The sequence below is a fragment of the Nocardia sp. GP40 genome (assembly GCF_050434125.1).
GTDB lineage: Bacteria > Actinomycetota > Actinomycetes > Mycobacteriales > Mycobacteriaceae > Nocardia > Nocardia albiluteola.
The window spans coordinates 114,209-170,408 of record NZ_JBNPVW010000005.1; the positions used below are offsets into that span (position 1 = coordinate 114,209).

Consider the following 56,200-nt stretch of genomic DNA (forward strand, 5'->3'; position numbering starts at 1 on the left):
CGCTGGAGAGCCGAATCACGTTGGGCGAGTAGGTCGCGACGGGATCGGGCGACGGGCGGTCGAACCACAGCTCGCCGTAGGGATCGTCCTCGAGCACCCAGAAGCCGTACCGGTCGGCGAGCTCGGCCAGCTCCCGGCGGCGCGCCGGACTCATCGTCACCCCGCGCGGGTTGTGAAAGTTGCTGACCGTATGCACGACCGTCGGGCGTTCGCCGCGATCGAGCAGCTCGCGCAGCACCTCGACGCGCATCCCCTCGGCATCCAACGGCACCGCCACGATTCGCGCGCCGGCCGCCCGGAACACCTGCAGCGCACCCACATACGCCGGATCCTCGACCACGACCAGCGCACCGGGATCCAGCAGCACCTCCCCCAGCAGCGACAGCGCCTGCTGCGAGCCATGGGTGACGAAGACCTCCTCGATCGGCACCGTACGGCCCAGCCGCGCCGACTCGCGCCCGGCCAGCACCTCGCGCAGCGGACCCCAGCCCGCCGACTGCGTGTACTGCAACCGGGACCTGTCTGCGAGCGCCGACTCCGCGGCCTGCGCAATCCGGTCGCGCGGCATCAGCTGCTCATCGGGCAGGCCACCGGCCAGGCCGATGACGTCCGGGCGCTCGGTCAGCTTCAGCAGGTCGCGAATCGCCGAGCTCTGCAGACCGTCGAGACGGTGCGACAACGAGGGAACGATCGGCGACATGGACACCTCCGAGAGCAGGCACGAAAAATCCACCATCGCACAATGGAACCAAATCGTGAAATCTCTGTCTCAAATATTGAGACGTTAGAGGGAGTTGATCTGCATGATCACACTCTTTCCGTTCACGTTTCCAGTCGTGATGAGCTGCTTGTACACAGTCAGCTTGCCGTTGGGATCATGCTCGGTGACATCGACGTTGAATTGGTCAGGAGCCAACGTCGTGACCTTCGCGCAGTAATTCACACCCGAGGTCGGGACATTGGCGTTGATGGTCTGCTGCAGGTCCGCGGTCGATTGGATGTTCGCGCTCGGCCCGACAAAACTGTGCATCCTCTCGGCGCTGCGGTCGATGAGGTACGAATGCCAGTAACCGAAGATCGCCCCCCTACCGCTGTTTGTATCGCCCGGCCCGTTTCCGACCGCCAATTCGGCCGTGGAGCTGGCCACACAACCGAACGCGGACGGAGTCGTCGCCGGGAGTGAAGTGGTTGCGGGTTGTGGATTGTTCTTGCCGTGCATGACAAACACCACAATCGCCGCGATCGCCGCGATGACCAGCACGACCGCGATCACGCCACCGATTAGCACACCGCGTCCGCGACCGCCCCGATCGGACGACGGTGCCGCCGTGCGCGCCGGGCCGAACTGTTCGGCCAGATCGTCGTCGTCCCAGAGCGAACCGCCGGGCGACCCCTTCGCGGCCTGGGCGGGCTCCCGGGGCGCCTGCAGCTTCTTGGCCAGATCGTCGTCGTCCCACAGGGAGCGAGGAGTCTCGCGCGGGGCGGTGGACTGTCCGGCGACCGGTCGCGGCCCGGTCAGCGGGCGCTGCGAGACCTGCTGATGCCCCTGGGAGGCCTGTCCGTGCGGCTGCGGGCCAGGCGCCTGCGGTGTGGCGCCCTGCTGCCACCACGTCCCCTGATCCGAGCCCTGCTGCCCCTGATCGGTGTATCGCACCGTCTCGGGCGCGGGGGCGCGCCGAGGGTCGGGCGCCGGGGCGCGCACCGTCTCGCGCGAACCCGTCGAATCCGGGGCGCGGTACTGCGCGGGCGGGGCCGGAGTCGCCGGTGCATCCGCGGGCTGCCACCCGACGCTGGGGCGATCCTGACCGTCGGCGGGCTGCCAGCCCACGCTCGGGCGGTCCGGGGCATCGGCGGGCTGCCAGCCCACGCTCGGACGATCCGGCGCATCCGCCGGCTGCCAGCCGACCGGCCCGCTCTCCCCGGTCGGCGGACCGAATGCGTCCACCGGCGGACCGAATTCGGACACCGGCGGACCGAAGTCCGATCCGCCGTGCGAGGGCGCAGCCTCTCCGGATTCGTCGTGGTTCGCATCGTCCATGGAGGCCATCACCCAATCCTTCCCCATGACACACGCGTGGGGCGGTCTCCAACGACCGCCCCACGCGTCGAATCAGCCTGTGCCGACGGCATCGGGTCCGCCAGCGCCGAATTCGTATCGGTTCCGAATCGACTCAGCCCTGGACCGAACCACTCACCTGGGCGGTGGCGCCGGCGACATTCACCGTCTGCGGGGCGTAGTTCCCCTGAGGCAGCCTACCAACGTGGGCGGCCGCATCGAGCGCGGCGACACCACCCGGCTGCATCCGGATCCAGCCCTCGACCGCCGCCTTGGCGGCATTGGCCTGAGTGGTGTCGACGTAGGTCGTGTTCTTGATGTCGTTGAAGCCGGTCTTGGCCTTCAGGTCATCGATGCCCGTGGTGTGGGTGTAGGTGGTGACCTTGATCCGGTTGGGCTCGATGTACTCGACCGACACACCGGCATCGCCCGTGCCCGTGGGGGTGCGGTAGCCGACGGTGCCGACGTAGCCCTGGGCGTTGTTGAAGTGGTGCGTGTTCGCCACGTAGCCCGGCGCCAGCGGGCCGCCGTCGATGTTCGCGCCGACCTCGGTGTGCGGGCCGGTCATGTGGATGATCGGCGCGGCCGGCGCGGACCGCAGGCTCGGCGAACTCCAGCTCGGCTGCGTCGGCTGCACCGGCTGGGTGGGGCCGGTGCCCATCTGGGCCTGCGAGTTGTTGCTCTGGCCGGGCTGGGAGGTGTCCGGGCCGGCCTGCGGCGGGACGGGCTGGTTCGGGGTCGGGCCCGGCTGCGGCATGATGACCGGCTGGGCGGGTCCCTCACCCGGCACCGGCAGCGGCGCCACGCGCGGAACGGTGACACCCGGCTGCACCGGACCGGCGAGGTTCTGATCCGGTTGCGGCGCACCGGTGTTCGGGGTGGTGACACCGGGCTGAGGCTGTGTGACACCGGGCTGCGTCGTGCTGCCCGGCTTGGCCGGAGCGGGGCTCTGGGTCGTGGGACCGGTGTTGTCGTTGGCCGGCGCGGGCGCTTGTGCGGGCGGCGGCGCGACCGGGGTGGTGGGCACATCCACCGGCACCGGGGCGGCACCCGCGGGCGCGGCCAGAAGTGTTGCGACGGCGGCGGCGGTGGCCAACGGCAGCGATGTGGTGACCACCGCTCGCTGGACACGATTCGGCTGACGATGTTTCACTGCTCGTTCCCTTTCCCGAGCCCGACCGCCACGCATCGTGTGATGGCGGCCGCTCTCCAGTTGTCCCTCATCGATGCCGGATCGAACTCACGACCGACCCTGACGGACCGCCAGCGAATTCCGGTCCGGGAAAGGCAAATCCCCCCGCACACGAAACCGACCAACCACCCGCCACTCGCATCTCTGCCGGAAGTGAACCACACGAACAGGATTCAGGCAACACGTATCGAACACTCACCGCCGCATCGATACTCAGCGTTCCGGACGGTCGTGTTCGAGAGTGCGGGCGATCCCGGGTCAGTGCAACTCGAGCGGCAATTTCACGGCGGCGTTCCGAGGGCCCGCGTGGTGACGCTCCGCCCCCCGGTGCACACCGCTACCCGAGGTCGTCGTGCCGCATCAGCTGACGCGCGGCCTCGGTGACCGAACCGGACAGCGACGGGTACACCGAGAAGGTCTGGGCGAGATCGTTGACGGTCAGATTGTTCTGCACCGCCAACGCGATGGGCAGGATCAGCTCCGAGGCGATGGGTGCGACCACGACGCCGCCGATCACCACGCCGGTGGCCGGGCGGCAGAAGATCTTCACGAAGCCGCGACGCAGCCCCGACATCTTCGCGCGCGGATTGGTGTTCAGCGGCAGCATCACCGTGCGCGCGGGCACCTCGCCGGCGTCGATCGCGGTCTGGCTCACCCCGACCGTGGCGATCTCCGGACGGGTGAACACCGCCGAGGCCACCGTCTTGAGCCGGATGGGCTGCACGCCCTCGCCGAGTGCGTGGTACATCGCGATGCGGCCCTGCATCGCCGCCACCGAGGCCAGCGGCAGCAGGCCGGTGCAGTCGCCCGCGGCGTACACCCCCGCCACCGCGGTGCGCGAGACGCGGTCCACGCGCAGGTAGCCGCCCTTGTCCAGTTCGATGCCGACCCGCTCCAGGCCCAGGTTCTGGGTGTTGGGCGTGGCGCCGACCGTGATCAGGGCGTGCGAGGCGGTGACCGTGCGTCCGTCGGACAGCTTGACCACGATGCCATCGGCGGTGCGCTCCACCTTGTCCGCGCGCGCCTTCTTGACCAGTTCCACACCGCGTTCGGCGAGGGCATCCTCGAGCACCAGCGCGGCGTCGGCGTCCTCGCTCGGCATGATGCGATCGCGGCTGGAGAGCACCTTGACCTTCACGCCCAGCTCGGTATAGGCGGAGACGAATTCCGCGCCGGTGACGCCAGAACCGACGACCACCAGGGATTCCGGGAGCTTCTCGAGGTCGTAGAGCTGACGCCAGTTCAGAATGCGCTCACCGTCGGGCTCGGAGCCGGGCAACACGCGCGGGCTCGCGCCGGTCGCGATCAGCACCACCTCGGCCTCGAGCACCCGCTCGCCGCCGTCGTGCAGCTTGGCCCGCACCAGATGTGTGGCCAGGCCGGGGATCTGGTCGATCAGCTCACCGGTGCCGTTGAGGATTTCCACACCCGCGGCCTGCAGCTTGGACCGGATATCGGAGGACTGCGCATGCGCCAGCGCCTTCACCCGGGAGTTGACCTCGGACAGCCGCACCTGCGCCTGGGCCTGATGCAGGGTGATGCCCAGATCCCGAGCCCGGCGCAGGTCGGTGCGCACACCCGTGGAGGCGATGAAGGTCTTGGACGGCACACAGTCCCACAGCACGCACGCACCGCCGACACCGTCGCTGTCGATCACGGTGACCGACGCGCCGTGCTGGGCGGCCACCAGCGCGGCCTCGTACCCGGCCGGGCCGCCGCCGATGATTGCGATGCGGGTCATGGATACCTCCGCTGTCATGCAGTCGAACCGGGATCTCCGGTACTGGCAAAGCCTAACGGTGCCGGATTGCCGTGATGAATCGCGTCGGACCCGATTGTCCAGGGCGCGCGCGGGCGGTGAAGCGGCATTCCGCCGAGTGTTGCGCATCTAATGGGCGGGATGGGGGTGAGTCCGCGCGGTCATTCGATACTCTTGCCTGGTGCCGATATACGCCGCCTACGGATCCAATATGGATCCGGAGCAGATGCTCAAGCGCTGTCCGCACTCCCCCGTGTATGGAACCGGTTGGTTGGAGGGCTGGCGCCTGACCTTCGCCGGAGACGACATCGGCTGGGAGGGACCGCTGGCGACGGTGGTCGAGGATCCCGGAGCCCGGGTGTTCGTCGTGCTGTACGACGTGCCCGACGAGGACGAGGTGAGCCTGGACCGCTGGGAGGGCTCGGATTTCGGCATCCACAAGAAGATCCGGCTGCGCGTGACCCCGGGTTCGGGTACCGGTACCCAGCCGGTGCTGGCCTGGCTGTACGTGCTGGACGCCTACGAGGGCGGGCTGCCCTCGGCCCGGTACATCGGCGTCATCGCCGACGCCGCCGAAAAGGCCGGAGCCCCAGCCGAATACGTGCACGCCCTGCGTACCCGCAACTCCCGCAACGTCGGACCGGGCGCGGTATAGAACGGCGGCCGCACCTCCAGGGATGTGGCCGCCGGACACTCGGACTAGCGCGCGTTCAGGACCAGGTTCGTCATGACGCGCACGCCCGTCGCGAGGGCGCGCTCGTCGATGTCGAAGGTCGGCTGGTGCAGGTCGAGCTGATCGCCCCGGCCCGGCCACACGCCCAGGCGCGCCATCGCGCCCGGCACCTCTTCCAGGTACCAGGAGAAGTCCTCGCCGCCGCCGGACTGCGGGGTGTCGGCCAGCGCGTCGGGGCCCAGGAGCCGGATCGCATCCTCGAACATGCGGGTGGCGTGCTCGTCGTTGACCACCGGGGGCACGCCGCGCTTGTAGTTGAGCTGATACCGCACGCCGGTCGGCGCGAGCAGACCCTCGACGATCTCGCGCACCAGCGGCTCCAGCATCGACCAGGTGGCATGGTCGCCGGTGCGGATCGTGCCGGTGAGCATCCCGGTCTGCGGAATCGCGTTGGGCGCCTTGCCCGCCGACACCGCACCCCACACCATGACGGTGCCGGTGCGCGGATCGATCCGGCGGGTCAGCAGGCCGGGCAGCCCGGTGATGACGGTGCCGATGGCGTACACCAGATCGCTGGTCAGATGCGGGCGCGAGGTGTGCCCGCCCGGCGAATCCAGCACCAGCTCCACGGTATCGGCGGCCGAGGTGATGGCGCCCACCCGCACGCCGACCCGGCCGACCTCGAGCCGCGGGTCGCAGTGCAGCGCGAACATCCGCGACACGTCCTCCATCGCGCCCGCGGCGACCATGTCGATGGCGCCGCCGGGCATGACCTCCTCGGCGTGCTGGAACACCAGCCGCACGCCGACCGGCAGATCAGGCACCTGCGCCAGCGCGGAGGCCGTGCCGAGCAGCACGGCGGTGTGCGCGTCGTGCCCGCAGGCGTGTGCCACGCCCGGGACGTTCGAGGCGAACTCGAGGCCGGTGAACTCCTGCAGCGGCAGCGCGTCCATGTCCGCGCGCAGCCCGATGCGCGGGCCCTCGGGGCCGATGTCACAGATCAGGCCGGTGCCGGTGGGGAGCTTGCGCGGTTGCAGCCCGGCCTTGACCAGCCAGGTCTCGACGAATTCCGTCGTCGCGAACTCGATGCGGGACAGCTCGGGGTTGGCGTGCAGGTGGCGCCGCCAGCTGATGAGGTCGTCCGAATTCTCGCGAAGCCACGCCTCCACAGCCTTACGCCCGGTATCCGCCGCCTCCGGCGACGGCTCACCCGCGGCGTCCTCCGTGGAAGACGCCGGGACCCGGCCCTGTGCACTCACCGAAATTCCTCCTGTCGCTGAACGCTGCGTTCCAACAACCGTTCCCTCTGCAATTGATCGCCCGCGATCTGTATTGCGGTACGAGCCAATGCCGTCGCGCCGTCGATCACCGCCAGATCCGCCGACGCGGTAATGCATGCCGCGGCAAATTCCGGCTGATGAGTGACCGCTCCCGCGGCATCTATGCCGATAACCGGGTGGATGCCCGGAATGGCATTGGTGACGTTACCCATATCAGTGCTGCCCAGCGGCCGAACCGCCTCCAGCTCCGGGGACAGCGGCACTCGCCCGATGCCCTGGATTTGCTCCCGGTAGGCAGACAGTACCGCCGAATCCGGCGTGAGCTCGGTATACGTGGGCGCGAGCGTCCGGATGTCGTGGGTGGTGCCGGTCGCCAGTGCTCCAGCCTCGAAACAAGCCGATGCGCGTTGCATCAGATCGCCGAGGGATGCGGAGTCGGCTGCCCGTAGGTAATACAGCAGTTCCGCGTGGTCGGGCACGATATTGGGGGCTACGCCGCCGGAGTTGACTATACCGTGCAGCTGCTGTCCGGGAGCGAGATGCTGACGCAGCAATCCCAGGGCAACCTGCGCGACGGTGACCGCATCGCCCGCGTTACGGCCCTGCTCGGGGGCGGCGCTGGCGTGCGCCGCGCGGCCGCGGTAGGTGATGGACAGATCGGCCAGCGCCAGCGAGCGGGCGCCGACGATGTCGAACGGGCCGGGATGGACCATCATCGCCATCCCAACCCCGTCGAATACGCCGCGCTCGAGCATGAGCACCTTGCCTCCGCCGCTCTCCTCGGCTGGTGTGCCGAACACCTTCACCGTGATCCCGCACGCATCGGCCACCTCGGCCAGGCCCAGTCCGGCGCCCACCGCCGCGGCGGCGATGATGTTGTGCCCGCAGGCGTGGCCTATCTCTGGCAACGCGTCGTATTCGGCACAGATTCCCACCACGAGCTCACCGCTGCCGTAGGTCGCCACGAACGCGGTGTCCAGACCGGCGATGCCCGCCTCGATCGCGAAGCCGCGCGCCCGCAGCGGCGCCAGGGCCTTGGCGGCGCTGCGGGTCTCGGCGAAGGCGAGTTCGGGCTCGGCGTGAATCGAGTGCGACAGATCGATCAGTTCCGCGGCGGCCGCGGTGATTCCCGCGTCGGCGGTGGCGGTCAGCGCCGGGTCCGCCGCCCGGACGGACTCCCCGGTCGGCGGACCCGCGAGATCCGGCTGTCGGTCGTCGCCGTTGCTGGACATGGCACCCAGTCTGGCACCAACCACCGGAAACGGTGAGAAGGGCGGCGGGCGATCAGGGGGCGAACGCGAGATTCTCCGGCGTGGTCTCCACCGCCAGGCCCGCCAGCGCCCGGCCGTGCAAGGCGCGCTTGATGACCGGCAGGTTCGGCTTGCGGTTGGCCGCCAGCGCGGCGGCCCGCTCCACCGCGGTGCCCAGCAACGCGTCCGCGTCCGCCTTCGCGTCGACGATGCCGGCGGCGATCGCGTCGTTCGCGGCGTAGCGGCGGCCGGTGGTCATCGCCTCGACCGCCACCTGATTCGTCAGGCGCTCGGTGACCAGCGCGTTCATCGCGACCGTGAAGGGCATGCCCAGATGCACCTCCGGCAGGCACCAGTAGCCGCGGTCCGCGCGCATGACCCGGAAGTCGTGCGAGGTGGCCAGCATGGCACCCGCGCCGAAGGCGTGGCCGTTCACCGCGGCGACGGTCGCCATGGGGAAGGTCAGCAGGCGGCTGTACATGCTGTGCACCCGGTCCAGGTACCAGCAGTTCCTGTCGAAGTTGCCGAACAGCCAGTCGGTGTCCAGGCCGTTGCTGTAGAACTTGCCCGTCGAGACGGTTACCAGCGCGGCCGGGCCCTCGCTGGCCTCGACCTCGTCCAGCAGGGCGTGGAAGGTGTCGATCCAGTCGGGGTGGAAGCGGTTCTCGGTGTCGGTCTGACCCTCGTTGCCGAGGTAGAGGACGAATACGTCCCCGTCACGTTCCAAATGCGGCATAGCCCGAGGATAAGTTACCGACGGGTCGGTACCGGGACGCGCATCAGATCCCGCGCGATCACCAGCTCTCCGTCGAAGTATTTCGCGGCCTCGAGCCGGTGCCCCTCCAGGTCGGCGTAGCGCTGGGAGAAGTGCGTCAGCACCAGGGTGCGCACGCCCGCGGCCTGCGCCGCCCGGGCGGCCTCGGCCGCGGTGAGGTGGCCATAGTCCCGGGCCAGCCCGGCATCGCGGTCCAGGAAGGTCGCCTCGATCACCAGCATGTCCGCGTCCTGCGCCAATTCCTCTACGCCGCCGCACATCCGGGTATCCATCACGAAGGCGAAGCGCTGGCCGCGGCGCACGGTGGAGACGTCGTCGAGGGTGATGGTCCGGCCTCCAGCGACCAGCGCGCCCTCGCGTTGCAGGCGGCCGATATCCGGGCCGGCGATGCCGAATTCGGCGAGCCGGCGTGGCAGCATCCGGCGGCCGTCCGGTTCGACGATCCGGTAGCCGAAGGTATCGATGCGGTGATCGAGCCGCACCGCCTCGAGCTCGAACGGCATGCCGGGCAGCGGAATCGGGCCCGGGGCCGCGACCGGCCCCTCCCGCAGGCCCGGAAACCACGGCACCACGTCGCGCAGGCGAAGGTAGAACTCGCGGCCCGACTCCGGGAAGCACACGTCGACCGGGTGCGCGACCTGATCCAGATTCAGCCTGGCGAGCACCCCGGGCAGGCCGAGACAGTGATCGCCGTGGAAGTGGGTCAGGCAGATCCGGGTGACGGAATTGGCGGCGACGCCCGCGAAAGACATCTGCCGCTGGGTGCCCTCACCGGGATCGAACAGCACCCCCTCCGAATCCCAGCGCAGCAGATAGCCGTTGTGGTTGCGCTCGCGGGTGGGCACCTGGCTCGCCGTTCCCAGCACGACGAGCTCCCGCGCCGCATTCACCTGTCGCTCCCGCGCGCGACCGATCGACGCCGGGCGGCCGGGCGCGCGCCGGGGTGGAGCGCCCGCACGATACGGACCGAGCCGGACATCCCGGCCCGGACGGCGCGCTCCGTGCACCGTAGCGCGGGTGTCGATCTCATTGTTCTCCCCCGCATTCCGGTAGTGCTTTCGCTCGCGGTCCATCCGGGCCAGCGCGACGGTACCAGGCCGGGGCGACGCGAACCGGCCTGCGCACCGCACGGGCGCTCGGCCGCGCGGTGTCGAGGCGGGCACGGGCGCGCGGCGGGGCTATGTCGCAGGCCGGGCACGGGCGCTCGGCCGGGCCGTGCCACAGGCCGGGCACGCGGTCGAGTGGCGTCGCAGGCCGGACACGCGGCCGGGCGGGCCGTGCCGCAAGCCGGGCACGGGCGCTCGGCCGGGCCCGGCCGCAAGCCGGGCACGGGCGCTCGGCCGGGCCCGGCCGCAAGCCGGGCAGAGTCGCAGGCCGGGCAGAGTCGCAGGCCGGACACGGGTGCTCGGCCTGGCCCATGTCGCAGGCCGGGCGTGGGTGCTCGGCCGGAGCGTGTCGCAGGCCCGGCACGGACGCTCGGCCGGGCCGTGTCGTAAGCCGTGCACGGGGTCGGCCGGGCGCGCGGGACGGGCGCGGGCGCACTATCGTTGGCCGCATGCTTGCCGAACAGGCCGCCGCGGCGATCGCCGAACGTACGGGAGTTGCACGCCACCGGATCGCGGTGGTGCTCGGCTCGGGCTGGCAGGAGGCGGCCGCCGAGATCGGCAATCCGGTGGCGACGGTGCCGATGGCCGAGCTGCCGGGCTTCGACACGCCGACCGCCCAGGGGCATCTGGGCACCGTGCACTCGGTGCCGGTGGACGATTCGCCCGTATTGCTGATGATGGGCCGTCAGCATCTCTACGAGGGTCATGAGCCGGCGCAGGTGGTGCATGGGGTGCGCACCGCCATCGCGGCCGGCGCGGACACCGTGGTGCTGACCAACGCGGCCGGAGGGATCCGTCCCGGCCTGCGCGTCGGTGAGCCGGTGCTGATCGGCGATCACATCAATCTGACCGGGCGCACCCCGCTCACCGGCGCGACCTTCGTCGACCTGGTCGACGCGTGGGATCCCGAACTGCGCGCGCTCGCACGGGAAGTCGACCCGGCGCTGACCGAGGGCGTCTACGCGGGCCTGACCGGACCGCAGTACGAGACGCCCGCCGAGATCCGCATGCTCGGCGTCATGGGGGCAGATCTGGTTGGCATGTCCACGGTCCTCGAGGCGATCGCCTGCCGCGCCCTGGGCGCCCGGGTGCTGGGCATCTCGCTGGTCACGAACCTGGCCGCCGGGGTCACCGGCGCCCACCTCTCGCACGCGGAGGTACTCGCCGAGGGGCACGCGGCCGCACCGCGGCTGGGCAAGCTGCTGCGCGGTGTGCTGGAACGCATCTGACGCGACGCGCGTCCGGTTCGCCAGGTCGTCCGGACCGGCCGCGTTCTCATCGGAGCGAGACGTCGGAATTCCGCGAGTGCGGATCTCCGGCCGGGATGCGACCGCCGGAAGCTGTTCTCGTCGAAAGGAGATACCGATGCTGCGATTCGGGACGGCCGGTCTGCGGGGTCCGCTGCGGGATGGTCCGGACGGGATGAACGTGGAGACGGTGTCGCGGGCGACCGCGGGGCTGGCCGAATGGCTGCGGGGACGTTGCCTGGGCGGGGGGCTGGTGATCGTCGGGCGCGACGCCCGGCACGGCTCGGTGGATTTCGCCGACGCCGCGGCGGAAGTGCTTGCCGCGGCCGGATTCTCGGTGCTGCCGCTGCCGCGCCCGCTGCCGACACCCGTCGTCGCGTTCGCCGTGCGCGAGCTGGGCGCGGTGGCCGGGGTGCAGATCACCGCCTCGCACAATCCCGCCACCGATAACGGATACAAGGTGTACCTCGACGGCGGATCGCAGCTGATCCCGCCCGCCGACGCCGAGATCGAGAAGTGCATCGAGGCTGTGCGCGAACCGATTCCGCGCGCCGATCCCCTGCCCACCGCGCCCGCTCCGAGCGCGCTCGCGCTGCCCGCCGATGCCTCCGTGGACGATCTCGGCGAGGAGATCGTGCGCCGGTACCTCGCCCGCGTCGCCTCGCTTCCCGAGCGTCTGGGCGGTCGGGAGGCGACCGTGCGGCGCAACGATCTCAGGATCGCGCTCACCGCGATGCACGGTGTCGGCGGCGAGCTCGCCGTGGCGGCGCTGGCCGCGGCCGGATTCGGGGACGTGCACGTGGTGAGCGAGCAGTTCGCGCCGGATCCGGACTTTCCGACGGTCGCGTTCCCGAATCCGGAGGAACCCGGGGCGTCGGATCTGCTGCTGGCACTGGCCGAGCGGACCGGGGCCGACCTGGCGATCGCGCTGGACCCCGATGCCGACCGGTGCGCGCTGGGCGTGCGCGGCCCGCACGGGTGGCGGATGTTGCGCGGCGACGAAACCGGCGCGCTGCTGGGCGATTTCGTGCTGCGCGGCGCGCCCGCGGACGCGCTGGCGGCCACGACGATCGTCTCGTCGCGGCTGCTGAGCAAGCTGGCCCCGGCGCGCGGCGCCCGCTACGCGGAAACACTCACCGGCTTCAAATGGCTTGCGCGAGCGGGCGATGGGCTCGTGTACGCGTACGAGGAGGCGATCGGCCACTGCGTCGACCCAGCCGCGGTGCGGGACAAGGACGGCATCTCCGCGGCCGTCGCGGTGGCCGAGCTCGTCGCCCGGCTGCGCGCGCAGGGCCGGGGCCCGCTGGACCTGCTCGACGACTATGCCCTCGAATTCGGCCTGCACGCGGGCGATCAGGTCGCGTTGCGGCTGGCGGATCAGGCCGCCGCCGCGGCCGTGGTCGCACGGCTGCGACAGACCCCGCCGGAGAGCATCGCCGGTGAGCCGGTCACCTGCACCGATATGGGGCAGGTGCGCGGCGCGATGCGCACGGACGCACTGATCTTCGAGGGTGCCGCACAGCGGATCGTGGTCCGCTCCTCGGGCACCGAGCCCAAGCTCAAGTGCTATCTGGAAGTGGTGGAACAGGTTTCGTCACGGGAGGCGCTGTCCGAGGCGAAACGAATTGCCGCTCAGCGCTTATCGGAGCTCCGCAAGTATTTCGAGAACCTCTGAGCTGCCGCTGCGCCTCCCGACGCACTGCTGCGGGACACGCCCGTATCGCCACGTGGCGGCCCGCCTGTCCATCCGGACCGGACACCTCGGGGTGGGAACGCTCAGCGCGGCCCGAACTGGCGATCGCCCGCGTCCCCCAGACCCGGGACGATGTAGGCGTCCGCATTCAGTCCGGCATCCACGGCCGCGGTAACCAGGCGCACCGGCAGCCCCGACCGCTCCAGCGCGGCCACTCCCTCGGGCGCGGCGACGACGCAGACCGCGGTGATGTCGGTGGCCTCGCGCGCGGCCAGCAGCTCCAGTGTGTGCCGCATCGAGCCGCCCGTGGCCAACATCGGGTCCAGCACGAAAACCGGTAGCCCGGCGAGGCTTTCGGGCAGCGACTCCATGTACGGGACCGGCTGGTGGGTCTGCTCGTCGCGGGCGATGCCGACGAATCCCACGCGCGATTCGGGGATGAGCTCGCTGGCCGCGTCCACCATGCCGAGCCCGGCCCGCAGCACCGGCACCAGCAGCGGCGGGTGCGCCAGCCGCGCGCCCTGGGTGATCGCAACCGGCGTGGTGACCTCGAACGTCGCCAGCGGCGCCTCCCGCAGTGCCTCGTAGATCAGGATTCCGGTGAGATCGCGCAGGGCGCCGCGGAACGCCGGGTTGGGCGTGCGCGCGTCGCGCATGGTCGTCAGCAGGGCGGCGGCGAGCGGATGGTCTACGATGTGCGTTCGCATGAGGGAACGATAAGGTCTGTAGGGGTTCGTAATCCGCACCCGCGGGTGATTTTCTCGTCCGAGGGGTGGAACCGTACTCGCGGTGCCTGCGTCCAAGTACTCGGATGACGTAATCTGCCAGCAGACGAGCACGATGGGGGATGTGATGACCAAGATCTCGGTCGACACCGAGGGCGTCGGCGCCTACAGCGCGACGGCCGGCGGCCTGGCCGGAGAGTTCGCTTCCGCAGCGGCCGCCGCGGTCGCCGCGGACCCGGTGCTGCTGGGCCCCATCTTCGGCCTCGTCGGCGGCGATTTCGTCACCGCATATTCCGCCGCCCATGCCGGACACGTCGCCTCGATCAGCCAGCTGTCCGCCGTCATGGGCACGCTCGGCACCGCCGCCGCGGGCGCCGCGGTCAGCTACTCCGAATCCGATGCCGATCGCGTCGCGGCGATGCAGAAGGCGCAGGAGAGGCTGCAGGCATGAGCGAGCGACCGATAGACGCAGCCGTGATCACGCTCATGCCGGAGCCGAGCGCCAGCGAGGTGGAGGCATGAGCGAGCGCAGCGAGCGACCAGTAGATGCAGCCGTGATCACGCTCATGCCGGAGCCGAGCGCCAGCGAGGTGGAGGCATGAGCGAGCGCAGCGAGCGACCAGTAGATGCAGCCGTGATCATGCTCATGCCGGAGCCGAGCGCCAGCGAGGTGGAGGCATGAGCGTGATGGGGATTGATCTCGACGCGCTGGCGAAGCCGCTGGTCGATCTGGTGGCCAGCTTCGGTACCGGGGTGCTGCCGAATGGCGGCCCGTCCGATGCGCTGCGGCAGACCTCCAACACGATGGACGGCATCCACAAGGCCGGCAGTTCCGGCATCAACCAGATGACCAACGCCTGGAACGGCGGCGCCGGCGATGCCGCCATGGACAAGGCGATGCAGGTGCAGACGTCCACGGCCACCATCTCCGATCGCGGCAACAGCATGGCCGACGTGGTCACCCAGGCCGCCTCCACGGTGCAGACCGGGCAGCAGAAGCTGGCCGGCATCCTGAAGGACTTCGTGCACCAGGTGAACGTGCTCGGTCCCGCCGCCACCACCCCGATGGGTCTGACGACGGTGGTCGGCACCGCGATCGACCACTTCGGCCAGGCGGTCGGCGTGGTCGGGCAGGTGCGCTCGGATCTGGATACGCACACTTCCGCGATGACCCAGCTCACCCCCGCACCGTCGACCCCGTCCACGGTCGGCACCCCGGTGAATACCGCCTCGCTGGTCTCCCAGCTCGGCAGCGGCGTCGACACGGCCTCCTCGCTGCTGAGCGGGGTCACCTCCAGCGGCGGCTCGGCCCTCACCTCGCTGGCGAGCAACGGCTCGAAGTCGGCGACCCAGGTGGCAGCGGCCTCGAATACCAGCGACAAGCCCGGTAAGCACGGCGGCGTCATGATCACCCTGCCCGACGGCACCCAGGTCGAGGCGCCCAATCAGAAGGCCGCCACGGCGGTCAAGTCGGCGATCAAGTGCCTCGGCACGCCCTATGTCTGGGGCGGCAACACCCCGGGCCAGGGCCTGGACTGCAGCGGGCTGACGAAATACGCCTACGGCCAGGCCGGGGTCGATCTGCCGCGCCTGGCGTGCGATCAGAGCCAGGGCGCGACGAAGATCAACGCGGGCGATGTGGAGCCCGGCGATCTGGCCATCTGGGACGGCCACGTCGCGATGGTCGTCGGCAACGGAAAGATGATCGAGGCCGGCGATCCGGTCCAGATAGATCCGATAAGGACTACCAACATGGATATGAACTTCCACGGCTTCTACAGGCCCACCCATGACTGATCCCAAGCAGCAGCAGATACCGAACGTCACGGTTGCCGCCAGCACGAACCGCTCGGGCACCATCAGCGTGCGGGCCACCGACCAGGGCATGCCGGTCGAGATCAAGTTCGAGCGCAGCGAGTATCGCTACGGTGCACAGGCCCTGGCCGCGGAGATCCTGCGCCTGACCAAGCGCTCGGCGATCGTGGCCAAGGCCCGTCGGCGCGAGGTGCTGGCCGAATCCGGGATGCCGGTCGAGATCCTGGACAAGCTCGGCCTGCCCACCCGCCAGGCCGCGGTGGACGAACTGGACCGCATGGACGACGAGGACACCGGACCCACGAGCTGGATGAGGCCAGTCTAGTGAGAGAGCGAAGCGAACGAACCATGGACACAGCCGCCAATGCGCTCATGGCGCAGCCGAGCGCCAGCGAGGCGCAGCCATGAGCGCAGAGATGGACGCCCTGGTCGCGGCGGCGACCGAGAAGCTCGAGGCGCTCGAGGCGGCGCTGTACGGGCTCGGGCAGGTACGCGGGCGGTTCACCACCGAGGACGGTCAGGTGAGCGTCGAGGTCGACAGCAACGGCGCCCTGGTCGGGCTGCGGCTGGCCGAGTCGATCACCTCGCGCACGCCCGCCGAGGTGAGCCAGGCCATCATCTGGGCCTGCACCCAGGCGGCCCAGGACGCGGGTGCACAGCGTTCGGAGGTGGTGTCGAACCTGAATTCCACCTTCACTGGCGCGGAGTCCGGAACTGTTGGGGGGCGGGCCGAATAGTGCCGCACGCGGCGGCTCGATAGGCTCACGGTCATGGCTTCTGGAGACATCGTCCCGATCGAGCTCGGCCTGACCGATGGCGATCTCGTCACACTGTGGGCACCGCGCTGGCGCGACGGTGACGACGAGTGGGAGGCATTCCTCGGGCACGACGACGCGCTGTACGGCTTCGACTCCGTCGCGGAGCTGGCCGCGTTCATCCGGACGAACGACGACAACGACCTCGTCGACCATCCGGCATGGAAGGTCGTGGCCGGGTTGTCCGCGGCCGAACTGGAGCCGGAGGAAGAGCACATCTTCGATCTGGTCGGGGTGCCGGAGCTGGCGGCGGGCGATCCGGATCCGGATTCGGTCGGCGAGCTCGAGGAGACGCTGGACATGGCCCGCACCATCGGCGAGGTGTGCGAGCTCGAGGTGGTGACCAAGTTCTTCGGCTCGCACCCCGTGCTGGGTGCGCTGCCCGCGGGGGTCAGCGCCTTCTACGGGCGCGAGGGCCAGGAGCTCTGGAGCCAGATCGGGGCGGCCATCGTCAAGGACTGGGACAAGGTCGTCGACGCGATCGATTCGGTCGTGAAGTCCCCGGCCGTCGATGCCGACGCGGTCGCCCTCGCGGAGGCCGAACTGCTTGCGGCGGACGAGAACATCGTCGATGCCGAGGACGCGGCGGAGACCGATGACGACGACGAGATCGAACAGGTCGACCTCGACGAGGACGACGAGGAAGACGCCGAGGACGAGACGTTCTGGCACGGCGTCGGCATCGACCCGATCCGCATCGTCACCTCCGAGGGCGAGTTCTACACGCTGCGTTGTTATCTCGACGACGAGCCGGTATTCCTGGGCAGCGGCGGCACGATCACGGTGTTCTCCTCCGAGCGCGCGCTGGCGCGCTACCTGGCCGACGACCACGATCACGACCTCGCCGCCGTGAGCACCTACGACGAGGTACACACCGCGGCGATGGACGGCTCGCTCGAGATCGAGGTCTCCGACGAGAACGTCTACGTGCTGCCGGGCCTGGCCGACGACCTGACCCAGGGCCCGAAGGCGGTCGACATCGACCAGCTGGATCTGGCCTTCGAACTGTTCACCGACGCGGCCGATTACGCCGACGACGACACCGTCGAGCAGGCGCTGGCCAAGTCCACCCCGCTCGGCTGGTACGTCTCCTATCTGCTCGAGCCGGACCCGAGCCGGCTGGCGCCGAGCCCGCCGTTCGCGGCCGAGGCCGAGGCCTGGCGCACCCTCGAGCACAATTTCGAGACCCGCCTGCAGAAGGGGTAGCAACCGCACCCGGCCGCCGCATCCGGATCACCCCGGACGCGGCGGCCGGATCGGATCACCGGCGCAGCGCGGTGTCCGCACGATCCGGCGCATCGTCGGCGCCGGGCCGCTGCACATCGGATTTGGTGACGGCGAGGTAGGCGACCAGCGCGAGAATCGCCAGGCCGAGCACCGCGACGACGGGACCGTCGCCGAGGCCCAGGCCGCTGGTGTCGGCCGGCTTGCCGAGCCAGTCGGCGACCGAGGCCCCCAGCGGCCGGGTGATGACGTAGGCGCCCCAGAAGCACAGGATCGGATTCCAGCCGAGCCAGCGGTAGCCGGCGGCGGGGACGAGGATGCCGGCCGTGAAGACCGCCGCGGAGGCCGCGTATCCCCAATGCAGTGTGTAGGCGGTGAAGTCGCCGAGCGCGGTGCCCATGGCGAAGGTGGCCATGACCGCGGCCCAGTAGAACAGTTCGCGCCGGGTGGTGTTCACCTCGTGGATCGACAGGGTGCGCTCGGTGCGATACCAGAGGAAGAACACCGCCACCAAGACCACCGCGTAGAACAGGGTGGAAACGGGATATGGGACGCCGAGCACGACGTGCATCACGTCGGCGGCCATAGTGCCGAAGACGCCGACCATGACCACCGCGAGCCAGTACGCCCACGCGTTGTAGCGGCCCAGACGCAGCTGCAGGATCAGCGCCGCGAGGAAGGCCACGAAGCCGAGCACGACCGCGATCTGCGGGTCGATGGTGGTGACCAGCAAGTCGGAGGTGGATTCGCCCATCGCCGTGGACAATCCCTTGATGATCCAGAACGCGGCGGCGACTTCGGGAACACGCAACGCGCCGATTCGGGTCAGCGCGGAAGAGGACGAATTCGGACTGCCGGATGCGGAATTCAACGAGCAACCTTTGCGGTAGTGAAGGACGGATACGGATACCGGCTACCGGCACGGCCCCGAATCCGGGCACAGGACATCGACAGTGTTCCCGGCCGGCGCTGAGAGCACGCTGAGATTCCGTCGTGATTCATGCCATTGGCAACTGTTGCGCAGGGCCCGATTCGGTGTAGCCTTGGGCAAATGCCCAAGACGTTTGCCCAAGGGGATTCTCCGATCGAAACGGGTTCGTATGGCGACTTCCGCAGAGCAGGGCCGTGAGACGCGCGCCCGACTCACGGACGCGGCGCTGGAGTTGATTGCCGAGCGCGGCTGGAGTGCGGTGACCACCCGGTTGGTGGCCGAACGCGCCGGGCTGCGCCCCGGGCTGGTGCATTACCACTTCAGCTCGGTCAACGACCTGCTCATCGACGCCTCGCTGGGGATGGCCCGGCAATTGGGCGAGGGCGTGCTCGGGGAGGCGTTGACCGAGCAGGGGGCGGCGGGGCTGGAGTTTCTACTCGCGACCGTCGGCGCCTACGCCAACACAACCACCGATACCCGCGTGTTCACCGAAATGCTTTTGGCCGCAACGCGATACGACCGCCTGCGGCGGGGGCTGCGGGAGGTGCTGGACGACTTCCGGGGCGCGGTGGCCTCCTGGCTGCGCGATGCGAGCACGGTAGCGGACCCGGAAGCGACTGCGGCCGTGGTCGTCGCGGTGCTGGACGGGCTCATCCTGCACCGCCTCATCGATCCCCGGCTGAGCGAACTCGGCATCGACGGCCCGCTGCGCCGGCTGACCGGGTCTTCCGATGGCGGCGGGACACCACACTTCTTGGCACGCGTACGATCCGCTCCGCGACCGGCGCGCACGAACTCCACCAGCCCGAACACCCCGACGCCGGTGCTGTCCGAGCGCGGCTCGTGCGTCGGCGATGACACGAGATCCGTTGTCCCAGCGCCGTTCCCGACTCCAGCGCCGGGAACGGGACATCGGGAGCCGCTCCGGATCAGCCGAGCAGGACCGCGTAACCGGGCTTGATCACCTCGTCGATGATGCGCAATCGGTCCGGGAACGGGATGAACGCGGACTTCATGGCGTTGATGGTGAAGCGCTCGAGATCGCTCCAGCCGTAGCCGAACGTCTCCACCAGCTTGAGCATCTCCTGACTCATGCTGGTATCGCTCATCAGCCGGTTGTCGGTATTGACCGTGACCCGGAAACGCAGGCGGGCAAGCAGATCGAAGGGATGCTTGTCCAGCGAGGGCACCGCACCGGTCTGCACGTTCGAGGACGGGCACAGCTCCAGCGGAATCCGCTGGTCGCGAACGTAATTCGCGACCAGGCCCAGGCGCGCCTCGGAACCGGCGTCGGCCTCCGAGATGTCGTCGGTGATCCGCACCCCGTGCCCGAGCCGTTCGCAGCCGCAGAACGCGACCGCCTCGTGAATCGACGGCAGGCCGAACGCCTCGCCCGCGTGAATGGTGAAGTGCGCGCAGTTGGCCCGCAGGTATTCGAAGGCGTCCAGGTGACGGCTGGGGGGATATCCCGCCTCCGCACCCGCGATGTCGAATCCGCCGACACCGCGCTCGCGCCACCGCACGGTCAGCTCCGCGATCTCCAGCGAGCGCGCCGCGTGCCGCATCGCGGTCAGCAGGCACACCATCCGGATGGGCGTCCCCGCCGCGGCGGCCAGCTGTTCACCCTCGCGGAAGCCGGCCAGGGTGTGTTCGACCACCTCGTCGAGGGTGAGGCCGCGCTCGAGGTGCTGTTCAGGGGCGAAACGCACCTCGGCGTACACCACGCCGTCGGCCGCGAGGTCCTGTGCGCACTCGCTCGCCACCCGCCGCAGCCCCTCGGGGGTCTGCATCACCGCGACGGTGTGCGCGAAGGTTTCCAGGTATCGCTCGAGCGATCCGCTGTCGGCGGCATCGCGGAACCAGTGCCCCAGCGTGACGGCGTCGTGGGCCGGCAGCTGGTCGTATCCGCATTGCGCGGCCAGCTCGAGCACCGTCGCGGGCCGTAGCCCCCCGTCGAGATGGTCGTGCAGCACGGCCTTGGGGGCCTGGCGGATCGAGGCAAGGGTTATAGGCATCGGTCCAGTCATGTATCGACGCTAGCCGCATCCGCGGCGTTCCGCAGGAAACCTTCGGTGTATCCATTCGATAGCTGGCATGTCGACGCCTGCCGGTCGCCCGCGTGTCGCGTGCGGATCGGATGCCGAGCCCGGCCACCCGGTCCCGAGCCGAATGCCCGGCTGCTGGGCAGGGTGATGAACGCCGCCGGTCCCATCGGATTCGGTTCGGGATCCGCAGTCGAGCTTGGCGGCGATGGCGTCGAGCACCGGGCCGCGGAGGAGTGGTTCGGTCGTGCCCGTGGTGTAGGCGACGGTGCTGGTGACCAGTACTCTCGGCTGCCGCCGATGGATGCGCCCCGTGTCAGGGCGCGACGCGGTCCAGCACGAGCGGAGTCGGCGTGGGTGGGGTGGAGCCGATCTCGTAGGCATCCCGCAGGGCCTCGAGCGCCGGCGCGAATGCCTCGGGGGTGTCGGTGTGCAGGGTGAGCAGCGGCTGGCCGGCGACAACGGAATCGCCCGGCTTGGCATGCATTTCGACCCCCGCACCGAACTGCACCGGTTCCCCCTGACGGGCCCGCCCGGCGCCCAGGCGCCAGGCGGCCAGACCCACACCCATCGCATCCAGCCGGGCCAGGGTGCCGGTCTCGGCCGCGGTCACGACCTCGGTGTGCGCCGCGACCGGCAGTGGCGCGAGCGGATCGCCGCCCTGGGCCCGGATCATCGCGCGCCAGTGGTCCATCGCCCGGCCGTCGGCCAGGGCGGCCGCGGGGTCCGCGTCGTGAATTCCGGCCTGGGACAGCATCTCCCGCGCCAGCGCCACGGTGAGCTCGACCACATCGGCGGGCCCGCCGCCGGCCAGCACCTCGACCGATTCGGTGACCTCGAGGGCATTGCCCGCGGCACGGCCGAGGGGGGCGTCCATGGCGGTCAGCAGCGCGACCGTGCGCACGCCGGCGTCCGCGCCCAATTCGACCATGGCCGTGGCCAGTTCGCGGGCCGATTCCAGGGACTTCATGAAGGCACCGGAACCCACCTTGACATCCAGCACCAGCGCCGCGGTGCCCTCGGCGATCTTCTTGCTCATGATCGAGCTGGCGATCAGCGGAATCGACTCGACGGTGCCGGTGACATCGCGCAGGGCATACAGGCGCTTGTCGGCCGGTGCCAGATCGGCCCCGGCGGCACAGACGACCGCACCGATCCTCGGATCCGCGAGCATGGCACGCATCCGCGACACCGGCACCTCGGCCCGCCAGCCGGGTATCGACTCGAGCTTGTCCAGGGTGCCGCCGGTATGGCCCAGGCCGCGACCGGACAGCTGCGGCACGGCGGCGCCGCAGGCGGCGACCAGCGGCGCCAGCGGCAGGGTGATCTTGTCCCCGACGCCGCCGGTGGAGTGCTTGTCCACGGTGGGCCGCGGCAGATCGGTGAAGTCCATGCGCCTGCCGGACTCGATCATCGCCCGCGTCCAGCGGGAGAGCTCGCGCCGGGTCATGCCGCGCAGCAGGATCGCCATGGCCAGGGCCGACATCTGCTCGTCGGCCACCTCGCCGCGGGTGAACGCGTCCAGGACCCAGTCGATCTGCTCGTCGGACAGCTCGCCGCCGTCCCGCTTGGTCGTGATCACCGACACCGCCGAATGCACGCTCACCATGGCCGCCAGCCTCCCAGAGAACCTCGCCCGGCGCACGCATCCCCGGCGCGTATCGCCAAGAAACGCCTGCACATTGACGGTAAAGGGTGCGTCTGCGAGAAATTTCGGGCGACATGCGGAAGGGGTCGATTTCCGCGTGTACTGTCGCGGCCACCAACCGATCGAGAGCTAGGGGGACGTTATGACGCACGTGGGACTGGATGTCCGGGTGGCGAAGCTGGAGCACCGGGTCACCGATATCGAGGAGAGCCACGGCAACTCGATATACGCGCTCACACGAGACGTTCGCGGGCTCAAGATCGACAATCGCCGGCTCGTCTCCCATGCGAACTCCGTGGGCCGAAGCCTCACCCTGATCATGAAGCATCTCGGCATACCGCCGATCCCGTTCGAGGAGATCACCCCGGCCGACGATGCCGAGATCGACCAATCTTTCGAGGACGAGGCGTGAAGCGAGGACGAAGTCGACGCCTCGTTCGGGGGAGACATCTCAGAGTCCGCGACGGATCGGGATCGTAATCCATTGCCGGACAACACCTTCGGCCTCAGATAGCTCGTGCGGTGGCGCCGCGACGGGCGCCCCAGAGTTGGGCCGCACGCTCCGAGCGTGCGAAACCTCACATCATTTCTGCCCCGCCGCAAGATCATCCGGCCCGAAGGCAAACGGCAGCAAACTACTCAGCGGCATCGGACCGCTCGCGTGATCGACGAGTAGATCGCCGCCTCCGTGCTCGTAGAGCAGCTGGCGGCACCGCCCGCACGGCATCAGGATCGCCCCGCGCGAGTCGCACACAGCTACCGCCAGCAACCGGCCCCCGCCGGACGCGCAGAGGTTACCGACCAGTACACACTCGGCACACAGCCCCAACCCGTATGAGACATTCTCCACATTGCACCCGCGCACAATTCGTCCGTCGAGGGTGCTCGCGGCAGCCCCAACCGGAAACCGCGAATAGGGCGCATAGGCATTCTGCATAACATCGAACGCACTGTGGCGCAACATATTCCAGTCAATTTCCGACATATGGAACCTCCGTCCGAATGGGCCGCACCGGGCCGAAAGAACGGTACCGCAGCCACATTCGAACGTCAGGCAAGGCAAACCTAACTCAGTGAATTTCGCCGCAACGCGCGGCACGCCGAATTAGTTCCGCGAATCTCCGGGGATTACAGTTCTCGGCAGATCGGTTCAGGTTTGGCGTTGCACAGACGGCCACCGCCTCTGGGGTGTCGGCTCCGGACACGAGCTGGTGTTTTCCATCCAATCGGCTCTGTGTCCGCGCGCCGAATCTGCGCCGGATCACGACTTGCCGGCTCGCCGGCCTGTCCATCAACGACGTTGGAGGCACCGCACTCTATGACCACCACGCTGGAAGCTCCGGCTCAGCCGAAGCGGAAGACCCTGTACCGCGGCGACCCGGGTATGTGGTCCTGGGCGATGCACCGGATCACCGGTGTCACGATCTTCTTCTTCCTCTTCGTCCACGTGCTCGACACCGCGCTGGTGCGGGTCAGCCCCGACACGTACAACCGGGCGATCGAGACCTACAAGAACCCGATCGTCGCCCTGATGGAGATGGGCCTGGTCGTGTGCGTGCTGTTCCATGCGCTCAACGGCATCCGGGTCATCCTGGTCGACTTCTGGTCCAAGGGAGTCAAGTACCAGCGCCTGATGCTCTGGATCGTGCTCGCGGTCTGGGTCATCGTGGCCGGCGCGGGCGTGGGCCGTGAGCTCTTCTACATGATCACGACGGAGCTGTGACAATGACTGCACCTGTTCTGGGCAAGTCCTACGACCGCCCCGCCAGCCTGGACTCCCCCCGCGCGCCGCGGCGCGCTGGGGGCAACAACTTCGAGAAGTACGCGTGGCTGTTCATGCGCTTCTCCGGCCTGCTGCTGGTCGTGCTCGTGCTCGGCCACATGACGATCATGCTGATGCTCGACGGCGGCGTGAAGCGCGTGAACTTCGCCTTCGTGGCCGGACGCTGGTCCAGCCCGTTCTGGCAGCTCTGGGACCTGACCATGCTGTGGCTGGCCCAGCTGCACGGCGGCAACGGCCTGCGCACGGTCATCGACGATTACGCCCGCAAGGACGCCACCCGCTTCTGGCTCAAGACCCTGTTGGTCATCTCGATGATTTTGATCATGGGCGTGGGCACCTACGTCATCTTCACCTTCGACCCCAACATCAGTTAGGAACGCCACCAGCGATGACTGAAAACCCGATTGAGGAGCACCGCTACGACGTGGTGATCGTCGGTGCCGGTGGTGCCGGTATGCGCGCGGCTATCGAGGCCGGCCCCCGGGTGCGCACGGCGGTCCTGACCAAGCTCTACCCCACCCGCAGCCACACCGGCGCGGCCCAGGGCGGCATGTGCGCCGCGCTGGCGAACGTGGAGGAAGACAACTGGGAGTGGCACACCTTCGACACCGTCAAGGGTGGTGACTACCTCGTCGACCAGGACGCCGCGGAGATCATGGCCAAGGAGGCCATCGACGCCGTGCTCGACCTGGAGAAGATGGGCCTGCCGTTCAACCGGACCCCCGAGGGCCGGATCGACCAGCGCCGCTTCGGCGGTCACACTCGCGACCACGGCAAGGCGCCGGTGCGTCGCGCATGCTACGCCGCCGACCGCACCGGTCACATGATCCTGCAGACGCTCTATCAGAACTGCGTCAAGCACGACGTGGAGTTCTACAACGAGTTCTACGTGCTGGACCTGCTGCTCACCGACACCGACCGCGGCCCGGTCGCGACCGGCGTCGTCGCCTACGAGCTGGCCACCGGCAAGCTGCACGTGTTCCACGGCAAGGCGATCATCTTCGCCACCGGCGGTTCGGGCCGGATGTACAAGACCACCTCCAACGCGCACACGCTGACCGGCGACGGCATGGCGATCGTGTTCCGCAAGGGTCTTCCCCTGGAGGACATGGAGTTCCACCAGTTCCATCCGACGGGCCTGGCCGGTCTTGGCATCCTCATCTCCGAGGCGGTCCGTGGCGAGGGCGGCATCCTGCGCAACGCCTCGGGCGAGCGGTTCATGGAGCGCTACGCCCCCACCATCAAGGACCTCGCCCCGCGCGACATCGTCGCCCGGTCGATGGTGCTCGAGGTGGCCGAGGGCCGCGGCGGCGGTCCGAACAAGGACTACGTCTTCATCGACGTGACCCACCTCGGTGAGGACGTGCTCGAGGAGAAGCTGCCCGACATCACCGAGTTCTCCCGCACCTATCTGGGCGTCGACCCGGTCAAGGAGCCGGTGCCGGTCATGCCGACCTGCCACTACGTGATGGGCGGCATCCCGACCCGCATCCGCGGCGAGGTGCTGCGCAACAACACCGACGTGGTGCCTGGCCTCTACGCCGCCGGCGAGTGCGCCTGTGTCTCGGTGCACGGCTCGAACCGCCTGGGCACCAACTCGCTGCTGGACATCAACGTGTTCGGCCGCCGCGCGGGCATTGCCGCCGCCGAGTACGCCCAGCGCCACGATTTTGTGGCGCTGCCGGAGAACCCCGCGACGATGGTGCAGAACTGGCTGGCCAACCTGCTGTCCGAGCACGGCAACGAGCGCGTCGCGGACATCCGCGGCGAGCTGCAGGCGACCATGGACGCCAACGCCGGTGTGTTCCGCACCGAGGACACGCTGAAGAAGGTGCTCACCGACATCCACGGGTTCAAGGAGCGCTACGAGCGGATCACGGTCCAGGACAAGGGCAAGCGCTACAACAGCGACCTGCTCGAGGCCGTCGAGCTCGGCTTCCTGCTGGAGCTGGCCGAGGTCACCGTGGTCGGCGCGCTGAACCGCAAGGAGTCGCGCGGCGGCCACGCCCGCGAGGACTACCCCAACCGCGACGACACCAACTTCATGCGCCACACCATGGCGTACAAGGAGGTCGAGCCCGGTGAGCCGGCGAAGCTGATCGCCGACATCCGCCTCGATTTCAAGCCGGTCGTGCAGACCCGCTACGAGCCGATGGAGCGTAAGTACTGATGACTGCTGTCGCCGAGACTCCGCAGAAGCCGGCCCCCGTTCCGGACGGGTCGGTCATGGTCACCGTCAAGGTGGCCCGGTTCAACCCGGAGAACGGGCAGGGCGCGTACTGGGATTCGTTCCAGGTACCGGTGCTGCCCACCGACCGCTTCCTGAACGTGCTCATCTACATCAAGTCCTACCTGGACGGCACGCTCACCTTCCGCCGCTCCTGCGCCCACGGCGTCTGCGGTTCGGATGCCATGCGCATCAACGGTGTGAACCGGCTGGCGTGCAAGGTGCTGATGCGGGACATGCTGCCCAAGAGCGGCAAGACCCTCACCATGACCGTCGAACCCATCCGCGGCCTGCCCGTGGAGAAGGACCTCGTGGTCAACATGGAGCCGTTCTTCGACGCCTTCCGCGCGGTCAAGCCGTACCTGATCACCTCGGGTAACGAGCCCACCCGCGAGCGCATCCAGTCCCAGACCGACCGCCATCGTTTCGACGACACCACCAAGTGCATCCTGTGCGCCTGCTGCACCACCTCGTGCCCGGTGTACTGGAGCGACGGCAGCTACTTCGGCCCGGCCGCGATCGTGAACGCGCACCGCTTCATCTTCGACAGCCGCGACGAGGGCGCCCGGGAACGCCTGGACATCCTCAACGACGTCGAGGGCGTCTGGCGCTGCCGCACCACCTTCAACTGCACCGACGCCTGCCCCCGCGGCATCGAGGTCACCAAGGCCATCCAGGAAGTCAAGCGCGCGTTGCTCTTCGCCCGCTAGGTTCTCCCAGCGCCTGAATACGAAGGCCGCCTTCATCATCCGATGAGGGCGGCCTTCGTACATCACGCCCACGCGTCGAACCTCGAGCGATTCGCAGGTGTCCTGCAGCAATGCAGATCGTCGCCACCGCTTCCACATTCACGAATACCTATGTTCGAATGACGGTCGTCACAGCCGTCGGCCGCCGGGAACCCGTCCTCCCGCGCCAGGCGTTGGCAGTCCAGATAGGCTCGAAGTCAGGCTCCCGCAACGGAACCGGACGCACCAGAAGGAAATTCCCGTGATCTGCTTCTTCGACCCCTCCCACGGCCCGGCGGCCATGTCCGTGAACTGGCAGCCGCAGTGGGGTGTGCCGCGGCCCGTCGAGGTCTGCCAGTTCTGCGCGCAGCGGATCCAGACCACCCAGCCGCCGTATTACCAGCCCATGCAGGGGTACCCGCAGCAGGGTTATCCCCAGCAGGGCTATCCGCAACAGGGTTACCCCCAGCCGGGGTACCCGCAACCGGGTTACCAGGGCCAGCCGCCCCGTCAGGGCCATAGCACCGCCGCGATGCTGGGTGCCGGCGCGGCGGGCGTCGTCGGCGGGATGCTGATCGGCGACATGCTGTCGGACGACGACGAGCGCGACGAGAACCGCTCCTACGAGCGCGGTTACGAGGATGCCGAGTACCGCGACGACCGGAACGATCGCGACGACGACGGCTTCTTCTGAGCCGAGATTCCCCAAGGCCGCCTTCCGCACTGGCTGAAGGCGGCCCTCGGCTTGTCTACGGCACCATCCAGGACAGCACCGACGTCGACTGCAGCACGACCAGCACGCACATCGCCGCCAGGAACAGCAGCGTCCAGCCGAAGACCCGGCGGAAGATGTCGCCCTCCTTGCCGTCCAAACCCACTGCGGCAGCGGCGATGGCGAGGTTCTGCGGGGAGATCATCTTGCCCAGCACGCCGCCGGAGCTGTTGGCCGCGGCCATCAGGGTCTGCGACAGGCCCGCCTTGCCCGCGGCGGTCACCTGCAGCGCGCCGAACAGTGAATTGGACGAGGTATCGGATCCGGTGACCGCGGTGCCGATCCAGCCGAGGACCGGGGACAACAGCGCGAAAAGCCCGCCGGCGCCGGCCATCCAGGTGCCCAGGGTGATGGTCTGGCCCGAGGTGTTCATGACATAGGCCAGGGCCAGCACCGCCATCACCGTCACGATCGCGAATCGCAACTGGTACAACGTTGTTCCGTACGCCCGCACGGCCCTGGGAATCGACACCGACAGCGCGATCATCGTCAGCAATCCCGCGATCAGCATCTGAGTTCCGGGCGAGGTCAGCAGGTTCAGGGTGAAGGTGATGGAACCGAGCCGGGCGCCCTTGGCATTGACCACGTGCAGCCCCGGCCACGCGAAGGTGTATGTCGCGTGCCCGATCAGCCGCTTGATCGGGCCGATCTGCCCGAGCACGAAGACCGCGATCACGATCAGGTACGGCGCGTAGGCCCGGACGATATCGCGTGGCGAGTCGGGATGCTCTACGCGACGGGCGAATTCGGGCGAGGGCTCGGCGGCCGCGCCACCGGCGATCACCGGCGCGGGACCGCTGCCTTCGGTGTAGGTCGCGGACGGACGCCACACCCGCACCAGCAGCACGACCCCCGCCGCGGAGACCAGCGCCGCCACCACGTCGGCCAGCGGCACCGAGATGAAGTTCGAGGTCACGTACTGTGCGATCGCGAAGCTCACCCCGCAGACGACCGCCGCGGGCCAGGTCTGCCGGAGCCCGTTCCTGCGGTCGACGATGAAGACCAGCACCAGCGGAACGAACAGCGACAGCACCGGGGTCTGGCGGCCGACCATCGCGCCGAGCGTGTCGGAGGAGTGCCCGGTGACCGCGCCCAGGGTGAGGATCGGCGTGGCCATCGCGCCGAACGCGACCGGCGCGGTATTGGCGGTCAGTGCCAGCACCGCCGCCTTCAGCGGTGCGAATCCGAGCGCGATCAGCATGACCGCGGTCACCGCGACGGGCGTGCCGAATCCGGCCAGGGCCTCGAGCAGGGCGCCGAACGAGAAGGCGATGAGGATGGCCTGTACCCGCTGATCGGGGCTGACCCCGGCGAAGGAGCGGCGCAACACATCGAAATGGCCGGTGGCGACGGTCATGTTGTACACCCAGATCGCGTTGATCACGATCCACAGAATCGGGAAGAACCCGAATGCGGCGCCCTCGGTGCCCGACAGCAGCGCCTGCCCCACCGGCATCCCGTAGAGCCAGACAGCCACGAACAGCGCGACGAGCAGCGAGACCAGCGAGGCGATCCAGGCGGCCCAGCGCAGCGCCCCGAGCAGGATGAACAGGACCAGTAGGGGCAGGGCGGCGATGAGCGAACTCCACGCCAGGGAATGGGCGAGTGGATCGAGTACTTGGTGATACATGCCAAACCTCCGACAACGGGCCAACCGCACAGCCCGTTCCGGGAAGTTTTACTCTCAACGACCACTCCCCGGCCTGAAATCCGGCAGATATTCACCTCCGCCGACGCCGCAACGGGCCCGCACCGAGTACCCCAGGGGCCCGCATGATCTGGCGTCGTCACAGGCACGCCGGAGCGCCTTGGTAGCCGGAAACTTGCATGCGGTGCTCCAGGACGCTGGACGCAGACGAGGAATCCAGCGACTGTCCGCCACTCGCCTGGGACAGGGCCGAATCCGGCCGAACCCGTCGATCTTCCGGATCGGCCATCCGCAGCCCCGACCCGATCAACTAGGCATTTTGTCAAGTTAACTGAGTATTTGTTGTCGGATGCGCCCAGCAGTGCTTGCATCAAGGCATGTTCACTGAAGCTCAGCTGTACTCGCCGGTGACCACGAGCACCCAAGGTGATGTGACCGTGCACCTGAGCGAGGAGCACCCCGGCGTGAACGATCCCGACTACCGGGCCCGCCGCAACGCGATTGCCGCCCGGGCACTGGCGTATCGACCGGGATCTCCGACACCACGCATCGGTTACACCGACGAGGAGCAGCAGGTCTGGCGGATCGTGTCCACCGAGCTGGCCCGCAAGCACGAACGGTATGCCTCCGCGGAGGTCGTGGCCGCGGCCGGGCGCCTGGCCCTGCCGGTCGACCACATCCCCCAGCTGGACGAGGTATCCGCACGACTGGTGCCGCTCAGCGGATTCCGCTACGTGCCCGCGGCGGGGCTGGTGCCGCTGCGGGAGTTCTTCGGCTCCTTCGCAGACCGTATTTTCCATTCCACCCAGTACATTCGCCATCATTCGGCCCCGCTCTACACGCCGGAACCCGACGCGGTGCACGAAATCATCGGCCACGCCAATCAATTGGCGAGCCCCCGCTTCGCGGCGATCTACGCCGAGGTGGGCGCGGCGGTGGCCCGGCTGGAAACCGATGCGGCACTGAAGTTCCTGGCCGATGTGTTCTGGTTCTCGATGGAATTCGGCGTGGTGCGCGAGCGGGGCGAAGTGCGCTGCTACGGGGCCGGGCTGCTGTCGTCCTATGGCGAGATCGAGGAGTTCCGCGAGGCCGAGTTGCATCCACTGAACATCCACGAGATGGGCACGGCGGTCTACGACATCACGCACTATCAGCCCGTATTGTATTGCGCCGAGTCGATTTCCGAGATCGAGGACGTGGTGGGCGGATTCTTCGCCACGGTGAACGACGACGTCGTGGCCCGGCACCGGGCGGCCTAGCTACAGCGGCATTCCCGCCTCGAGAAAGTCGGCGATTCGCCCGATCTTGTCGATGTCGAGGCCGCCGCCCGGCATGGGGTCGAACGCGGTCATCATCGCGCCGATCAACGCGCCGGCGAAGGCGCGGACCTCGAGTTCGTCCTCGTCGCGGCCCGCCCGTTCGGCGGCCAGCATGGCCAGCAGCCGGATGTTGCGGTCGGTCTCCTGAGCGATCACGCTGCTGAGTTCGGGCACCGACGCGATCAGGCGCATCCGGTGCTGCTCGAACTCCATCTCCTCCGGGCTGAGCGAGTCGAAGACCTCCATGGTGGCCCGCACGAACGCGCGCAGCGGCGACAGGTCCGCGGGCTGCGCGCGAATGGCCTCGATCATCAGCGGGTCCAGGTCGTCGGCCATGGCGACCTGCTCCTTGGACGGGAAGTAGCGGAAGAACGTGCTGGGCGAGACCTCCGCCGCGTCGGCGATCTGCTCGACCGTGGTCTCCGCGTAGCCCTGCTCCCGGAACAACCGCATGGCCTCGGTGCGGATGGTACGGCGGGTGCGCTCCTTCTTGCGCTCCCGCAGGCCCATCCGGGGCGAGGCAGCCCCCGGATGGGCCCGGACTGGAGGAGGCTCCGTGGCGGGGATGGAATCAGCCGGCATGGTCCGATTCTCCCGCACTCGCGACCGGGTCCGCAGCATCAGGCGCGGTGTCGACGGCGGTCGCGCCCCCGCCACCGACCGTCATGCCCGCGTCCACCGCGGCCGCGGAGTTCGGCTCGGCCGGATCCCCGCCATCCTCAGCGGCATCCTGCGCACCCGACCCGTGACCGCGAGTGAGAATCGCGGCAACCAGCGCGGCGATCACGCAGATCCCGGCACACACCCAGAGCATCGCGCCCATACCGCCGACGAACGCGGACTGCACCTGCGCGAGCATCGCGTGATCACCGAGCTTGTGCGCGACCGCGACGCCGCCGTTGACCCCGTCGGAGATCGGCGCGCGATCGTAACCGCCCAGGCCCGCACGATACTGCGTCGCCAGGACCGTGCCCAGCACCGCGACGCCGATGGTGCCACCGGCCTGCCGCAACGCCTGCATGAGCGCCGAGCCGGAGCCGGACCGCTCGGCATCGAGTTCGCCCATCGCCATGCCCATCGCCGCGGGCATCACGAAGCCCATGCCGATGCCCAGCACCGTGAGCCACAGCGCGGTGTGGCCGTAGCCGCTGCTCACCCGGGTCAGCGCGCCGATCACCAAACCGCCTGCCAGCAGCAGGAATCCGGCGACCAGCACGATGCGCAGGCCCAGGCGCGGCAGCAGCTTGTCCACCAGCCGGGTGCCGACCAGCAGCCCGCCGATCAGCGGGAGCAGCCGCAGCCCGCTGCCCAGCGAGTCGACGCCCAGCACCGCCTGGAAGTACTGCGGCACGGTGAAGAACATGCCGAACATCGCGAAGTTGACCAGGACGGAATAGACCGTGCCCCAGCGGAATCCGCGCGCACCGAACAGTCCGAGGTCCACCAGCGGATGCGCGGTGCGGCGCTGCCGGCCGATGAACAGCGCCAGCATCACCACGCCCGCGGCGACACTCACCCAGCCCGCGCCGTCACCCCAGCCCTGGCCGCCCAGGCGGATGAAACCGTAGGTGAGACCCAGCATTCCGGCGGCGGACAGCACCACGCCCGGCAGATCGATCCGGAAGGCGTTCGCGCTGCGTGACTCCGGCACCAGGACCGCGACGGCCAGCAGGCCGACCAGCGCCATCGGGACGTTGATGAGGAACACCGAACCCCACCAGAAGTGCTGCAGGAGCCAGCCACCGACGATCGGGCCCAGCGGCATGCCGATAGCGGTGGAGGTGACCCAGATCGTCAGTGCCCGTTGCCGTTCGCCCTTGTCGGGGAACAGCGCCGGGAGCACCGCCATGGACAGCGGCATCATGGCCGCCGCCGCGATGCCAAGCAGCGCGCGGGCGGCGATGAGCTGGCCGGACGAGGCCGCCAGCGTGCACCACACCGACGCCGCCCCGAACAGCGCGAGCGCGCCGACCAGGAAGCGCTTGCGGCCGTAGCGATCTCCGAGGGCGCCCGCGGGCAGCATGAGCGCGGCCAGCGCGAGCGTGTAGGCGGTCGTGAACCATTGCAGCGCAGAAGTACTCGCGTGCAGATCGACCGCGATGGTGGGAAGGGCAACCACCAGCACGGTGGTGTCGAGACCGATGGTGAGCATTGCCACCACCAGGGCGCTCAGGGCCAGCCAGCGGGTCTTCGCCGCCGCGGGGGTCACCCGGGCATCGTCGGCGGCCGAGGTGGGCGAAGTCAGCGCTCCCGGCGCGGCGGCGGCCGGGGTCCGGCCGCGTGCATCCGTTCCATTCATGACAGATCCGATCATTTGAGGTTTTCTACCTTTTGATAGTAACTCTCATTTTGTTGTCTATGTCAATACCCGCGAGTCAGACGCCCGCCCAACTCATAGCTACGGCCGCGCGGGTTCCGCTTAAGCTCGACGGCGATGCGCACTCGAAACCACCGCTCGACCGGCCGCCACGACTCCCCCCGGGCGGCCCGAATCCGGCGCGCCGGATTCGCCGGCGCGCTGGCCGCCGGACTGCTCGGCGCGAGCGCCCTGACCGGCCTCGATGCCATGCTTGCCCCCGCGGCCACGGCCGAACCGGTGGCCACCATCGCGCCGCCGTTCGCCACGCCGAAGACCGACACCTGCCCGGACAGGACGGCCCCGCCGCCGCCGGTCGACGACTCCGAGGTACCCGAGCCCGGCCAGCGCCCGCCCGCACCGCTGCCGGTCCCCTCGACCCCGGTGGGCGGCGCGAAGCTCGGCTCCTGCGGACTCGTCCTGCCCACCGGCGCGCCGCCCGTCCCGAAGGACATCTCCGCCACCGCCTGGGTCATCGCCGACCTGGACACCGGCCGCGTGCTGGCGGCGAAGGATCCACACGGCCGCTACCGGCCCGCGTCGACACTCAAGACCCTGCTCGCCGCGTACGCGCTGCCCAAACTCGACCTGAACCAGGTGGTCATCGGCACCCAGGACGACGCGAATGCCGACGGCACCCGCGTCGGCATCGGCGCGGGCGGCCGCTATACCAACGATCAGCTGCTGCACGCCCTGCTGATGTGCTCGGGCAATGACGCCGCCCACGCCATCGCCACGGAGCTCGGCGGCGTGGACGAGACCGTCGCGCAGATGAACGAGACGGCCAAGCAGCTGCAGGCCCTGGATACCCGCGCGGCGACGCCGTCCGGGCTGGACGGTCCCGGCCAGAGCATCTCGGCCTTCGATCTGGCCGCGATCTTCCGCCACGACATGACGAATCCGGCGTTCGCCGGCATCGTGCACACCGAGCAGTTCGACTTCCCGGGCTTCCCCGCCAATCCGAAGATCGAGGGCGACAAGGACCACCTCGGGTTCGCCATCGCCAACGACAATCACCTGCTCTACGACTACGAGGGCGATCTTGGCGGCAAGACCGGCTACACCGACGACGCCCGCCAGACCTTCGTCACCGCCGCCCAGCGCGGCGGCCACCGCCTGGTCGTCACCCTGCTCAAGGCGGACGTGCGGCCGCTGCGCCCGCCCGAGCAGGCCGCTCGCCTGCTGGACTACGGCTTCGCGTTGCCCGCGGACGCGACCGTCGGCTCGCTACCAGGCAGCACGCCCGCCCAGGCCACGAACCCCTCCGTGGCACTGGCCACTCCCCCGACGCAAAGCCCTTCCGCCGCACCGGATGCCGGCCACAGCCACGACACGTTGCGCGCGGGCACGATCGTCGGCGGCATCGTGGTGGTGCTGATCCTCGTCGTCCTCGCCTGGCGGATCGGCGGTAGGGCGCGCCGGTAATCGGTTGCCCGCGTGGCGGTCGGCGATTCCGGCAACCGGTTGCGGCGCACCCCCGCCCGCGGGTACCTTCGGCGCGGACGATGCAGCAAATCCGCAGGGCACCAGGGGAATCGGAGATGCGATGAGCGACAATCCGGATGCGGCAGCCCAGGAGATGACGGCCTGGGCGCAGGATCTCGAGGGCAGGGCCGAGCTGTATCAGGACCTGCACGGGCGCATGGCGGGCTTGAGCGTAACCGAGACCTCACGGGATGACGCGATCACCGTCACCATCGACCACACCGGCGTACCCACCGATCTGTACCTGGCCGAGGGCGCCCGCGGCCGCGCCCGCGCCCAGCTGGCCACGCAGATCATGGACTGCCTACGCCGCGCGCAGGCCACCCTGCGCCGCGAGGTCCAGGCGATGGTCCTGGACACGGTCGGCGACGACGACACCGGCACCGCCGTCATGGATCAGTACGCCCGCCGCTTCCCCGACCCCGAACTCGCCGAGTCCGAGGACAATTCGGCACGCTGACCGACGACCTCACTCCCTCGCGCGCGACCCGCACCCCCGCGCCCCCACGCACCGACCTGGGCCCACGCATCGCCCACCCGGCGGTCCTGGAGATCATGTCCCGTTTCGGCGGCCCGGCCGGTATCGCCAAGGCCGGTCGCAAGCGCGTCACCACCGTCGCGGTCCGCCACGCGCCCCGCATCGGCACCCGCCTGGCCGCCGACATCTTCGATGCCCTGGACGCGCAGACGGTCACCGTGCCCGGCACCGCTGCGGCCGACATTGTGCTACCCCGCCTGGCCGATTCACTGAAATCGGTTGTCCAGCAACGCAAGGACATCGCCGCCGATGTCGAGAGGATGTTGGATGCGCACCCTCTTGCCAAGGTCCTGACCTCGATGCCCGGCGTCGGAGTCAGGACCGGTGCCCGCATTCTGCTCGAGATCGGCGACGTCTCCGCGTTCGCCTCACCTGGGCACCTGGCCGCCTACGCCGGCATCGCGCCGGTCACCCACCGCTCGGGCACCTCTATCGCCGGCGAGCACCTGTCCCGCTCCGGGAACCGCAAACTCGAACGGGCGCTGTTCCTTTCGGCGTTTGCTTCGCTCAGCGACCCCGCCAGCCGCGCCTACTACACCCGCAAACGCAGCGAGGGCAAGAGACACAATGCAGCCTTGATCTGCCTGTCCCGCCGCCGCTGCGATGTCCTCTACGCCATGCTCGAGAACAAACAGCCGTACCGGTCACCAGCGGCTCGGCCTGCCTGAACCGGCCGACGCCCGGGCACGTTCCAACCGATACACCGGCTCGAGCCTCCACCCCGAACGCCCGATACGCGGCGCAAGAGTGTGTTGCGAGGGCTGGCCTGGTTCCCGGCCGACGGTCCGTGCGAGATCAGCTGTCCCGGGTTGGCCGCTGTGCTTGCAGCGCCCAGCCGAAGGCCGCGATCAGGCCGCCGTGCACGGCCACGCCCTGCCAGGCGCCGCCATCGATGGTGCCGTCGGCGATGGCAGTGGCGTCGACACCGCCCAGTACCGCATTCAGGACGAGGTTGGCGAGCAGGATGCCGCGGTCGGGGGTGGCTGACCAGTTCGCGATCGCCAGGGTGATGAGGGTGGCACCAACGGTGCGGGTGGTGAAGAGGTCGAAGGCGGCGGGATCAGGCTTCAGACCGGAGACCGCCGAGCGTGGAGCCAGCAGAGCCAGGGCGCCGACGGTGCCCAGGTAGACCGCCGAACCTCGCAGCAGCAGGCGGGCTTTCATCGGACCGGCCGACGCAGGGCGGCGTAGTCGACGCCGGTGAGCCGCTCGGATTCGGCCCACAGGGCACGGCGGATCTCGCCGTCGGTGGCCGGGGGCGCGATGCGGATCGGGTACCCGCGCGCATGCAGTGGTGGTCGGCCGTCGGGCGCGTAGTAGTCGCCGCCGCGGGCCTGCGGATCGGTTGCGGCGCGCAGCACTACCCGGGCGCCCGCGCCCGCGTCCGGTTGGCCGAGCAGCTTGGTGATCACCAGCGTCGCCAGCCGGGTCGCGCCGCGGACGTGGCGGACCAAGTCGGTCGGTGTGACACCGGGCTCCAGTGCCACCGCGATGGTTTCCGCGCCGGCTGTGGCCAGCCGTTCGTTCAGTTCCAGGGTGTACAGCAGGTTGGCGAGCTTGGATTGCGCGTAGGCCGGGATCGGCCGATATTTGCGTTGCCGGAAATGCAGGTCCGCCATGTCGATCACGCCCTGCCGGTGGGCCGAGCTGCTGACCACGACCACACGCGAACCGGGCAGGTCCACCATCCGTTCCAGCAGGGGGCCGGTGAACGCGAAGTGGCCGAGATGGTTTGTGCCGAACTGCAATTCGAAGCCGTCGGCGGTGACCGCGGCTGGCGTCATCATCACTCCAGCGTTGTCGATGAGCAGGTCCACCCGCGGGAACTGGTCCCGGATCCGTTGCGCTGCGGTGCGGATCGAGTCCAGAGAAGCGAGATCGAGTCGGCAGGCGACCACCGATCCCCCGATCGCGGCTGCCGCCCGCTCGGCCTTGTGTTCGTCGCGGCACGCGAGCACCACGGTGGCCCCGTGCTCGGCCAGGACCCTCGCAGTCTCGAATCCGATCCCCGTGTTCGCGCCCGTGATCACCACCGTCCGGCCGCGCTGGTCCCCGACATTCGCTGTGGTCCACCGAGTCATCGCACCCTCCTTAAGGCATAATCGGGATAGTCATCCCGGTTAAACTATCCGGGATGCCCATCCCGCTTGTCAATGGATCGAGAGGGCACCGTGACCGAACCCGCGGATCGACCGCGCCGGGCCGACGCACAGCGCAATCGCGAGCGCGTGCTGCGTACCGCAGCGGAAATCTTTGCCACCGAAGGCCTCTCGGTACCGGTGCATGAAATCGCTCGCCGCGCCGGCGTGGGCACCGGCACGGTCAGCCGCCACTTCCCCACCAAGGAATCCCTTTATGCTGCGGTCCTGCTCGACCGGATGCGGGATCTCACCGCCTACGCCGAGACCCTGGCCATCGACAACGACCCTGGTACAGCCTTTTTCACTCTCTTCACGCGCTTGATCCACGAGGGTGCCGCCCACCGCGGCCTGGCAGAAGCCCTAGCAGGCTCGGGATTCGACATCGAAGCCGCCGCCGCGACCGCTGACTGCAACGTCTCGGACCGTCTCCGTCGCCTACTGTCCGATGCCCAGCAATCCGGAGCAGTCCGATCCGCAATCACCTTCGCCGACATCAAGGCCCTGATGGCCGGCTGTCTGTCCTACGACGGCCCTGACCCGGACCGAGTCATCGACGTGGTCCGCACAGGACTGCGATCCCACGCCACGCCCCAACCACCATCATGACCAACCAAGAACGATCGCAACCCGGCTACTTACCGGGCAGCCAGAACCCACTGACCGCCCATCTCCCGCGAAAGACACGCCCCGCCAGATCGACTTGACATCGGAGATAGGGACACCCCCCGCATACTCGCCGCCCAGCCTCGGTGGTCCCGCGCCCGGGCGAGCAGCGCGCCCGCGACAGGCCCGCACCCCAGTCCGCCGATATCCCCGCGACGCCCCAGCGCCCGATCACCACCGAGCCGGGCGGGACACGGTCGCGCCGATCATGTTCCGCGAGACGTGTCCGCTCAGCGGCGGCGGTCCCGCGCCCGGGTGAGCAGAGCACCCGTGACAGCGCCCGCGCCGAACAGGACAACCCCGGTCCGCGCCGACATCCCCGCGACGACCCGGGGTTCGATGACCGCCGAGCCGGGCGGGCACACGGTCGCCTCGATCATGTTCTCGCGGGACGTGGCCGCCCACGCGGTGGCGAACAGGATGATCCGGGCAGTGATGTAGGCGAAGACCATCAGGCCCAGGATCGGGCCGAAGGTGACCCCAGCCGGGCTGGTCAGCACTTTCTTCAGAAAGAGCGAGGCGACCTGCTTCCAGATCTCGAAGGCGATCGCGGCCATCAGCGCCGCCTTGCCCGCGCTCGGCAGCGTCACCGGCTGCCGCGGCAGCCTCGCGATGATCCAGACGAACACCGCCCACGACGCCGCAATCGCCAGCGCCAGCGACACCAGGGTGAGCAGCACGTCCACCCCGGGCGCCCGCTCGAGGCCGACCAGCCGCAGCAGCTCGTGCCCCAGGCTGCTGGACGACAGCGCCGACAGCGCCACCGAGATCGCGATCGCCACCCCCAGGCCGATCAGCGAGAAGATGTCGGAGATCTTGTCGCGGAACCAATTACCCTGCGGCGCTTGCCCTTCCCACTGCTCGGTGAGCGCGGCGCGGAGATTGGAGATCCAGCCGAGCCCGGCGTAGAAGGCGCCGATCAAACCGATCACGCCGACGCTGGTCCGCGACCGGACCGCCTCGTTGATCAGATCGTTCACCTGCCCGCCCAGCGAGCCGGGGATGTTCTCCACGATCTTGGACTGCAGCTCGGTCAGCAGATGCGGATTGCGCGAGAGGACGAATCCGGCGACCGCGAATCCGACCATCAGCAGCGGAAACAGCGCCAGCACGGTGAAGTAGGTGATCCCGGCCGCGTAGTAGTTCCCGCGCTGTCGCTGATAGCTGCCGCCGGCGCGCACCAGATGGTCCAGCCACGGCCGCGCCTGGACCTCGCGACCGATCCTTGCCTTGATCCCGTCGAACACCCGTCCTCCCGCACTGATTTCGCACCGATCGGATGCGATCCCGCAGCCTCCGGACACGAGGCGGACATCCGCCGATACTCTCGCACCTTCACCGGCCGCCCGGAGGCCGATTCCCCCAGCACGTCGGTTATGTCGTTCGCTGTTGACGCTGTCGGCGGCCGGTTCGGGCACCACAGGACGACCGGACGAACCGGTTCGCGCCTGTCACGAGTGGCACGACAGGCGCGAAAACCGCACGTGCAGGCCGGTTCCGCCGGAGCGCGGACCGAAAACGCAGCGCTCCGAGACTGTTCCGAACGTCCGATTCGGTCGCCCGGTCAGCGGTGCAGGAAGCCGACCCTGTCGTAAACCTGGGCCAGGGTGTTCCCCGCGATTTCCCGGGCCCGCTCGGCCCCGGCATTCAGGATGCGGTCGAGCTCGCCCTGATCGTCCATGTACTCCTGCACCCTGGCCTGCAGCGGGGTGACGAACTCCACCAGCGCGTCGGCCACATCGCCCTTGAGGTCGCCGTATCCCTTACCGGCGTAGTCCTTTTCGAGGGTCACGATGGGGGTGTCGGTGAGCGAGGACAGGATCACCAGCAGATTGCTGACGCCCGCCTTGGTCTCCGGGTCGTACCGGATCTCGCGCTCGGTGTCGGTGACCGCGGAGCGGATCTTCTTCGCCGAGATCTTCGGATCGTCGAGCAGGTTGAGCAGGCCCGCGTCGGTGGCCGCGGACTTGCTCATCTTCGCGGTGGGGTCCTGCAGGTCGTAGATCTTGGCGGTGCCGGAGACGATGTGCGCATCGGGGACCACGAACGTCTTCTTGTAGCGAGTGTTGAACCGCTGCGCCAGATTTCGGGTCAGCTCCAGATGCTGGCGCTGATCCTCGCCGACCGGCACCAGATGCGCGCGGTAGAGCAGGATGTCCGCGGCCATCAGCACCGGATAGGTGAACAGGCCCACGGTGGCGTTCTCGGCGCCCTGCTTGACCGACTTGTCCTTGAACTGCGTCATCCGGCTGGCCTCGCCGAAGCCGGTGATGCAGCTCAGCACCCAGGTCAGCTCGGCGTGCTCGGGCACCTGGCTCTGCACGAACAGCGTCGCGCGCTTCGGGTCGATGCCCAGCGCGAGCAGCTGCGCGGCGGCCCGCTTGGTGCGGGTGCGCAGCTCCTTGGGATCCTGCGGGACGGTGATGGCGTGCATGTCGGGGATGAAGTAGAGGGCGTCGTAGTCGTCCTGCAGCTTCACCCAGTACTGCAGCGCCCCAAGGTAGTTGCCGAGGTGGAAGGAATCGCTGGTCGGCTGGATGCCGGACAGGATCCGCTGCTTGCGGTCGTCGGCCGGGGCAGGACTGGACATACCCAGATCTTCGCATGCCCCGGTCCCGGTCGTATCGCGCCCACCGCAGCCGCACCCCGGCCAATTATTCGCACCCCTTTTCAGCAGGCCGGACACGAACCACAGCGCGTAGCCCTAGGGTGCGGGAACGCACCGGCCATGGGACTACCACGAGCAGATCCTCGACTGCCGGATCGAGCCCGCCGGTTTCGATCGTCCGGCGATCGAGGCCGGGCCCGTGCACCGGGACGCCCCGTACACCTGCTCCGACCCGGCATTCGTACGACGCGCGCGGCAGCGAGCAGCGGCCACGGCGCCCGGCGTTCACGGCGCCGATTGCGACACGAATCGCCCTTCCGACGGCGGAGCGGACGTTCTAGACCGCGTGCCGCTCGGCGTAGTTGCGGGGGTCGATGCCCGGCATGCTGGCGTGTCCGGAGTCGACCAGCCGGTGCTCGCGGCGAGTGAGCAGGCGGTAGACCGGGGCGCTCGGGCCCGCCAGGGTGCCGTGCAGGACCCGGGGCGCCAGCGGCGGGGTGCGGTGCGCGGCGCGGACCGCCTGGGCCAGGGTGCGGAAGGCGATCTCCTCCCTGCGCCCCCAGGGCATCGCGTACATCTCGCGGATGCGCGGCGGCAGGCTGCCCTGAATCAGCAGATACACGCTGTTGACGACCTGATTCAGCGGCAGCGGCAGCGGATAGGGCACCCGCTGCCCGGACAGGTACGTGCCGACCAGACGCGCCTCGTCGGTCAGGAACAGCTCCTCGGAGGCCAGGTAGTCGTCGAAGTAGCGACGGAACCGTGGATAGCTCGCGGGCGCGGCCTCGCGCGGCATGCCGAACAGCTCGCCCCAGCGCACGTAGTCCTGGTACAGGTCCTCGCGTTCGGTCGCGCTCAGCCGGCGGACCAGCAGGTCGTGCATGACCTCGGCCGAATCGAAGGTGAAGGCCATGGTCATGAACATCAGCTGCGGATCGTGCGCGGCATACCGGGTGCCCGCGGGATGATGCGCCCCCGCGTCCTCGGGCAGCGCGCCCCGCACGGTGGCGTGCTTCTTGTGGGTGAACGCCAGCGCGCGATCGGCCTCCTCGCGGCTGCCCAGCGCCACGGCCTCGAACAACCGGCCGGTCAGCGCGAGGCGGGTGTACGGCGTGGTGCGGTGCTCGGTGTGCTCGGCCGTGCCGACGTACAGCAGCGGATGGACCGCGCCGATGACCAGCGCCCGCTGGCCATAGGTGAGTCCGACCACACGCTTGCGCATGACGCGCCGGATCATCGAATCATCGGTGAAATAGCCGGGTTCGGACACGGTTGCCTCCTCGTCGAGTGCATCTGGCAACAGCATCCGCCAGAATTGAGAAACTGGCAATGTCATCCCCCAGAATTCCGCGAGGGCGGAGGACAGCGAGGCGACGGGTGGGTGAGCTCGCCCTGAACCGCGACCCCCTCGTGACAGAATCGACCTGTGGCAGCCCAACGGACCTACGGCGGAGTCTCCGCGCAGGAACGCCGCGCCCAGCGCCGGGCCGCGCTGCTCGAGGCGGCACTGGGCATCATCGGCGCCGAGGGCCCGGACAAGCTGACCGTCGCCGGGTTGTGCGCCCGGGCGGGGTTGAACGAGCGCTACTACTACGAGAACTTCGACGGCCGCGACGCGGTGCTGATCGCCCTGTTCGACGGCATCGCAGAGGAACTCGCGACGGCCGTGCTGCGCGCGTCCCAGCACGCGCCCGCCGACACCCGCGGCCGGGCGCACGCGGCGATCGGCGCCGGCATCCACGTGCTCACCGACGACCCGCGCAAGGCGCAGGTCGCCCTGATCATCAGCGCCGCGACCCCGGAACTGCGCACCCGGACCATGCACACGATCCGCGGCTTCGCGGGCCTGGTCGCCACCGAGGGCATCGACTTCTACGCGCTGGCCCGGCCCGATCCCGATCCGGCGATCAGCTTCCGCGCCACCTATCTGGTGGGCGGGCTGGTCCAGACGCTCGCCAGCTGGCTGCAGGGCGACCTGCCGATGACCCGCGACGAGCTGATTGACCACACCACCGACGTCTTCGTGCTGCTGGGCGAGGATCTGGCGGAACGCCTGCGCTGAATCGCCCGAGCCGCGAACAGACGGTTCGTCCTGTGCGGCTGGACAGCTCAGCCGTCGGCACGCACGTCGCACACCGACAGCCCGACATGGTGCGCCAGAGCCGCCGCGATCGCCTCCCGGTCCGAGTCGTGCCGATGGATGGGTCTCGATATCACAGCGTGAGCACCGCAGCGGACAGATCCCTGGGCGCATGCTGCAGCACGACGCGGAACCGCACGCCGCGCCGGGACCAGCGCACCGCGCAGTCGGTCATCGCGGCGGTGAACCACTCCCGCGCGGCGGGCTCGTCCGCCAGCAGCTGCGCCGAATCACGAACGATCGCAACGTATCCCGGCGCGGCGCCGACGAATTCGTCCAGGTCCCGCAGGCATTCGTCGAAAGCGTCCTTGTTCTGCCCGAAGTAGTACGGGAACTGGAAGGCCGCGGCGAACTCGTCGAAAACGCCCGCGACCGTTCGCATCTTGGCGCCCCGCAGCTCCCGGGCCAGATAGCCGTCGGGGATCTGGAAACGCACGCCGCTGAACTCGGCGGCTGCCATCGCCAGCGACCCCAGCACCGCGGGCGTCGAACTCTCCGCATCGCTCGGGTCGGTACCGGCCAGGAACTGCGACAGCGTCATCGTGCTACCCATCGGAACTTCCCCTCTCGGCCGGTACGTCCCGCCCCGGCACCGTCAGCGCATCCTGGTGAAGGTCTGGTAGTGATCGCCGGTGTAGTAGGCCGAGCCGTCGCTGCCGGTGATGATGCGCTGGGCATCGCGGGTCTGCCCCTGCTTCTTCGGATTGACGTCCCACTCCCGGTAGCTGATCGCCTTGCCGGAGGAATCGGTCTTCGGCAGCGAGCCGCCGCGATTCATCCACTGGTCACCGCCGTGGGTGCCGGGCGAGTTGGCCGCCGCCGGCCACTTGCCCGCGTCGATCAGGGCCAGGGTCTGATAGGCACGATCCGGCACGCCCGCCGCATGGCCGGTGACCGGTGCGGCCGAGACCCTGGCCGCGGCCACCGCCTTGGAGGACGGAGCGGCCGAATGGGTCGAGTGGCCGCGCGAGACCAGCAGCCCGACCACGACGACGATCACCACGACGACGAGCCCGAGCCCGCCCTGCATTCGCTTGTTCATCGGTACTGCACCGTCACCGGGGCGTGGTCCGACCAGCGCAGGTGGTAATCGTCCGCGCGCTCGACGACGGCCTGCTTCGCGCGCCCGGCGATTTCGCCACGCGCGAGTTGATAGTCGATGCGCCAGCCCGCGTCGTTGTCGAAGGCGCGACCGCGATAGGACCACCAGCTGTACGGGCCCGGCACGCCGGGATGCAGCATGCGCACGACGTCGACGTACCCGGCGGCGATCAGCTCGTCGATCCAGGCGCGCTCGCCGGGCAGGAATCCGGCATTCTTCACATTGCCCTTCCAGTTCTTGATGTCCAGCTCGGTGTGCGCGACGTTCCAGTCGCCGGTGATCACGAAGTCGCGGGTCTGCGCCTTCATGTGGGCGCCGAGCTCGGACAGGAACCGGTACTTCTCGTCCTGCATCGGGGTGTCGGCCTCGCCGGTGTGGACATACACGCTGGCGACGGTGAGGTCGTCGAACTCGGCCTCGATGTACCGGCCCATGCCGTCGAATTCGGCGCTGCCGAAACCGATGCGCACTGCACGCGGCGCGCGGCGGGACAGGATCGCGACCCCGGCGCGGCCCTTGGCGCCCGGCTCGGCGGGCGACAGGTGCCATCCCGACGCCAGCGCGGGTGCCAATGCGGTGCGGGTCTGCTCGTCGGTGGCGCGCGTCTCCTGCAGGCAGATGACGTCGGCCTCCGTGCCGGCCAGCCACTCGAGCATGCCCTTGCCCGTCTTGCCGGTCGCGGCACGAATCCCGTTCACATTGATCGAGCTGATGATGAAGGCCACCGGAAAACCGTACAATGCTGGTAACACACACTCCCTGCGGACACCGCCGTCCTGAAAGGGGTGATGACGTTGAAGTCAGGCACCGCTCCGCTTACACCGACGAAGGCCCTGCACACGGGCTCCGGCGATCCCCTCATGCTGCTGCACGGATTCATGCTCTCCCCGCACTGCTGGGAACAGGTGGCCGAGCGGATGTCGAGCACGTGCGAGGTGTACGCCCCCGCCTTCCGCGGGCACTGGGGCGGCCCCGACCTCGACGGTTGGTACCTCGATGTCGCCGCGCTGGCCGACCAGATCGAGAATCAGCTCGACGAACTGGGCTGGCGCACCTGCCATATCGCGGGCAATTCCCTCGGGGGCTGGGTGGGTTTCGAGCTGGCCCGCCGTGGCCGCGCGCGCACCCTGACCGCCATCGCACCGGCCGGCGGCTGGTCGAATCCGTCTCTGGCCCAGCTGCTGGTCGGGCTGAAATTCCTGTCGCTGGTGCCGGTGGTCAAGGTCGGCAGCAAGATCGGTCCGGAGCTCGGATTGAGCGCTCCCGCCCGGCAGTTCGCGGCGCTGGTGTTGAGCAAGAACACCTCGGCGGTGCCGCGGCGCGGCCTGGAGGCGGCGATCACCTCGGCGCTGAACTGCCCGGCGATGCTGCCGCTGCTGGCCAGCGGACTGCGCATGCCATCACTCGAGGGCATCTCCACGCTGCGCACGCCCGTGCGCCTGCTGATGTGTGAACACGACCGGGTCATCCCGAACAATCCCTATGCCCAGCGTTTCCTGCGCGAGCTACCCGAATCCGCCGACCGAATCCTGGTGCACGGCGTCGGGCACGTCCCGATGCTCGAGGCGCCCGACCGCATCGCCACCCTGATCGCCGAGCACGTCTACGCCAGCCGTACCCACCTGCACGCCGTGTGACAGGGCCGCGCGGGCGGCCCCGCACCACCTAGTCGGCGCCGAGCAGCCCCTTGGCGACGTGGGTCACCTGGATCTCGTTGCTGCCCGCGTAGATCATCAGCGATTTCGCGTCGCGCGCAAGCTGTTCCACGCGGTATTCGGTCATGTATCCGTTGCCGCCGAACAATTGGACCGCCTCCATCGCTACGTCGGTCGCGGCCTCGGAGGAGTACAGCTTCATCGCCGATGCCTCGGCGAGGGTGAGCGGCTTTCCGGCGCGCGTGCGCTCCAACGCGTTGAACACCATGTTCTGCACGTTCATTCGCGCGATCTCCATCTTCGCCAGCTTGAGCTGGATCAGCTGGAAGCGGCCGATCTCCTGGCCCCACAGCGTCCGGTTCTTGGCGTAATCCACGCACAGCCGGTGACATTCGTTGATGATGCCCAGCGACATGAACGCCACGCCCACCCGTTCGGCGGTGAAGCTGGAGCGGGCGCTCTCGCGGCCGTCGCCACCCCTGTGCTCCTCGGTCTCCCCCAGCAGCCGGTCGCGGCCGAGGCGGACGTTGTCGAAGAACAGCTCGCCGGTGGGCGAGGCGTGCAGGCCCATCTTCCGGAACGGCTTGCCCTGGGTGAAGCCCTCCATGCCCTTGTCGAGCACGAAGGTCAGGACCTTGCGCTCGCGCTTGTCGGCGCCGTCGCCCTCGTCGAGCTTGGCGTAGACGATCACGACGTCGGCGTACGGGCCGTTGGTGATGAAGGTCTTCTGCCCGTTGAGGATGTAGTCCTCACCGTCGCGGCGCACGTGGGTCTTCATGCCACCGAAGGCGTCCGAGCCGGAATCCGGCTCGGTGATCGCCCACGCCGCAACCTTTTTCATCGTCAGGATGTCCGCGAGCCAGCGTTCCTTCTGCGCGAGCGTGCCGCGGGAGGCGATGGTGGTCGCGCCGAGGCCGATGCTCACGCCCATGGCGGAGACCAACCCCATACAGACCCCGGACAACTCGCCGATCAGCACCGCCATCAGCGACTGCTGACCACCGCCGAAAGCGCCTCCGTCGGAGGACTTCTCCGTGCCCGTATCGGCCGCACCGGCTGCCCGGGCACGCTCTCGCGCCAGCATCTTCTCGGCCGATTCCGCACCGAGCGCATCGATGCCGAACTGACTGAACAGCTTCCGGATGATCGGGTACGGCGACATCTCGCCGCTGTCCAATTCGTTCAGATGCGGGCGGATCTCCTTGGCGATGAAGCCGCGCACCGCGTCGCGGATCAGCTCATCGGTCTCGGACCATTCGAACATCGTTGTTATCCCATACCTTTCGGTTCACGGCAGCCGGGCGGCGATATCGTCGATCAGCCAGGGCCCCTCGGTCTCGATGGTCTTCACGTCGTGCCAGCCCGCCAGCTCGGAGATCGCCCCGCCCTGCACCGCGAACACCTTGCCGGTGATCGGGCATTCGGCGCCGGCCAGGTACGCCACCAGCGGGGAGATGTTGGCCGGGCTGAACGCATCGAATTCGCCCTCGGGGACCTCGGCGGCGAAGATCGCACCCATTCCGGGGGTGGCCAGGGTCAGCCGGGTGCGGGCCATCGGGGCGATCGCGTTGACCCGCACGCCATATCGTTCCAGTTCCTCCGCGGCGACCAGGGTCAGCGCGGCGATGCCGGCCTTCGCGGCGCCGTAATTCGCCTGTCCGGCATTGGGAATCGTGACGCCCGAGGCCGAAGCGGTGTTGATGACCGCCGCGTTGGGCCTGTTGCCGGCCTTGGACTGTTCCTTCCAGTACGAGGCCGCGTGGCGCAGGACGTTGAAATGTCCCTTGAGATGCACGGCGATCACCGCGTCCCATTGCGACTCGTCCAGGCCCGCGAGGAATCCGTCGCGCAGGATGCCCGCGTTGTTGACCACGACATCGAGGCTGCCGAACTCCGAAACGGCCCGGTCCACCAGGCTCTTCGCGCCGTCCCACTCGGCGACGTTGCCGGTGTCGGCCACCGCGCGCCCGCCCGCGGCGACGATTTCCGCGACCACCTCGTGGGCCGGACCGGAATCGGCGCCCTCACCGGCATTGCTGCCGCCGAGATCGTTGACCACAACGCTCGCGCCCTCGCGGGCGAACAGCAGGGCATGCTCGCGCCCGATCCCGCGGCCGGCGCCGGTGATCACGGCGACCCGGCCTTCCAATGCGCCCATCGTCTCTCCTGTCGAAAGGTTGTGCACCCGGCGGGTTCGTGCCGCGCCGGGCGCGGGAATCAGTCCGCGATCTCGGCCAGGCCGTCGCTGAGCACGACGTCCGCACCGCGCACGGTTTCGAATGCGTAGGTGGTGATTCCGTTGCCGGAGTTCACCTTCCAGATTCGGGTCTGCAGATCATCGCCGGGGAAGACCAATTTCGCGAATCGGACCGCGAAGCGCCGCAGCCGGTGCACGTCCGATCCACCGACCTCGGTCAGCACCGCCCAGGACGCGAATGCCATGGTGCACAGCCCGTGCGCGATGATGCCGGGCAGCCCAGCCTCCTTGGCGACCTCCTCGTCCAGGTGCAGCGGTACGGGATCGCCGGAGGCCGGTGCGTAACGGAAGGTCTGGTCGTCGTCGACGTGCTGGGGCACCTCCGCGATCGGATCGCCGCTCCGCAGGGCCTGGTCGAGTTTGTGGCCGGGCGCCGCCGCGCCGACCGTTCGGCCTGCGTCGATATTGCGGAAGAAGGCGGTGAGGTACTGCTCGTTGACCAACTCCCCATCGGCGGAACGGGTTTCGATGTGGATGGTGATGGTGCTGCCGTTGGCGCGGCCGGCGTAACCGATCGCGCGGGCCCGTGCGGTGAGGGTCTCCCCCGGCCGGATCGGGCGGTGGAAGTGAAAGTCCTGCTCCCCGTGCACCACCCGGCCGAAGATGTCCGTAGGCGCCACATCCAGGACCGGGACCAGCATCGCGTCGAAGACCGGAACGATGGCGAAGACCGGCGGGGCAACCTCGCCCGCGCGATGCGCGGCGATCGGATCATTGGTCGCGGCCGCGTACTCCACGATCCGGTCCTGGGTGACCTGGAATTGCTCCTCCTCGGACCAGCTCCCCAGTCCCGCGTCGTCGAATTCGACTACCCGGGCGTCGGCCCCGGTCACGACTCGACCTCGCCGGCGATCGGCTCCGTCGTGCCCGATGCGCGCCGTGTCGATGGCCCGCTCACGACGCCGAGGCCAGGTTGTCGAGAGCCTCGAGGGAGGTCTCGAGCTGCTTCATACCGTCCTTCTCCACGGCCTTGCCCAGCGCGCCCTTGATCAGGGCGCCCTCGAAATCGCCCCGCAGCGACAGTTCGCTGCCCTCGCCGTCACCGGAGATATCGAAGGTGAATTCGACCTTCACACCGGCCATTCCGGTCGCGCCGAGGGTCAGCGTGCTCGGCTCCTGGACCGCGAGCACGTTCCATTCGAACTTGTTCGCCATACCCAGCATCACGACCTTCGCCACGAGCGTGCCGCCGACCGTGAGCGTCGCGGGCGGTTCCTCCATCCACCGCTGGTGAATGGAGAACCAGTCGCCCCAGGTGTTCGGGTTGCCGACCACGGCCCACAGCGCCTCGGGGGTCGCGGTCATCTTCCGGGTGTACTCGATGTGCCCCATGTATTGCTCCTGACGTGAGTTCGGTGGCCGGACAACGTCATTCGCACCGTTGTCCGGCGTGCCTGCGGCCGATCAGCGGTCCGCGCGCTGATATGCCGTGACGACCGTCGCCCCGCCCAGGCCGATGTTGTGCTGCAGTGCGGCGGTCACATTCGGCACCTGACGGCGCTCGGCCTGCCCGCGCAGCTGCCAGGTCAGCTCCGAGCATTGCGCCAAACCCGTTGCGCCCAGAGGATGCCCCTTGGAGATCAGGCCGCCGGATGGATTGACGACCCAGGTGCCGCCGTAGGTCGTCAGCCCGTCGTCCACGAGCCGTCCGGCCTCGCCCGCGCCGCACAGTCCCAGCGCCTCGTAGGTGAGCAGTTCGTTCGCGGAGAAGCAGTCGTGCAGCTCGATCACCTGGAAGTCCTCCGGCCCCAGGCCGGACTGCGCGTAAACCTGGCGTGCGGCCTGGACATTCATGTCGTAACCGATCAGGTTCTTGGCGGTGCCGTCGAAGGTGGACCGGAAATCGGTGGTCATCGCCTGCCCCACGATCTCCACCGCCTGCCCGGTCAGATCGTGCCGGTCCACGAACGCCTCGGAGGCCAGGATCACCGCGCCCGAGCCGTCGGAGGTCGGTGAGCACTGCAGCTTGGTCAGCGGGTCGTAGATCATTCGTGAGGCCAGGATGTCCTCGAGGGTGTACTCGTCCTGGAACTGCGAATACGGGTTGTTGACCGAATGCCTGTGGTTCTTGTAGCCGATCTTCGCGAAATGCTCTGCGGTGGTGCCGTATTGCTTCATGTGCTCGCGGCCCGCGGCGCCGAACATCCAGGGCGCCACGGGGAAGAGCACCTCGGAGATCTCGGCCAGCGCCATGATGTGCTTGGCCATCGGCTGTTCGCGGTCGTCCCAGGTGGATCCGAGCGAGCCGGGCTGCATCTTCTCGAACCCCAGGGCCAGGGTGCAGTCGGCCAGGCCGCCCCGAATCGCCTGTGCGGCAAGGTAGAGCGCGGTCGATCCGGTGGAGCAGTTGTTGTTGACGTTGACTACGGGAATGCCGGTCATACCCAGTTCGTAGACCGCGCGCTGCCCCGAGGTGGACTCCCCGTAGACGTAGCCGACGTACGCCTGCTGCACCTCGTCGTACGAAATCCCAGCATCCGCAAGCGCTTTCGTGCCCGATTCGCGCGCCATGTCGGGGTAGTCCCAGGCGCTGCCGTCCTCGTTCTTGCGTCGACCCGGCTTCTCGAATTTCGTCATACCGACGCCGACGACGTAGACCTTGTTCGCCATCGAACTCCTCACATCGGCACCACCGGTCGCCTCCGGCGGCGGTAATGGCGGCCCCGATGGGGCCGAATAGAAACAAACATACAGACATGTATGTAAGGCCACAAGGGGCTGTCGCTCGAGAAATCGGGACCGCCGTACGGCGTAAGAGAACGAGCTCGCGGCCGGGTCAGCCGGCGACTGGACGCAACCCCGGCACGGCGGCGGCCGCGGCGCGCAGGTGAACCGACGCCCGGCGCCAGCGGCGGTGCGCACGCTCGGGATCGGGAGAGATGAAACCGGTCACCAGAATGCCGCGCAGGACATCCATCGCGGTGTAGACGAAGTCCCGAACTTCCTTGCGCTGCACCTCATCGGGCACGGCCCGCGCGACCGACAGCAGCACCGCGTTGTTGACGAAGGGCTCGACCTTCTCCATCTCGGCGGCCAGCACCGGGTCGGTCCGGCCGGCCACCCACAGCTCGATGGCCGCGACGAACAGCGGCCCCTGATGCAGCGTCCACAGCGAGTCGAGCATGGCGCCGACCGGATCGCCGCCGGCCCGCGCGCGTCCGAGCTCCTGCATGGCCGCCTCGGTGCGCCGCTGGGCGAGATGGCTGATCGCGGCCACGACCAGATCGGTCTTGGATTTGAAGTGATGCACCTGGGCGCCGCGGGTGACCCCGGCACGCTCGGCGACCCGCGGCGTGGTCGTGCCCGCGTAACCGAACTCGACCAGGCAATCGATCGTGGCATCGAGCAGCCGCACCCGCATCTCGCTGCTGCGCTGCTCCTGGGTTCGGCGCCGCGGCTTCGAGGGTGCAGGCCTGGTCATCTCACGAATTGTACACTTACATGCAGATCTGAATGGAACTGTCGGGCGGAGTGTCACCGACCGGCCGCGGATGACCGGCCGGTCGCGCGTGCCACGGCGACGAAAACCTCAGTGCGCCGGGGCTGCCCGACGGCTCGACCACACGGTGACCGTGAACAGCAGCACACCCGCTACCGCCAGTCCCGAGCCCAGGGCGGCCGGAGCTGTGTAGCCCAGGCCCGCCGCGATCACGCATCCGCCCAGCCATGCCCCGGCCGCGTTGGCGATGTTCAGCGCGGCGTGGTTGAGGGCGGCGGCCAGGGTCTGGGCGTCGTGCGCGACGTCCATCAATCGGGTCTGCAGCCCCGGCGACAGCGCCGCGCCCGATGCTCCGACCAGAAAGGCGCCCACGCCCGCGGTGTACGGATTGTGCGCCGCGGCAACGAATCCCGCCAGGATGACCACCATCGCCAGGAGCGCCGCGAATACCGACATGTCCACCCCGCGATCGGCCAGCACACCCCCGGCGATATTTCCGGCGATCATGCCGAACCCGAACAGCGCCAGCACCATCGGAACCGCACCCAGGGACATCCCGGCGACCGTGGTGAGCGTGGTGGTGATGTAGGTGTAGACCGCGAACATGCCGCCGAAGCCGACCGCACCCACCAGCAGCGTGAGCAGCACCTGCGAGCGACGCAGCGCGCCCAGCTCGGTGCGCGGATCGGTGACCCGGATGCCAGACAGCTGGGGCACGAATCGCGCGATGGCCACGACGGTCAGCAGCCCGATCACGGTGACCACCAGGTAGGCGTCCCGCCACCCGAGATTCTGGCCCAGCCAGGTGGCAGCGGGAACGCCGACAACATTGGCGGCGCTCAGTCCCAGCATAACCGCGGCAATCGCCTTTGCCCGCTGCCCGGCAGGGGCCAGACTCGCCGCGGCCAGGGAGGCGACGCCGAAGTACGCGCCGTGCGGCAAGCCGGAGACGAATCGAGCGAGCACCATCGTGGCGAAGGACGGCGCGAAGACCGTCGCGAGATTACCCAGCGTGAACGCGGCCATCAGGGCGATGAGCAGCCGCTTGCGCGGCACCCGGGCACACAGCGCGGCGATCACCGGCGCGCCGACAACCACGCCGAGCGCATAGGCCGACACCCCATACCCGGCGGTCGGCTCGGACACCCCGAAGGCCCGCGAGATATTCGGCAGCAAACCCATGGTGACGAATTCCGTAGTGCCGATGCCGAATCCGCCCAGCGCCAACGCCAGCATGGCGGGAATGTGCCAGCCGGTGCGTGGTGGGGTGGAATCACCCGAATGCACCGTGACGCGCGCATCCGATCGGACGGGCACGGACTGCGCAGGAACGGCGGGCGCGACGGAAGAATTGGGCACGACCAAGCGCAACACGACCACGACCAGCCCCGATACCCGAGACGCCGGTGATCTCACTCACCACCACGGCGCCCGGTTCGAGGATCTATCGGAATCCCTTGGGGGTCACCGGCTTTCGAGTGCGCAACGACGGCGCATGTCGGTCGCGGTGTAACTGGAATCACCGGCCCGGCGATTCCAGCCGAGCACAGAGTCAACCGGTCGCTATTCACAACCATCGCGTCGGTCGAAAGTTATCCCCAGATCGAAAAATGTGCCTTTCCGGGCGATGTCACGGCCTTTAGCGTGGTCGGCATGACCAAGCCGCAGCGAGACCCAAGCATCGATCGGTTGCGACATGACGTCGACGACATCTACGAGCTGCTCGACGACACCAACCGCACGGCCCACACCACGCAGGCCGCTGTCCGCGGGGTCGACCTGCGACTACGCCGCTTCCAGCGGACCAGCGGTCATCAGTTCGGAGTCGTCCTGGCGACGCTGCGTCAGCACAACAAGCGGTTCGAGAGACTCGAGCACCAGACCGCCGAGCGCTTCAACGAAACCACCCAGCGATTCGACCAACTCGAACACCAGACCACCGAACGCTTCAACGAAACCACCCAGCGATTCGACCAACTCGAACACCAGACCACCGAACGCTTCAACGAAACCTTCGAACGATTCAACCGGCTCGACAATCAGCTCGGCGAGATCGTCCAGCTCTTGCAGTCACGCTGACCGTCAGCCGAAACAGTTCGGGCACCCGCGGCCACCGGGAGAACGGTGGGGGCGGGTGCCCGGGCTTTCATCAGGTCATCGCGGCCGCACGCCGCGACGACGGCACGATCTCAGCGCAGCTCGCGCGCCAGGTTGGCATCCAGCACGCCGAGGAATTCCTCGGTGGTCAGGTAGCCCTGATCGCCGCCGACCAGCAGTGCCAGATCCTTGGTCATCTGCCCCTCCTCGACGGTCTTGATGACCACGTCCTCGAGGGTCTGGGCGAAGCCGATCACCTCGGGGGTGTTGTCCAGCTTGCCGCGATGCGCCAAGCCACGGGTCCACGCGAAGATCGAGGCGATCGGGTTGGTGGAGGTGGGCTTGCCCTGCTGGTGCATCCGGTAGTGCCGAGTCACGGTGCCGTGCGCCGCCTCGGCCTCACAGGTCCGGCCGTCCGGGGTCAGCAGCACCGAGGTCATCAGGCCCAGCGAGCCGAAGCCCTGCGCGACCGTGTCGGACTGCACGTCACCGTCGTAGTTCTTGCACGCCCAGACGTAACCGCCCTCCCACTTGAGCGAGGAGGCGACCATATCGTCGATGAGCCGGTGCTCGTAGGTCAGGCCCGCGGCGTCGAACTGCGGCTTGAACTCCGTCTCGAACACCTCCTGGAAGGTGTCCTTGAACATGCCGTCGTAGGCCTTCAGGATGGTGTTCTTCGTCGACAGATACACCGGGTAGTTCTGCTGCAGGCCGTAGTTCAGCGAGGCCCGCGCGAAGTCCTGGATGGACTTCTTGAAGTTGTACATGCCCATGATGACGCCGCCGTCCTCGGGCATCTTCACGACCTCGTGCTGGATCGGCTCGCTGCCGTCCTCCGGGGTAAAGGTCAGCGTGACGGTGCCGGCCTGGTACACCTTGAAGTCGGTGGCGCGGTACTGGTCACCGAAGGCGTGACGGCCGATGATGATCGGCTTGGTCCAGCCGGGAACCAGGCGCGGAACGTTCGAGATGATGATCGGCGCGCGGAAGATCGTGCCGCCGAGGATGTTGCGGATGGTGCCGTTGGGCGACCGGTACATCTTCTTGAGGCCGAACTCCTCGACGCGCGCCTCGTCCGGGGTGATGGTCGCGCACTTGACGCCCACGCCGTGTTCCTTGATGGCGTTGGCGGCGTCGATGGTCACCTGGTCGTCGGTCTTGTCGCGGTATTCGATACCGAGGTCGTAGTAATCGAGATTCACATCCAGGTACGGGTGAATCAACTTGTCTTTGATGAACTGCCAGATGATCCGGGTCATCTCGTCGCCGTCGAGTTCGACGACAGTGCCTTCAACCTTGATCTTGGACATGGATCTTCGTGTCCTCCTAGGAATGATGCTCCCATTAACTCGGCCAGGTGAACACGCTTGTGAGCGGACCCGGCTGTTCAACAGACAACGTATACGTCCCGTGTTGGCCACGGGACTCCGAGGTGCCAAACAGTACAAGCATACTGGTGCGCTGAGTCTCACGCGCGCCGACCTCCCGGTGAGTGATACCTCCGTCACACCCCCGGTATGCAGGCAATTGCTCGCCCGGCGTTCGCGCCGGGTCCGCGGCGCCGCCATTGCACACCTGCTTTCTCCCTCGCGCCGCGGCCCGCTACCATGGCGGGAAGGTCATGAGCGCCAGCGCCAAGCCCCGGCTCGCTGGCCGGCAACCCTCCTGTCGCGGTGGGGTGCTCCGGGTGATGACCGGGCTCTCGAAGGCCGAGAGCAAGCGCGACCATCAGGAGGGTTTCCGAAATGTGTTGTAGCCGTCCGCTATCCGGACTCCGATAACGCTCACCGGCAGACCTCTGGAAAGAGCCACGACATGAGTAATTCTTTCGCGTCCGTGACCGATTTCGTGGTCCGGCGGACCACGCCGCCCCGCGCGGCGGTGGCACGGTGACCGTGAGCATCGAACGGAGCGCGTCCCGTACCCGGGCAGCACGGCTGCTGCCGCCACCGGATGGGCGGCTGGGCACCATCGGCGTGGGCGATATCCGCCTCGAGAGCGGCGAGGTGATCCCCGGTGTGGAGCTCGCCGTGCAGCGCTGGGGTGAGCTGTCCCCCGCGGCGGACAACATCGTGCTGGTCGAGCACGCGCTGACCGGCGACTCGCATGTGGTCGGCGCGCCCGATGCGCTGCACCCGCTGCCCGGCTGGTGGGACGGCGTGGTGGGGCCCGGCGCACCGCTCGACACCGACGAGTGGTGCGTGATCGCCACCAACGTGCTGGGCGGATGCAAGGGCAGCACCGGCCCGGCGTCCATCACCGCGGACGGGCGGCCCTGGGGAGCCCGGTTCCCCGGCATATCCATCCGCGACCAGGTGAGTGCGGAGGGGGCGCTGTTCGATCTGCTCGGCGTCGACCGGCTCGCCGCGGTGGTCGGCGGGTCGATGGGCGGTATGCGGGTGCTGGAGTGGATGGTCGGGCACCCGGAGCGGGTGGGAGCCGCGCTGGTGCTGGCCGTCGGAGCCCGCGCCACCGCGGACCAGATCGGCACCCAGACAACGCAGATCGCGGCCATTACGGCCGATCCGGACTGGCAGGGTGGCAATTATCACGGCACCGGCCGCACGCCGACGAGCGGTCTGGGCATCGCCCGTCGCATCGCGCACCTGACCTATCGCACCGATTTCGAGCTGGACCACCGCTTCGAGAACCGCGCCCAGGGCGAGGAGAACCCCCGCGACGGCGGCCGCTACGCGGTGCAGAGCTATCTGGACCATCAGGCCGCGAAGCTGACCGCGCGCTTCGACGCGGCCAGCTACGTGCTCCTGACCGACGCCATGAATCGTCACGACGTGGGCCGCGACCGGGGCGGGGTGGCCGCGGCGCTGGCCGCGACCGCGGTGCCCTGCGTGGTCGGCGGTGTCGACTCGGACCGGCTGTATCCGCTGCACACCCAGCAGGAGCTGGCCGATCTGCTCCCCGGATGCCGGCGGCTCGAGATCGTGCGCTCGCGCGACGGGCACGACGGATTCCTGACCGAGACCGAGGCGGTCGGCAAGTTGCTGGTTCAG

At 68.7% G+C, this 56,200-nt stretch carries 55 protein-coding genes, 1 pseudogene and 1 riboswitch (2 of these 57 cut by a window edge); of the genes and pseudogenes, 24 read left to right on the forward strand and 32 right to left on the reverse strand.

Features of this window, described 5'->3' with window-relative positions:
* From ABH933_RS16965 to ABH933_RS16980, 4 genes are all read right to left on the reverse strand, one after another.
* Window positions 1–700 carry the 5' portion of a PLP-dependent aminotransferase family protein gene (locus tag ABH933_RS16965; protein WP_429427510.1) on the reverse strand. Its footprint begins 479 nt before the window's first position, so the window shows 700 of its 1,179 coding nt (coding positions 1–700); it begins with the start codon at window positions 698–700; its stop codon lies off the left edge, out of view.
* Window positions 701–784: 84 nt separating this feature from the next.
* Window positions 785–2,047, reverse strand: a complete 1,263-nt coding sequence (locus ABH933_RS16970; RefSeq protein ID WP_429427338.1) for a hypothetical protein — start codon at window positions 2,045–2,047, stop codon at window positions 785–787.
* Window positions 2,048–2,171: 124 nt separating this feature from the next.
* On the reverse strand, window positions 2,172–3,209 hold the full coding sequence (locus ABH933_RS16975) for a hypothetical protein (RefSeq protein ID WP_429427336.1): 1,038 nt from the start codon (window positions 3,207–3,209) through the stop codon (window positions 2,172–2,174).
* Between the two features lie 376 nt (window positions 3,210–3,585).
* Window positions 3,586–4,989 carry an NAD(P)H-quinone dehydrogenase gene (locus tag ABH933_RS16980; protein ID WP_429427334.1) on the reverse strand — a complete coding sequence of 468 codons (1,404 nt, stop codon included), beginning with the start codon at window positions 4,987–4,989 and terminating at the stop codon, window positions 3,586–3,588.
* A gap of 199 nt (window positions 4,990–5,188) precedes the next feature.
* On the opposite strand from ABH933_RS16980, the gene ABH933_RS16985 reads away from it, so the two are divergent.
* Complete coding sequence (locus tag ABH933_RS16985; protein ID WP_429427332.1) at window positions 5,189–5,662, forward strand: gamma-glutamylcyclotransferase; 474 nt, start codon at window positions 5,189–5,191, stop codon at window positions 5,660–5,662.
* Window positions 5,663–5,706: 44 nt separating this feature from the next.
* On the opposite strand, the gene ABH933_RS16990 is transcribed toward ABH933_RS16985, so the two are convergent.
* From ABH933_RS16990 to ABH933_RS17005, 4 genes are all read right to left on the reverse strand, one after another.
* Window positions 5,707–6,849, reverse strand: a complete 1,143-nt coding sequence (locus ABH933_RS16990) for a M20 family metallopeptidase (RefSeq protein ID WP_215916713.1) — start codon at window positions 6,847–6,849, stop codon at window positions 5,707–5,709.
* Window positions 6,850–6,935: 86 nt separating this feature from the next.
* On the reverse strand, window positions 6,936–8,111 hold the full coding sequence (locus tag ABH933_RS16995; RefSeq protein WP_429427508.1) for a M20 family metallopeptidase: 1,176 nt from the start codon (window positions 8,109–8,111) through the stop codon (window positions 6,936–6,938).
* Between the two features lie 133 nt (window positions 8,112–8,244).
* Window positions 8,245–8,946, reverse strand: a complete 702-nt coding sequence (locus tag ABH933_RS17000; RefSeq protein ID WP_429427330.1) for an enoyl-CoA hydratase-related protein — start codon at window positions 8,944–8,946, stop codon at window positions 8,245–8,247.
* Between the two features lie 14 nt (window positions 8,947–8,960).
* A complete protein-coding gene (locus ABH933_RS17005; RefSeq protein ID WP_429427328.1) occupies window positions 8,961–10,058 on the reverse strand; it encodes a ribonuclease Z in 1,098 nt (365 codons plus the stop codon).
* 482 nt (window positions 10,059–10,540) lie between these two features.
* Here ABH933_RS17005 and ABH933_RS17010 point away from each other — a divergent pair, with 482 nt between their 5' ends.
* Both ABH933_RS17010 and ABH933_RS17015 read left to right on the forward strand, forming a co-directional pair.
* Window positions 10,541–11,320: a purine-nucleoside phosphorylase gene (locus ABH933_RS17010; protein ID WP_429427326.1), complete on the forward strand. Its 780-nt coding sequence runs from the start codon at window positions 10,541–10,543 to the stop codon at window positions 11,318–11,320.
* Between the two features lie 136 nt (window positions 11,321–11,456).
* The gene (locus ABH933_RS17015; RefSeq protein ID WP_429427324.1) at window positions 11,457–13,013 is read left to right on the forward strand and encodes a phospho-sugar mutase; all 1,557 of its coding nucleotides are present in this window, start codon (window positions 11,457–11,459) and stop codon (window positions 13,011–13,013) included.
* 101 nt (window positions 13,014–13,114) lie between these two features.
* Here ABH933_RS17015 and upp read toward each other — a convergent pair whose 3' ends face one another.
* Entirely contained in the window at window positions 13,115–13,738 is a 624-nt protein-coding gene (upp, locus tag ABH933_RS17020) for a uracil phosphoribosyltransferase (protein WP_215916515.1), read from the reverse strand.
* Window positions 13,739–13,820: 82 nt separating this feature from the next.
* Here upp and ABH933_RS17025 point away from each other — a divergent pair, with 82 nt between their 5' ends.
* From ABH933_RS17025 to ABH933_RS17045, 5 genes are all read left to right on the forward strand, one after another.
* Window positions 13,821–14,207 carry a type VII secretion target gene (locus ABH933_RS17025; protein ID WP_429427322.1) on the forward strand — a complete coding sequence of 129 codons (387 nt, stop codon included), beginning with the start codon at window positions 13,821–13,823 and terminating at the stop codon, window positions 14,205–14,207.
* Between the two features lie 227 nt (window positions 14,208–14,434).
* The gene (locus ABH933_RS17030) at window positions 14,435–15,553 is read left to right on the forward strand and encodes an NlpC/P60 family protein (RefSeq protein ID WP_429420842.1); all 1,119 of its coding nucleotides are present in this window, start codon (window positions 14,435–14,437) and stop codon (window positions 15,551–15,553) included.
* A complete protein-coding gene (locus tag ABH933_RS17035) occupies window positions 15,546–15,896 on the forward strand; it encodes a hypothetical protein (protein ID WP_215916513.1) in 351 nt (116 codons plus the stop codon). The genes ABH933_RS17030 and ABH933_RS17035 overlap by 8 nt, the downstream gene beginning before the upstream one ends.
* A 79-nt stretch (window positions 15,897–15,975) precedes the next feature.
* Entirely contained in the window at window positions 15,976–16,308 is a 333-nt protein-coding gene (locus tag ABH933_RS17040) for a YbaB/EbfC family nucleoid-associated protein (RefSeq protein WP_429420840.1), read from the forward strand.
* Between the two features lie 33 nt (window positions 16,309–16,341).
* The gene (locus ABH933_RS17045) at window positions 16,342–17,592 is read left to right on the forward strand and encodes a primosomal protein (protein WP_429420837.1); all 1,251 of its coding nucleotides are present in this window, start codon (window positions 16,342–16,344) and stop codon (window positions 17,590–17,592) included.
* A gap of 55 nt (window positions 17,593–17,647) precedes the next feature.
* Here ABH933_RS17045 and ABH933_RS17050 read toward each other — a convergent pair whose 3' ends face one another.
* Entirely contained in the window at window positions 17,648–18,481 is an 834-nt protein-coding gene (locus ABH933_RS17050; RefSeq protein ID WP_429420834.1) for a COG4705 family protein, read from the reverse strand.
* A gap of 229 nt (window positions 18,482–18,710) precedes the next feature.
* Here ABH933_RS17050 and ABH933_RS17055 point away from each other — a divergent pair, with 229 nt between their 5' ends.
* Window positions 18,711–19,502: a TetR/AcrR family transcriptional regulator gene (locus ABH933_RS17055; protein ID WP_429420831.1), complete on the forward strand. Its 792-nt coding sequence runs from the start codon at window positions 18,711–18,713 to the stop codon at window positions 19,500–19,502.
* On the opposite strand, the gene ABH933_RS17060 is transcribed toward ABH933_RS17055, so the two are convergent.
* Both ABH933_RS17060 and ABH933_RS17065 read right to left on the reverse strand, forming a co-directional pair.
* Window positions 19,471–20,568 carry an adenosine deaminase gene (locus ABH933_RS17060; RefSeq protein ID WP_429420829.1) on the reverse strand — a complete coding sequence of 366 codons (1,098 nt, stop codon included), beginning with the start codon at window positions 20,566–20,568 and terminating at the stop codon, window positions 19,471–19,473. The two genes, ABH933_RS17055 and ABH933_RS17060, sit on opposite strands and share 32 nt — an antisense overlap.
* A 331-nt stretch (window positions 20,569–20,899) precedes the next feature.
* Entirely contained in the window at window positions 20,900–22,183 is a 1,284-nt protein-coding gene (locus ABH933_RS17065) for a thymidine phosphorylase (RefSeq protein ID WP_429420890.1), read from the reverse strand.
* A 190-nt stretch (window positions 22,184–22,373) separates the two neighbouring features.
* Between ABH933_RS17065 and ABH933_RS17070 the strand changes: the two genes are divergently transcribed.
* Window positions 22,374–22,643, forward strand: a complete 270-nt coding sequence (locus ABH933_RS17070) for a hypothetical protein (RefSeq protein WP_215916507.1) — start codon at window positions 22,374–22,376, stop codon at window positions 22,641–22,643.
* 171 nt (window positions 22,644–22,814) lie between these two features.
* Here the strand turns inward: ABH933_RS17070 and ABH933_RS17075 are convergent, their stop codons facing one another.
* Window positions 22,815–23,216 carry a cytidine deaminase gene (locus ABH933_RS17075; protein ID WP_429420826.1) on the reverse strand — a complete coding sequence of 134 codons (402 nt, stop codon included), beginning with the start codon at window positions 23,214–23,216 and terminating at the stop codon, window positions 22,815–22,817.
* Window positions 23,217–23,549: 333 nt separating this feature from the next.
* Between ABH933_RS17075 and sdhC the strand changes: the two genes are divergently transcribed.
* From sdhC to ABH933_RS17100, 5 genes are all read left to right on the forward strand, one after another.
* Window positions 23,550–23,954: a succinate dehydrogenase, cytochrome b556 subunit gene (gene sdhC, locus ABH933_RS17080; RefSeq protein WP_429420823.1), complete on the forward strand. Its 405-nt coding sequence runs from the start codon at window positions 23,550–23,552 to the stop codon at window positions 23,952–23,954.
* 2 nt (window positions 23,955–23,956) lie between these two features.
* A complete protein-coding gene (locus tag ABH933_RS17085; protein ID WP_429420821.1) occupies window positions 23,957–24,388 on the forward strand; it encodes a succinate dehydrogenase hydrophobic membrane anchor subunit in 432 nt (143 codons plus the stop codon).
* A 14-nt stretch (window positions 24,389–24,402) separates the two neighbouring features.
* Window positions 24,403–26,184 (forward strand): succinate dehydrogenase flavoprotein subunit, encoded by a 1,782-nt coding sequence (sdhA, locus tag ABH933_RS17090; RefSeq protein WP_215916503.1) that lies wholly within the window; start codon window positions 24,403–24,405, stop codon window positions 26,182–26,184.
* A complete protein-coding gene (locus tag ABH933_RS17095) occupies window positions 26,184–26,951 on the forward strand; it encodes a succinate dehydrogenase iron-sulfur subunit (protein WP_215916502.1) in 768 nt (255 codons plus the stop codon). Before sdhA ends, ABH933_RS17095 begins: the two co-directional genes overlap by 1 nt.
* A 280-nt stretch (window positions 26,952–27,231) precedes the next feature.
* Window positions 27,232–27,663 carry a hypothetical protein gene (locus ABH933_RS17100; protein ID WP_429420818.1) on the forward strand — a complete coding sequence of 144 codons (432 nt, stop codon included), beginning with the start codon at window positions 27,232–27,234 and terminating at the stop codon, window positions 27,661–27,663.
* A 55-nt stretch (window positions 27,664–27,718) separates the two neighbouring features.
* Here ABH933_RS17100 and ABH933_RS17105 read toward each other — a convergent pair whose 3' ends face one another.
* A complete protein-coding gene (locus tag ABH933_RS17105) occupies window positions 27,719–29,371 on the reverse strand; it encodes an L-lactate permease (RefSeq protein ID WP_429420816.1) in 1,653 nt (550 codons plus the stop codon).
* A gap of 395 nt (window positions 29,372–29,766) precedes the next feature.
* Here ABH933_RS17105 and ABH933_RS17110 point away from each other — a divergent pair, with 395 nt between their 5' ends.
* Complete coding sequence (locus ABH933_RS17110) at window positions 29,767–30,648, forward strand: phenylalanine 4-monooxygenase (protein WP_429420813.1); 882 nt, start codon at window positions 29,767–29,769, stop codon at window positions 30,646–30,648.
* Here the strand turns inward: ABH933_RS17110 and ABH933_RS17115 are convergent, their stop codons facing one another.
* The gene (locus ABH933_RS17115; protein WP_429420888.1) at window positions 30,649–31,275 is read right to left on the reverse strand and encodes a TetR family transcriptional regulator; all 627 of its coding nucleotides are present in this window, start codon (window positions 31,273–31,275) and stop codon (window positions 30,649–30,651) included.
* A gap of 4 nt (window positions 31,276–31,279) precedes the next feature.
* On the reverse strand, window positions 31,280–33,007 hold the full coding sequence (locus tag ABH933_RS17120; RefSeq protein WP_429420811.1) for an MFS transporter: 1,728 nt from the start codon (window positions 33,005–33,007) through the stop codon (window positions 31,280–31,282).
* A gap of 135 nt (window positions 33,008–33,142) precedes the next feature.
* Between ABH933_RS17120 and ABH933_RS17125 the strand changes: the two genes are divergently transcribed.
* From ABH933_RS17125 to ABH933_RS17135, 3 genes and pseudogenes are all read left to right on the forward strand, one after another.
* Window positions 33,143–34,489 (forward strand): serine hydrolase, encoded by a 1,347-nt coding sequence (locus ABH933_RS17125; protein ID WP_429420808.1) that lies wholly within the window; start codon window positions 33,143–33,145, stop codon window positions 34,487–34,489.
* 121 nt (window positions 34,490–34,610) lie between these two features.
* A complete protein-coding gene (locus tag ABH933_RS17130) occupies window positions 34,611–35,009 on the forward strand; it encodes a YbaB/EbfC family nucleoid-associated protein (RefSeq protein WP_429420806.1) in 399 nt (132 codons plus the stop codon).
* Window positions 35,010–35,065: 56 nt separating this feature from the next.
* A pseudogene (locus tag ABH933_RS17135) lies at window positions 35,066–35,755 on the forward strand (transposase); the annotation flags it as partial.
* 127 nt (window positions 35,756–35,882) lie between these two features.
* Here ABH933_RS17135 and ABH933_RS17140 read toward each other — a convergent pair.
* Complete coding sequence (locus ABH933_RS17140) at window positions 35,883–36,251, reverse strand: hypothetical protein (protein WP_429420804.1); 369 nt, start codon at window positions 36,249–36,251, stop codon at window positions 35,883–35,885.
* A complete protein-coding gene (locus ABH933_RS17145) occupies window positions 36,248–37,168 on the reverse strand; it encodes an oxidoreductase (protein WP_429420802.1) in 921 nt (306 codons plus the stop codon). The genes ABH933_RS17140 and ABH933_RS17145 overlap by 4 nt, the downstream gene beginning before the upstream one ends.
* A gap of 90 nt (window positions 37,169–37,258) precedes the next feature.
* On the opposite strand from ABH933_RS17145, the gene ABH933_RS17150 reads away from it, so the two are divergent.
* Entirely contained in the window at window positions 37,259–37,834 is a 576-nt protein-coding gene (locus ABH933_RS17150; protein WP_429420801.1) for a TetR/AcrR family transcriptional regulator, read from the forward strand.
* A gap of 287 nt (window positions 37,835–38,121) precedes the next feature.
* Here the strand turns inward: ABH933_RS17150 and yhjD are convergent, their stop codons facing one another.
* From yhjD to ABH933_RS17165, 3 genes are all read right to left on the reverse strand, one after another.
* The gene (gene yhjD, locus ABH933_RS17155; protein ID WP_429420800.1) at window positions 38,122–39,138 is read right to left on the reverse strand and encodes an inner membrane protein YhjD; all 1,017 of its coding nucleotides are present in this window, start codon (window positions 39,136–39,138) and stop codon (window positions 38,122–38,124) included.
* Window positions 39,139–39,455: 317 nt separating this feature from the next.
* Window positions 39,456–40,481, reverse strand: a complete 1,026-nt coding sequence (gene trpS / locus ABH933_RS17160; RefSeq protein ID WP_429420797.1) for a tryptophan--tRNA ligase — start codon at window positions 40,479–40,481, stop codon at window positions 39,456–39,458.
* A 355-nt stretch (window positions 40,482–40,836) separates the two neighbouring features.
* Window positions 40,837–41,805, reverse strand: coding sequence for an oxygenase MpaB family protein (locus tag ABH933_RS17165; protein ID WP_429420795.1), 969 nt, complete (start codon window positions 41,803–41,805; stop codon window positions 40,837–40,839).
* A gap of 120 nt (window positions 41,806–41,925) precedes the next feature.
* On the opposite strand from ABH933_RS17165, the gene ABH933_RS17170 reads away from it, so the two are divergent.
* The gene (locus tag ABH933_RS17170; RefSeq protein WP_429420793.1) at window positions 41,926–42,561 is read left to right on the forward strand and encodes a TetR/AcrR family transcriptional regulator; all 636 of its coding nucleotides are present in this window, start codon (window positions 41,926–41,928) and stop codon (window positions 42,559–42,561) included.
* A 151-nt stretch (window positions 42,562–42,712) separates the two neighbouring features.
* Here the strand turns inward: ABH933_RS17170 and ABH933_RS17175 are convergent, their stop codons facing one another.
* Genes ABH933_RS17175 through ABH933_RS17185 form a run of 3 tightly spaced genes read right to left on the reverse strand, consistent with a single transcriptional unit; the run spans window position 42,713 to window position 44,466 of the window.
* A complete protein-coding gene (locus tag ABH933_RS17175) occupies window positions 42,713–43,192 on the reverse strand; it encodes a barstar family protein (protein WP_429420790.1) in 480 nt (159 codons plus the stop codon).
* A 42-nt stretch (window positions 43,193–43,234) separates the two neighbouring features.
* Window positions 43,235–43,681: a ribonuclease domain-containing protein gene (locus tag ABH933_RS17180; RefSeq protein WP_429420789.1), complete on the reverse strand. Its 447-nt coding sequence runs from the start codon at window positions 43,679–43,681 to the stop codon at window positions 43,235–43,237.
* Window positions 43,678–44,466 carry an exodeoxyribonuclease III gene (locus ABH933_RS17185; RefSeq protein ID WP_215916488.1) on the reverse strand — a complete coding sequence of 263 codons (789 nt, stop codon included), beginning with the start codon at window positions 44,464–44,466 and terminating at the stop codon, window positions 43,678–43,680. Before ABH933_RS17185 ends, ABH933_RS17180 begins: the two co-directional genes overlap by 4 nt.
* Before the next feature lie 63 nt (window positions 44,467–44,529).
* Between ABH933_RS17185 and ABH933_RS17190 the strand changes: the two genes are divergently transcribed.
* Complete coding sequence (locus tag ABH933_RS17190; RefSeq protein ID WP_429420786.1) at window positions 44,530–45,378, forward strand: alpha/beta fold hydrolase; 849 nt, start codon at window positions 44,530–44,532, stop codon at window positions 45,376–45,378.
* Between the two features lie 28 nt (window positions 45,379–45,406).
* Here the strand turns inward: ABH933_RS17190 and ABH933_RS17195 are convergent, their stop codons facing one another.
* The 7 genes from ABH933_RS17195 to ABH933_RS17225 form a co-directional block, all read right to left on the reverse strand.
* Window positions 45,407–46,660: an acyl-CoA dehydrogenase family protein gene (locus ABH933_RS17195; RefSeq protein WP_429420784.1), complete on the reverse strand. Its 1,254-nt coding sequence runs from the start codon at window positions 46,658–46,660 to the stop codon at window positions 45,407–45,409.
* 24 nt (window positions 46,661–46,684) lie between these two features.
* On the reverse strand, window positions 46,685–47,554 hold the full coding sequence (locus ABH933_RS17200) for an SDR family oxidoreductase (protein ID WP_215916485.1): 870 nt from the start codon (window positions 47,552–47,554) through the stop codon (window positions 46,685–46,687).
* A gap of 59 nt (window positions 47,555–47,613) precedes the next feature.
* Entirely contained in the window at window positions 47,614–48,486 is an 873-nt protein-coding gene (locus ABH933_RS17205) for a MaoC/PaaZ C-terminal domain-containing protein (RefSeq protein WP_429420782.1), read from the reverse strand.
* Between the two features lie 61 nt (window positions 48,487–48,547).
* Complete coding sequence (locus ABH933_RS17210) at window positions 48,548–48,985, reverse strand: type II toxin-antitoxin system Rv0910 family toxin (RefSeq protein WP_429420779.1); 438 nt, start codon at window positions 48,983–48,985, stop codon at window positions 48,548–48,550.
* A gap of 72 nt (window positions 48,986–49,057) precedes the next feature.
* On the reverse strand, window positions 49,058–50,263 hold the full coding sequence (locus ABH933_RS17215) for a lipid-transfer protein (protein WP_429420777.1): 1,206 nt from the start codon (window positions 50,261–50,263) through the stop codon (window positions 49,058–49,060).
* 166 nt (window positions 50,264–50,429) lie between these two features.
* On the reverse strand, window positions 50,430–51,074 hold the full coding sequence (locus ABH933_RS17220; protein WP_429420775.1) for a TetR/AcrR family transcriptional regulator: 645 nt from the start codon (window positions 51,072–51,074) through the stop codon (window positions 50,430–50,432).
* A 108-nt stretch (window positions 51,075–51,182) separates the two neighbouring features.
* Window positions 51,183–52,379: an MFS transporter gene (locus ABH933_RS17225; RefSeq protein WP_429420886.1), complete on the reverse strand. Its 1,197-nt coding sequence runs from the start codon at window positions 52,377–52,379 to the stop codon at window positions 51,183–51,185.
* Window positions 52,380–52,745: 366 nt separating this feature from the next.
* Here ABH933_RS17225 and ABH933_RS17230 point away from each other — a divergent pair, with 366 nt between their 5' ends.
* Window positions 52,746–53,171, forward strand: coding sequence for a hypothetical protein (locus ABH933_RS17230; RefSeq protein WP_429420772.1), 426 nt, complete (start codon window positions 52,746–52,748; stop codon window positions 53,169–53,171).
* A gap of 110 nt (window positions 53,172–53,281) precedes the next feature.
* Here ABH933_RS17230 and ABH933_RS17235 read toward each other — a convergent pair whose 3' ends face one another.
* Window positions 53,282–54,499 carry an NADP-dependent isocitrate dehydrogenase gene (locus tag ABH933_RS17235; RefSeq protein ID WP_215916479.1) on the reverse strand — a complete coding sequence of 406 codons (1,218 nt, stop codon included), beginning with the start codon at window positions 54,497–54,499 and terminating at the stop codon, window positions 53,282–53,284.
* A gap of 307 nt (window positions 54,500–54,806) precedes the next feature.
* Window positions 54,807–54,917, forward strand: a riboswitch (SAM riboswitch).
* Between the two features lie 161 nt (window positions 54,918–55,078).
* Here ABH933_RS17235 and metX point away from each other — a divergent pair.
* A protein-coding gene (metX, locus tag ABH933_RS17240; RefSeq protein WP_429420770.1) for a homoserine O-acetyltransferase MetX crosses the window boundary here: on the forward strand, window positions 55,079–56,200 show its 5' portion. Its footprint extends 30 nt past the window's final position; the window shows 1,122 of its 1,152 coding nt (coding positions 1–1,122); it begins with the start codon at window positions 55,079–55,081; its stop codon lies off the right edge, out of view.

Coding starts and splice junctions, on each gene's coding strand:
- ABH933_RS17175 (WP_429420790.1), bottom strand. CDS start 43,192: ATGGGTAGCACGATGACGCTGTCGCAGTTCCTGGCCGGTACCGACCCG.
- ABH933_RS17045 (WP_429420837.1), top strand. CDS start 16,342: ATGGCTTCTGGAGACATCGTCCCGATCGAGCTCGGCCTGACCGATGGC.
- ABH933_RS17235 (WP_215916479.1), bottom strand. CDS start 54,499: ATGTCCAAGATCAAGGTTGAAGGCACTGTCGTCGAACTCGACGGCGAC.
- ABH933_RS17210 (WP_429420779.1), bottom strand. CDS start 48,985: ATGGGGCACATCGAGTACACCCGGAAGATGACCGCGACCCCCGAGGCG.
- ABH933_RS16970 (WP_429427338.1), bottom strand. CDS start 2,047: ATGGCCTCCATGGACGATGCGAACCACGACGAATCCGGAGAGGCTGCG.
- ABH933_RS17120 (WP_429420811.1), bottom strand. CDS start 33,007: ATGAATGGAACGGATGCACGCGGCCGGACCCCGGCCGCCGCCGCGCCG.
- ABH933_RS17230 (WP_429420772.1), top strand. CDS start 52,746: ATGACCAAGCCGCAGCGAGACCCAAGCATCGATCGGTTGCGACATGAC.
- ABH933_RS16980 (WP_429427334.1), bottom strand. CDS start 4,989: ATGACCCGCATCGCAATCATCGGCGGCGGCCCGGCCGGGTACGAGGCC.
- trpS (WP_429420797.1), bottom strand. CDS start 40,481: ATGTCCAGTCCTGCCCCGGCCGACGACCGCAAGCAGCGGATCCTGTCC.
- ABH933_RS17070 (WP_215916507.1), top strand. CDS start 22,374: ATGACGCACGTGGGACTGGATGTCCGGGTGGCGAAGCTGGAGCACCGG.
- ABH933_RS17085 (WP_429420821.1), top strand. CDS start 23,957: ATGACTGCACCTGTTCTGGGCAAGTCCTACGACCGCCCCGCCAGCCTG.
- ABH933_RS17180 (WP_429420789.1), bottom strand. CDS start 43,681: ATGAACAAGCGAATGCAGGGCGGGCTCGGGCTCGTCGTCGTGGTGATC.
- ABH933_RS17015 (WP_429427324.1), top strand. CDS start 11,457: ATGCTGCGATTCGGGACGGCCGGTCTGCGGGGTCCGCTGCGGGATGGT.
- ABH933_RS17200 (WP_215916485.1), bottom strand. CDS start 47,554: ATGGGCGCATTGGAAGGCCGGGTCGCCGTGATCACCGGCGCCGGCCGC.
- ABH933_RS17005 (WP_429427328.1), bottom strand. CDS start 10,058: ATGGACCGCGAGCGAAAGCACTACCGGAATGCGGGGGAGAACAATGAG.
- upp (WP_215916515.1), bottom strand. CDS start 13,738: ATGCGAACGCACATCGTAGACCATCCGCTCGCCGCCGCCCTGCTGACG.
- ABH933_RS17010 (WP_429427326.1), top strand. CDS start 10,541: ATGCTTGCCGAACAGGCCGCCGCGGCGATCGCCGAACGTACGGGAGTT.
- ABH933_RS17195 (WP_429420784.1), bottom strand. CDS start 46,660: ATGTTCGAATGGTCCGAGACCGATGAGCTGATCCGCGACGCGGTGCGC.
- ABH933_RS17125 (WP_429420808.1), top strand. CDS start 33,143: ATGCGCACTCGAAACCACCGCTCGACCGGCCGCCACGACTCCCCCCGG.
- ABH933_RS17095 (WP_215916502.1), top strand. CDS start 26,184: ATGACTGCTGTCGCCGAGACTCCGCAGAAGCCGGCCCCCGTTCCGGAC.
- ABH933_RS17220 (WP_429420775.1), bottom strand. CDS start 51,074: ATGACCAGGCCTGCACCCTCGAAGCCGCGGCGCCGAACCCAGGAGCAG.
- ABH933_RS17035 (WP_215916513.1), top strand. CDS start 15,546: ATGACTGATCCCAAGCAGCAGCAGATACCGAACGTCACGGTTGCCGCC.
- ABH933_RS17105 (WP_429420816.1), bottom strand. CDS start 29,371: ATGTATCACCAAGTACTCGATCCACTCGCCCATTCCCTGGCGTGGAGT.
- ABH933_RS17055 (WP_429420831.1), top strand. CDS start 18,711: ATGGCGACTTCCGCAGAGCAGGGCCGTGAGACGCGCGCCCGACTCACG.
- ABH933_RS17030 (WP_429420842.1), top strand. CDS start 14,435: ATGAGCGTGATGGGGATTGATCTCGACGCGCTGGCGAAGCCGCTGGTC.
- ABH933_RS17130 (WP_429420806.1), top strand. CDS start 34,611: ATGAGCGACAATCCGGATGCGGCAGCCCAGGAGATGACGGCCTGGGCG.
- ABH933_RS17075 (WP_429420826.1), bottom strand. CDS start 23,216: ATGTCGGAAATTGACTGGAATATGTTGCGCCACAGTGCGTTCGATGTT.
- ABH933_RS17000 (WP_429427330.1), bottom strand. CDS start 8,946: ATGCCGCATTTGGAACGTGACGGGGACGTATTCGTCCTCTACCTCGGC.
- ABH933_RS17145 (WP_429420802.1), bottom strand. CDS start 37,168: ATGACTCGGTGGACCACAGCGAATGTCGGGGACCAGCGCGGCCGGACG.
- ABH933_RS17165 (WP_429420795.1), bottom strand. CDS start 41,805: ATGCTGTTGCCAGATGCACTCGACGAGGAGGCAACCGTGTCCGAACCC.
- ABH933_RS17140 (WP_429420804.1), bottom strand. CDS start 36,251: ATGAAAGCCCGCCTGCTGCTGCGAGGTTCGGCGGTCTACCTGGGCACC.
- sdhC (WP_429420823.1), top strand. CDS start 23,550: ATGACCACCACGCTGGAAGCTCCGGCTCAGCCGAAGCGGAAGACCCTG.
- ABH933_RS17040 (WP_429420840.1), top strand. CDS start 15,976: ATGAGCGCAGAGATGGACGCCCTGGTCGCGGCGGCGACCGAGAAGCTC.
- sdhA (WP_215916503.1), top strand. CDS start 24,403: ATGACTGAAAACCCGATTGAGGAGCACCGCTACGACGTGGTGATCGTC.
- ABH933_RS17190 (WP_429420786.1), top strand. CDS start 44,530: ATGACGTTGAAGTCAGGCACCGCTCCGCTTACACCGACGAAGGCCCTG.
- ABH933_RS17060 (WP_429420829.1), bottom strand. CDS start 20,568: ATGACTGGACCGATGCCTATAACCCTTGCCTCGATCCGCCAGGCCCCC.
- ABH933_RS17110 (WP_429420813.1), top strand. CDS start 29,767: ATGTTCACTGAAGCTCAGCTGTACTCGCCGGTGACCACGAGCACCCAA.
- ABH933_RS17215 (WP_429420777.1), bottom strand. CDS start 50,263: ATGGCGAACAAGGTCTACGTCGTCGGCGTCGGTATGACGAAATTCGAG.